59 protein-coding genes and 1 pseudogene (1 of these 60 running past the window's edge) are annotated in these 57,671 nt (G+C 50.3%); 32 read left to right on the top strand and 28 right to left on the bottom strand.

All coding sequences use genetic code 11. The features are described 5' to 3' along the window. From BUB35_RS05050 to BUB35_RS05035, 4 genes are all read right to left on the bottom strand, one after another. A protein-coding gene (locus BUB35_RS05050) for a hypothetical protein (RefSeq protein ID WP_242949207.1) crosses the window boundary here: on the bottom strand, positions 1–249 show its 5' portion. It extends 360 nt beyond the left edge of the window; the window shows 249 of its 609 coding nt (coding positions 1–249); its start codon is at positions 247–249; its stop codon lies off the left edge, out of view. 68 nt (positions 250–317) lie between these two features. Further along, positions 318–563 carry a hypothetical protein gene (locus BUB35_RS05045; protein WP_072849763.1) on the bottom strand — a complete coding sequence of 82 codons (246 nt, stop codon included), beginning with the start codon at positions 561–563 and terminating at the stop codon, positions 318–320. Beyond that, on the bottom strand, positions 560–1,291 hold the full coding sequence (locus BUB35_RS05040; protein WP_072849761.1) for an ImmA/IrrE family metallo-endopeptidase: 732 nt from the start codon (positions 1,289–1,291) through the stop codon (positions 560–562). The genes BUB35_RS05045 and BUB35_RS05040 overlap by 4 nt, the downstream gene beginning before the upstream one ends. Continuing rightward, on the bottom strand, positions 1,288–1,548 hold the full coding sequence (locus tag BUB35_RS05035) for a hypothetical protein (RefSeq protein WP_069432491.1): 261 nt from the start codon (positions 1,546–1,548) through the stop codon (positions 1,288–1,290). Before BUB35_RS05035 ends, BUB35_RS05040 begins: the two co-directional genes overlap by 4 nt. Positions 1,549–1,754: 206 nt before the next feature. On the opposite strand from BUB35_RS05035, the gene BUB35_RS05030 reads away from it, so the two are divergent. The 17 genes and pseudogenes from BUB35_RS05030 to BUB35_RS04950 all read left to right on the top strand — a co-directional run bounded on the left by BUB35_RS05030 (position 1,755) and on the right by BUB35_RS04950 (position 14,269). Continuing rightward, entirely contained in the window at positions 1,755–2,174 is a 420-nt protein-coding gene (locus tag BUB35_RS05030) for a helix-turn-helix domain-containing protein (RefSeq protein ID WP_069432490.1), read from the top strand. A 45-nt stretch (positions 2,175–2,219) separates the two neighbouring features. Next, entirely contained in the window at positions 2,220–2,729 is a 510-nt protein-coding gene (locus BUB35_RS05025) for an ImmA/IrrE family metallo-endopeptidase (protein WP_069432489.1), read from the top strand. A gap of 28 nt (positions 2,730–2,757) precedes the next feature. Then, on the top strand, positions 2,758–3,564 hold the full coding sequence (locus BUB35_RS05020; protein WP_242949206.1) for a hypothetical protein: 807 nt from the start codon (positions 2,758–2,760) through the stop codon (positions 3,562–3,564). 25 nt (positions 3,565–3,589) lie between these two features. Next, on the top strand, positions 3,590–4,306 hold the full coding sequence (locus BUB35_RS05015; protein WP_081338398.1) for a hypothetical protein: 717 nt from the start codon (positions 3,590–3,592) through the stop codon (positions 4,304–4,306). Positions 4,307–4,310: 4 nt separating this feature from the next. Beyond that, positions 4,311–4,616 carry a carboxylate--amine ligase gene (locus BUB35_RS05010; protein WP_069432487.1) on the top strand — a complete coding sequence of 102 codons (306 nt, stop codon included), beginning with the start codon at positions 4,311–4,313 and terminating at the stop codon, positions 4,614–4,616. 48 nt (positions 4,617–4,664) lie between these two features. Continuing rightward, a pseudogene (locus tag BUB35_RS05005) lies at positions 4,665–5,207 on the top strand (zeta toxin family protein); the annotation flags it as partial. Positions 5,208–5,274: 67 nt separating this feature from the next. Further along, a complete protein-coding gene (locus BUB35_RS05000) occupies positions 5,275–6,282 on the top strand; it encodes an O-acetyl-ADP-ribose deacetylase (protein WP_069432485.1) in 1,008 nt (335 codons plus the stop codon). A gap of 57 nt (positions 6,283–6,339) precedes the next feature. Beyond that, a complete protein-coding gene (locus BUB35_RS04995) occupies positions 6,340–7,359 on the top strand; it encodes a hypothetical protein (protein WP_072849759.1) in 1,020 nt (339 codons plus the stop codon). After that, entirely contained in the window at positions 7,340–7,543 is a 204-nt protein-coding gene (locus tag BUB35_RS04990) for a hypothetical protein (protein ID WP_004611984.1), read from the top strand. Before BUB35_RS04995 ends, BUB35_RS04990 begins: the two co-directional genes overlap by 20 nt. Positions 7,544–7,601: 58 nt before the next feature. Further along, positions 7,602–8,147, top strand: coding sequence for a P-loop nucleotide/nucleoside kinase family protein (locus BUB35_RS04985; protein WP_004611983.1), 546 nt, complete (start codon positions 7,602–7,604; stop codon positions 8,145–8,147). Positions 8,148–8,164: 17 nt separating this feature from the next. Next, on the top strand, positions 8,165–9,673 hold the full coding sequence (locus BUB35_RS04980; protein ID WP_072849756.1) for a Y-family DNA polymerase: 1,509 nt from the start codon (positions 8,165–8,167) through the stop codon (positions 9,671–9,673). A 37-nt stretch (positions 9,674–9,710) separates the two neighbouring features. Beyond that, positions 9,711–10,607: a GrpB family protein gene (locus BUB35_RS19900; protein ID WP_072849754.1), complete on the top strand. Its 897-nt coding sequence runs from the start codon at positions 9,711–9,713 to the stop codon at positions 10,605–10,607. A gap of 14 nt (positions 10,608–10,621) precedes the next feature. Then, positions 10,622–11,176: a dihydrofolate reductase family protein gene (locus BUB35_RS04970; RefSeq protein WP_072849752.1), complete on the top strand. Its 555-nt coding sequence runs from the start codon at positions 10,622–10,624 to the stop codon at positions 11,174–11,176. Then, on the top strand, positions 11,139–11,594 hold the full coding sequence (locus BUB35_RS04965; protein WP_242949205.1) for a hypothetical protein: 456 nt from the start codon (positions 11,139–11,141) through the stop codon (positions 11,592–11,594). Before BUB35_RS04970 ends, BUB35_RS04965 begins: the two co-directional genes overlap by 38 nt. 96 nt (positions 11,595–11,690) lie before the next feature. Beyond that, on the top strand, positions 11,691–12,350 hold the full coding sequence (locus tag BUB35_RS04960) for a vWA domain-containing protein (RefSeq protein WP_072849749.1): 660 nt from the start codon (positions 11,691–11,693) through the stop codon (positions 12,348–12,350). Between the two features lie 261 nt (positions 12,351–12,611). Next, a complete protein-coding gene (locus tag BUB35_RS04955) occupies positions 12,612–12,941 on the top strand; it encodes a plasmid mobilization protein (protein WP_072849747.1) in 330 nt (109 codons plus the stop codon). Beyond that, positions 12,902–14,269 (top strand): relaxase/mobilization nuclease domain-containing protein, encoded by a 1,368-nt coding sequence (locus BUB35_RS04950; protein ID WP_072849745.1) that lies wholly within the window; start codon positions 12,902–12,904, stop codon positions 14,267–14,269. Before BUB35_RS04955 ends, BUB35_RS04950 begins: the two co-directional genes overlap by 40 nt. 57 nt (positions 14,270–14,326) lie before the next feature. On the opposite strand, the gene BUB35_RS04945 is transcribed toward BUB35_RS04950, so the two are convergent. After that, positions 14,327–14,662 (bottom strand): helix-turn-helix domain-containing protein, encoded by a 336-nt coding sequence (locus BUB35_RS04945; protein WP_072849743.1) that lies wholly within the window; start codon positions 14,660–14,662, stop codon positions 14,327–14,329. Positions 14,663–14,815: 153 nt separating this feature from the next. Here BUB35_RS04945 and BUB35_RS04940 point away from each other — a divergent pair, with 153 nt between their 5' ends. From BUB35_RS04940 to BUB35_RS04875, 14 genes are all read left to right on the top strand, one after another. Further along, positions 14,816–15,277, top strand: a complete 462-nt coding sequence (locus tag BUB35_RS04940; RefSeq protein WP_072849741.1) for an SLOG family protein — start codon at positions 14,816–14,818, stop codon at positions 15,275–15,277. Next, positions 15,258–15,716: a hypothetical protein gene (locus BUB35_RS04935; protein ID WP_072849739.1), complete on the top strand. Its 459-nt coding sequence runs from the start codon at positions 15,258–15,260 to the stop codon at positions 15,714–15,716. The genes BUB35_RS04940 and BUB35_RS04935 overlap by 20 nt, the downstream gene beginning before the upstream one ends. Before the next feature lie 156 nt (positions 15,717–15,872). Beyond that, a complete protein-coding gene (locus BUB35_RS04930; RefSeq protein ID WP_072849737.1) occupies positions 15,873–16,082 on the top strand; it encodes a helix-turn-helix domain-containing protein in 210 nt (69 codons plus the stop codon). A 29-nt stretch (positions 16,083–16,111) separates the two neighbouring features. Then, positions 16,112–16,714 carry a DUF1819 family protein gene (locus BUB35_RS04925; RefSeq protein ID WP_072849736.1) on the top strand — a complete coding sequence of 201 codons (603 nt, stop codon included), beginning with the start codon at positions 16,112–16,114 and terminating at the stop codon, positions 16,712–16,714. Next, on the top strand, positions 16,714–17,289 hold the full coding sequence (locus BUB35_RS04920; protein ID WP_072849734.1) for a DUF1788 domain-containing protein: 576 nt from the start codon (positions 16,714–16,716) through the stop codon (positions 17,287–17,289). The genes BUB35_RS04925 and BUB35_RS04920 overlap by 1 nt, the downstream gene beginning before the upstream one ends. 13 nt (positions 17,290–17,302) lie before the next feature. Next, a complete protein-coding gene (gene brxC / locus BUB35_RS04915; protein ID WP_072849732.1) occupies positions 17,303–20,938 on the top strand; it encodes a BREX system P-loop protein BrxC in 3,636 nt (1,211 codons plus the stop codon). A 21-nt stretch (positions 20,939–20,959) separates the two neighbouring features. Next, the gene (locus BUB35_RS04910; protein ID WP_072849730.1) at positions 20,960–21,421 is read left to right on the top strand and encodes a hypothetical protein; all 462 of its coding nucleotides are present in this window, start codon (positions 20,960–20,962) and stop codon (positions 21,419–21,421) included. Continuing rightward, positions 21,418–22,269: a hypothetical protein gene (locus tag BUB35_RS04905; RefSeq protein WP_072849729.1), complete on the top strand. Its 852-nt coding sequence runs from the start codon at positions 21,418–21,420 to the stop codon at positions 22,267–22,269. The genes BUB35_RS04910 and BUB35_RS04905 overlap by 4 nt, the downstream gene beginning before the upstream one ends. Positions 22,270–22,280: 11 nt before the next feature. Further along, the gene (gene pglX / locus BUB35_RS04900; RefSeq protein WP_072849727.1) at positions 22,281–26,150 is read left to right on the top strand and encodes a BREX-1 system adenine-specific DNA-methyltransferase PglX; all 3,870 of its coding nucleotides are present in this window, start codon (positions 22,281–22,283) and stop codon (positions 26,148–26,150) included. 9 nt (positions 26,151–26,159) lie between these two features. Further along, positions 26,160–26,465 (top strand): YjcQ family protein, encoded by a 306-nt coding sequence (locus BUB35_RS04895; RefSeq protein WP_072849725.1) that lies wholly within the window; start codon positions 26,160–26,162, stop codon positions 26,463–26,465. A 36-nt stretch (positions 26,466–26,501) separates the two neighbouring features. Then, complete coding sequence (locus tag BUB35_RS04890) at positions 26,502–27,953, top strand: RNA-binding domain-containing protein (RefSeq protein WP_072849723.1); 1,452 nt, start codon at positions 26,502–26,504, stop codon at positions 27,951–27,953. A gap of 6 nt (positions 27,954–27,959) precedes the next feature. Next, positions 27,960–30,482, top strand: coding sequence for a BREX-1 system phosphatase PglZ type A (gene pglZ, locus BUB35_RS04885; RefSeq protein WP_072849721.1), 2,523 nt, complete (start codon positions 27,960–27,962; stop codon positions 30,480–30,482). A gap of 30 nt (positions 30,483–30,512) precedes the next feature. After that, positions 30,513–32,573, top strand: a complete 2,061-nt coding sequence (brxL, locus tag BUB35_RS04880; protein ID WP_200777569.1) for a protease Lon-related BREX system protein BrxL — start codon at positions 30,513–30,515, stop codon at positions 32,571–32,573. Between the two features lie 88 nt (positions 32,574–32,661). Then, positions 32,662–34,704, top strand: coding sequence for an ATP-dependent DNA helicase (locus tag BUB35_RS04875; protein ID WP_242949204.1), 2,043 nt, complete (start codon positions 32,662–32,664; stop codon positions 34,702–34,704). Positions 34,705–34,965: 261 nt separating this feature from the next. Here the strand turns inward: BUB35_RS04875 and BUB35_RS04870 are convergent, their stop codons facing one another. Next, complete coding sequence (locus BUB35_RS04870; RefSeq protein ID WP_072849717.1) at positions 34,966–35,304, bottom strand: winged helix-turn-helix transcriptional regulator; 339 nt, start codon at positions 35,302–35,304, stop codon at positions 34,966–34,968. A 127-nt stretch (positions 35,305–35,431) separates the two neighbouring features. On the opposite strand from BUB35_RS04870, the gene BUB35_RS04865 reads away from it, so the two are divergent. After that, positions 35,432–35,998, top strand: coding sequence for a flavin reductase family protein (locus BUB35_RS04865; RefSeq protein ID WP_072849715.1), 567 nt, complete (start codon positions 35,432–35,434; stop codon positions 35,996–35,998). A 392-nt stretch (positions 35,999–36,390) separates the two neighbouring features. Here BUB35_RS04865 and BUB35_RS04855 read toward each other — a convergent pair whose 3' ends face one another. From BUB35_RS04855 to BUB35_RS04750, 22 genes are all read right to left on the bottom strand, one after another. Then, on the bottom strand, positions 36,391–38,148 hold the full coding sequence (locus tag BUB35_RS04855; protein WP_072849711.1) for an antirestriction protein ArdA: 1,758 nt from the start codon (positions 38,146–38,148) through the stop codon (positions 36,391–36,393). Positions 38,149–38,161: 13 nt separating this feature from the next. Further along, entirely contained in the window at positions 38,162–38,374 is a 213-nt protein-coding gene (locus BUB35_RS04850; RefSeq protein WP_069432464.1) for a transposon-transfer assisting family protein, read from the bottom strand. A gap of 2 nt (positions 38,375–38,376) precedes the next feature. Further along, positions 38,377–39,648 (bottom strand): MutS N-terminal domain-containing protein, encoded by a 1,272-nt coding sequence (locus BUB35_RS04845; protein ID WP_072849709.1) that lies wholly within the window; start codon positions 39,646–39,648, stop codon positions 38,377–38,379. Positions 39,649–39,653: 5 nt separating this feature from the next. After that, on the bottom strand, positions 39,654–41,483 hold the full coding sequence (locus BUB35_RS19895) for a DUF3849 domain-containing protein (protein WP_072849707.1): 1,830 nt from the start codon (positions 41,481–41,483) through the stop codon (positions 39,654–39,656). Between the two features lie 11 nt (positions 41,484–41,494). Next, positions 41,495–43,564 (bottom strand): DNA topoisomerase 3, encoded by a 2,070-nt coding sequence (locus BUB35_RS04835; protein WP_072849705.1) that lies wholly within the window; start codon positions 43,562–43,564, stop codon positions 41,495–41,497. Then, positions 43,561–44,370, bottom strand: coding sequence for a DUF4366 domain-containing protein (locus BUB35_RS04830; protein ID WP_072849703.1), 810 nt, complete (start codon positions 44,368–44,370; stop codon positions 43,561–43,563). The genes BUB35_RS04835 and BUB35_RS04830 overlap by 4 nt, the downstream gene beginning before the upstream one ends. Continuing rightward, positions 44,363–44,608 carry a DUF4315 family protein gene (locus BUB35_RS04825; RefSeq protein ID WP_072849701.1) on the bottom strand — a complete coding sequence of 82 codons (246 nt, stop codon included), beginning with the start codon at positions 44,606–44,608 and terminating at the stop codon, positions 44,363–44,365. Before BUB35_RS04825 ends, BUB35_RS04830 begins: the two co-directional genes overlap by 8 nt. A gap of 17 nt (positions 44,609–44,625) precedes the next feature. Then, a complete protein-coding gene (locus tag BUB35_RS04820; RefSeq protein WP_072849698.1) occupies positions 44,626–46,830 on the bottom strand; it encodes a C40 family peptidase in 2,205 nt (734 codons plus the stop codon). Continuing rightward, positions 46,830–47,813, bottom strand: coding sequence for a DNA-methyltransferase (locus BUB35_RS04815; RefSeq protein ID WP_416385635.1), 984 nt, complete (start codon positions 47,811–47,813; stop codon positions 46,830–46,832). The genes BUB35_RS04820 and BUB35_RS04815 overlap by 1 nt, the downstream gene beginning before the upstream one ends. After that, entirely contained in the window at positions 47,814–48,440 is a 627-nt protein-coding gene (locus BUB35_RS04810) for a nitrogen fixation protein (RefSeq protein ID WP_069432456.1), read from the bottom strand. A 14-nt stretch (positions 48,441–48,454) separates the two neighbouring features. Then, the gene (locus BUB35_RS04805; protein WP_465220322.1) at positions 48,455–50,932 is read right to left on the bottom strand and encodes a VirB4-like conjugal transfer ATPase, CD1110 family; all 2,478 of its coding nucleotides are present in this window, start codon (positions 50,930–50,932) and stop codon (positions 48,455–48,457) included. Further along, entirely contained in the window at positions 50,856–51,188 is a 333-nt protein-coding gene (locus BUB35_RS04800) for a PrgI family protein (RefSeq protein WP_069432454.1), read from the bottom strand. The genes BUB35_RS04805 and BUB35_RS04800 overlap by 77 nt, the downstream gene beginning before the upstream one ends. Next, the gene (locus BUB35_RS04795; protein ID WP_072849694.1) at positions 51,109–51,795 is read right to left on the bottom strand and encodes an MT-A70 family methyltransferase; all 687 of its coding nucleotides are present in this window, start codon (positions 51,793–51,795) and stop codon (positions 51,109–51,111) included. Before BUB35_RS04795 ends, BUB35_RS04800 begins: the two co-directional genes overlap by 80 nt. A 15-nt stretch (positions 51,796–51,810) precedes the next feature. Next, entirely contained in the window at positions 51,811–52,680 is an 870-nt protein-coding gene (locus BUB35_RS04790; RefSeq protein WP_050005960.1) for a VirB6/TrbL-like conjugal transfer protein, CD1112 family, read from the bottom strand. A 37-nt stretch (positions 52,681–52,717) separates the two neighbouring features. Continuing rightward, positions 52,718–52,930, bottom strand: coding sequence for a Maff2 family protein (locus tag BUB35_RS04785; protein ID WP_004611947.1), 213 nt, complete (start codon positions 52,928–52,930; stop codon positions 52,718–52,720). An 88-nt stretch (positions 52,931–53,018) separates the two neighbouring features. Beyond that, positions 53,019–53,231 (bottom strand): Maff2 family protein, encoded by a 213-nt coding sequence (locus BUB35_RS04780; protein WP_004611947.1) that lies wholly within the window; start codon positions 53,229–53,231, stop codon positions 53,019–53,021. 111 nt (positions 53,232–53,342) lie between these two features. Continuing rightward, a complete protein-coding gene (locus BUB35_RS04775) occupies positions 53,343–55,115 on the bottom strand; it encodes a VirD4-like conjugal transfer protein, CD1115 family (RefSeq protein WP_072849692.1) in 1,773 nt (590 codons plus the stop codon). Then, positions 55,112–55,603 carry a PcfB family protein gene (locus BUB35_RS04770; protein ID WP_072849690.1) on the bottom strand — a complete coding sequence of 164 codons (492 nt, stop codon included), beginning with the start codon at positions 55,601–55,603 and terminating at the stop codon, positions 55,112–55,114. The genes BUB35_RS04775 and BUB35_RS04770 overlap by 4 nt, the downstream gene beginning before the upstream one ends. A gap of 116 nt (positions 55,604–55,719) precedes the next feature. After that, the gene (locus BUB35_RS04765; protein WP_072849688.1) at positions 55,720–56,556 is read right to left on the bottom strand and encodes a DUF6017 domain-containing protein; all 837 of its coding nucleotides are present in this window, start codon (positions 56,554–56,556) and stop codon (positions 55,720–55,722) included. 4 nt (positions 56,557–56,560) lie between these two features. Next, a complete protein-coding gene (locus BUB35_RS04760; RefSeq protein ID WP_050006550.1) occupies positions 56,561–56,791 on the bottom strand; it encodes a hypothetical protein in 231 nt (76 codons plus the stop codon). Positions 56,792–56,931: 140 nt separating this feature from the next. Further along, entirely contained in the window at positions 56,932–57,231 is a 300-nt protein-coding gene (locus BUB35_RS04755; RefSeq protein WP_084730574.1) for a DUF6050 family protein, read from the bottom strand. Then, positions 57,228–57,440, bottom strand: a complete 213-nt coding sequence (locus BUB35_RS04750; protein ID WP_044986815.1) for a DUF5348 domain-containing protein — start codon at positions 57,438–57,440, stop codon at positions 57,228–57,230. Before BUB35_RS04750 ends, BUB35_RS04755 begins: the two co-directional genes overlap by 4 nt. Between the last annotated feature and the right edge of the window lie 231 nt (positions 57,441–57,671).

The raw sequence follows: 57,671 nt of genomic DNA, 5'->3' as shown, positions 1-57,671 counted from the left end.
TTTCATGACCTCGCGGTCAACCTCCGTAGTCTCGCCGGTGGCCTTCACGCGCACCATGCACTTGCCATCCTCGGAAATCCAGAGGTCGTAATCGAACTCGATGGGTGTTTTGGGGATTCTTTTCATTGTCTTGTCCTTTCCGCTGGCTCGGAGCAGCGGATGGACAAGACTAAAAAAGAGCCGCATGACGGTGAGCTGATCTTCCCATACCGATAAAACAGAGCTTAGAAAACTCTGTTCATGCGGCATTAGGAAGACTCACCAATCAGCGGCTCCACAGCACAGCTATAAAATATTGAATTGTATTTGTTATCTCCTTACCTTCTGTGAAGGCGGAGGTATAACCGTCTCATGTTGATCACATCAAATACGGTTTCCCGGCCACAGGCTTTGCACTTGGCCTGTATGTGACCACGGGAATCCTCGAATACAGCGATAGCGTTATGCCCACAATATGGACATTTCACCATGCGCATCTTCTGGTTGACAATGGCGCATCGCGCCCTGCGGATTTTCTCCTGCATCTCCGGTGAAGGCTCTGAGACACGAATGCTTTTCTTCATGCCCACACCTCCAAAGGATCGTTGTACTCGCTGTATGGCCGTGTTTCCAAGTGGCCGAGCTGTCTCAGCCGGATGACTGCGGCTGTCTTGGAAACGCCGAACTGCTGGCAGATCATATCAAGGGCAACCTTATCCCAATAGGCAAAGGTTCCATCGTAGCTGATCAGCTTCCGCCCTCTGGCATAGTACGCAACGGCAAGGTCGATTTCCCGCTGGGGCATCAGGATCGCCGCCCCTAAGACATTGGCCTGCCATTCATTCCAGTCCTCGCGGGTCTTTAGCTCCCGCAGCGAATAGGCTGTCCGGGCGGAGTATTTCCGCCGACAGGCTTCCTGGATTTTATCCGTCTCCATCTGAAACAGGATTTGATGGGCGCACTCATGGGCAAGCGTGAACCGGCGCTTTCCGCAGAGCTTTCGTATCTGGAAAGGTTGAATAAAGCTCGCGTCCATCAAGACCTGATTGCGGTGAAGCGGAATTTTACGTTGAATGCCATCCATCTCAACAATGTATTCGGTATCTGCATAGGATGTCAGCCCGCAGATGCTTCCATCGGGTGACAGCGGTGCGAAAGACACATCCAAACCGAGATAGTCACGGGCAAACTGGTCAATCGGCGTACCGCGAGGCAACCGCGCCTCTTCGGTATCAGGACCGAAAAAGAACTCGTTGAAGTCCTTGGTGACCGCCACCGCGATCTCTTCAATTTGCCTGTGTGATAAAATCATCTTGCTCCCTCCTTTGCTTCTACAAACCATTTGTTGCCTTCTTGGAAAAGATAAGATTCCCTTCCACGGATCATCACAGTATATCGGATGCCCCCGCCGCCTACCTTTTTGGAAGCGGCACGGCATTTATACAAGATTTGGTCAATCTGAAAGATCAGGCCGTTTTCCCAACGGATGAACCGGGGATGACAGACTCCTTCTTCGTCAACATCCAAGTTGACCGAAACATACGCCTTCCGGCAATGTGTGTTCGTCATAGCCTACCTCCTACTGTCTTGAAAGTTACACATAACCATGCAAAATCGAACTATTCCTGTTGACACTCGTATTGTTCGTGTGGTATCATTAACGCGAACGGAACTTTCGTGTTTGCATAAAGTATAGCACGAACAGCATTTTCACGTCAACAGGTTTGACGCAACTTCTGTTCGTGTTCGCAAAAACTTTTAGAAAGAGGTGCCTTATGAGCTTCAAGGACAGACTAAGAGAAAAAAGGTTGGAAGCGAATCTCACACAGGTGCAGCTTGCGGAAAAGGTATCGGTAAGCGCAAGGACCATTCAGAATTATGAGTCGGGTACCCGCAAGCCTACAAAGTACGATGTTGTAGAGAAGATAGCGGCGGTTTTGGGTACTACTCCCGAGTATCTTCTTGGGCAAAGTGGAATGCTTGTTGTCGCGGCGCATGAGAAGGGCGGCTCAAAAGCAGCCAGAGATATTGATGAGCTTGTCAGTGAAGTGACCGGTATGTTTGCCGGTGGACGGCTCAGTGACGAAGCGCTCGATGGCGCAATGAAGGCGCTGAACGAAGCTTATTGGATCGCCAAAGAGAAGAACAAGAAATATTCTCCGAAGAAATACCGTAAGAGGGCAAGCGAACAGTAAGGCCATTCGCTGTTTGCAATGTCCCCATCAGCGGGAGGTGAGACGATGAATGCTGAGAATCTCTCGAAGGTCGGCAGCAGGCTTGTAAAGCGCTGCGGGACACGAGATCCATTTCGCATAGCACGGCAGCTTGGCATTGAAGTCCTGTTCTGTGAGGACTTCGGCCCGCTCAAGGGAATGTATCGGGTCATCAAGCGCAGCCGTTTTATTTTCATAAACGAAAACCTGAGCGCTCAGATGCAGCGGATTGTCTGCGCTCATGAGCTTGGGCATGATCAGTTGCACCGCAATCTGGCAAAAGGAAGCGCGATACAGGAGTTCATGTTGTATGACATGACCACGAAGCCGGAGTATGAGGCGAACATCGTTGCCGCAGAAATCCTGCTCGACACCGATGAGATTCTTGAGTACATCTATGACTATGGCTATACATCCGAACAGATCGCCCGGGCGATGGAAACGGACATTAACCTTGTCGCATTGAAAATCGCCCACTTGGCGGAAACCGGATATGACCTCCGGCGCATTGAACATAAGAGCGACTTCCTGAAATAAAGACTTTACGATGGAGGCGACGAACGATTTGAACTATGACTCCTATCTTGCCCATGCCATAGAGATTTTTAACGACAGGATGGACGCTGGCTTCTCCGGGGATGACATCATCCTTACCTGTTTCATGACTGAGGATCAGAAGGAAATTTTCGAGCAGTTTTGCTCCAAGTATTTCCCTTACCGGCTGAACGACCGGTATCAGGAGGAAGGTTATTTTGACTTTCGGGCATCCTCTTTTATCGGGATGGATAACGGCGGCAAGGACGGCATCCTGCTCCGCACGGACATACCCTATCATCCGGTTGAACTGCTCCACATCTTCCTGCATGAGCTGGCGCACATCTACTGCGCCCACCATGAACTGGACGGGAAGAGCTTCTATGACGAATACTGCATGGACTACGCGCCAACCAAACAAGAGGACGGCATCATCAACGCCGGATATGCGGTTTGGCGGGAGTGCATTGCAGAGATCATCGCCATTGAGCTTGACGATAACTGCAAAATCGTCCCTCTCAAGAAGAAGGCAGATGTACTCCGTCAGCTCAAAAGCGAAATCGAACCGGTAGACGGAAAGCTGGCGGTCAGTGAAATTTTGACGGCTATCATGACCAGCTCAGAGATTGAAGCATCCCAAACATGGGAAGAAGCAGAAACGGCCATCCAAAGCCTGAACCTGTTTGATACCCCGCCGGAGATGGACTTATTCCGCCTTGTCTACGCCCAGCTAAGAACCACCTTCCTTGAGGTCGATGTGGGCTTCATCCATGAGCTGGGCTATCTATACTTAAATGTACTTTCTATGGCCGTCATCCGCAATTTGCGCCAACACTGATTTGTTAAAGTTGGGAGTGAGTAAAATGATGGAGAAAATGGAGAACATTGTGTTCGACCGTAATTATGAAGAAGACGAGCCTGACCCACTGGCTCAAGCTATTTTTGACCGGGTAAACGCCCCCGGCGGCTTCTTAGAAGAATTTTCAAAGAAGATGGATGCCATCCCGAAGGTGATTGTTCCGAAGGATAAGGAAAACTACGAGTATCTGTTGGGAAGATGCGACGAGTTTGCAAAGCGTCATCACGGCAAAATTCATGGTGTCGTTGACTTTGAGCATTGGGACGCCCACATCGACCTGACGCTGCCCATGCTTGAGTTTGACGATCCAGAGGATATGTCGCTTCTAAAAGACATCGGGGAAAAGGCGCATTATTGCTGCATTACCACACAGGAAGACGGCAAATTCCATTTTCATGTCATGATCAATTATTTCGAGGAAATTATGTCAGAGGAATACGGCGACTATCTGAAATTTGAAACGCTTGCTGAGGACGATGAACTGGCGGCTATGCTCAATATGGGCATCAGCGAAGAAGATGAAGCCGTTGTCCGTCTGATTGGGGAAATCCTCGACCGGTTTGACAATGAAACTCATGTGGACAAGACCACCGCATTTAAGGCAGTAGCCAGCTACTTAATGCAGAACGACCCGGATGCGATCAGTTATGAGCTGATTGCCGCCACACTCACCGCCTTATTGGAAAAAGTATTGGACGATGAAAAGCACGAGGAGGACTGAAACAATGAAATATCTTCTCTACCGCTCTTTTGGAAATCTTGAGAAAGATGTCAAGAAGCACGAGCTGGTTGCCGTTGAGTATGGAAAAGACATTGACGATGTGGCCGATGCGCTGATTAAAGCGGCAGCGGATGACCTTGCCGGTATGCCGGAATACGAGCGCTGTGAGACAGCGGCCTATGCACCGGAGCCAATCAAAGATTTTCGGAAGGTCCGGCGCTATCAGTATGAGATGACGGGTATCGTCTATCCGCCGAATGCTGATAAGAACATTCTGATCGACTTTGGCATTGTAGAAACACAAGAATAAATAAGCGTGCTTGCTCTTCTAAATATCTGATATAAAGAGCAGCAAGCCCTAAATAGGAGCAGTGAAACAAAAGTGATTATTTTGATTACCGGTGCGTCTCACACAGGAAAAACTCTGTTGGCTCAAAAACTCCTCGAAAAATACAACTATCCGTATCTGTCGATTGACCATTTGAAAATGGGGATGATTCGCAGTGGAAACACACAGCTTACACCTGTGAGCGCTGATACCGAATTGACGATGTTTTTATGGCCGATTGTCCGGGAAATAATTAAAACCGTGATTGAAAATCGGCAAAATTTGATTATTGAGGGATGCTACATTCCATTTGACTGGAAAAAAGATTTTACTGACGAATACCGCAAAGATATACGAGGCTATTGCCTTGCGATGAGTGAAAACTATATAAGAATGCATTTCGATGACATAAAACAATTTGCAAATGTTATTGAAAACCGTTTAGATGATGAGGATTGTACTTTAGATAATGTTTTGAAAGATAATGCGCGCACCTTGTCTCTTGCGAAAGAAAATGATCTGGACTATATACTGATTGATGGTGAATACAAAATAGATATGGCGTTATTTTGATGACTTCCCATTGTAAAGTTGACAATGAAGATGGGTGATTTTGAAAAGTTGAAAGGCGGGTGGTATTGTGCCCCTTCAAATTGTACGAAACGACATCACAAAGATGGAAGTGGATGCTATTGTCAACGCGGCGAACAGCTCTCTTCTGGGAGGCGGCGGTGTTGACGGCTGCATCCATCGGGCTGCAGGACCGGAGCTGCTTGCCGAGTGTAAGACGCTGGGCGGCTGCGAAACCGGCAGTGCAAAAATCACGAAGGGATATAGACTGCCCTGCAAGTATGTGATCCATGCCGTCGGACCGCGCTGGCGGGACGGTAAACACGGAGAACGGGAAAAGCTCGTTTCCTGCTACCGCACTTCCCTTCTGCTTGCGAAGGAGCACGGCTGCGAGACGGTTGCCTTTCCGCTGATCTCATCGGGTATCTACGGCTATCCGAAAGACCAGGCGCTCAAGGTCGCTATTGACACGATCAGCGACTTCCTTCTGGAAAATGACATGACCGTCTACATTGTCATCTTCGACCGCAAGACATATCAGATCGGCGAGAAGCTGTTCTCTGACATTGCTGCATACATAGACGATAACTATGTGGACGAGCATACCGACAGCCGTTCGGAGCGGTTGCGCCGGATGCGGATGCTTTCGGACGAGCCGGAAGAAGAGACATTCGGTGCCCCACTGGCTGCTCCAATGGCGGCAAGTGCAAAAACACTGGATGATGCACTTTCGCAGATCGACGAAAGCTTCTCCGAAATGCTGCTTCGGAAAATTGACGAGAAAGGCATGACCGACGCGCAGTGTTACAAGAAAGCGAACATCGACCGCAAGCTCTTCTCGAAGATCCGCAGCGACCGGCTTTACAAACCGTCGAAACCCACAGCACTCGCCTTTGCGATTGCCTTAGAGCTGCCGCTGGACGAGACAAAAGAAATGCTCATGAAAGCGGGCTTTGCCCTCTCGCACTCGAACAAGTTTGACATCATCATTGAGTATTTCATTGAGCACGGAAACTATAACATCTTTGAGATCAATGAGGCGCTGTTCGCCTTTGACCAGAGCTTGCTCGGAGCGTAACCGGTTCGCAGCTTTTGCAAACCCTCTAAATGAATACAAAAATAAGGGGGACTCCAAATGGAAGAAATCATTCATGTATCGTCAGAGTCAAATCAAACAAGCAGCTTAACCGATTATACGGAAAGCGTAGTAAAATGCTTCGACAGCGTTCCTGAGGTCGCTAAACCATTGATTGGAAGCGCAGGACGGTTGTTCAATCGCATTGAGAAAACGCTTTACTCTGCTCCAGCGTTTGTCAGCGCTGTCAAAGCTGCTATTCCCGAAGAAGCTTATCAGGTGATCCTCACGGATGAGCAAAAAACAAAAATAGCAAGCGGTGCACTAAAGCTCATGACGAAAAAAGATGGCTCGCTTATGGCAAACCTCATCAACCCCGAAACGAAGAAAATTGTTTCGACCGTTTCGCTCGGCAAGGTCAAGCTGTCTCCTGAGCTTTCACAAGCAATGACGAATTACGCCACACAAATGCAAATGGCTCAAATTGCGGAGCAAATTCAATTTGTTCAAGTCGCAGTTGAAGAAGTCCGGCAAGGTCAGGAGTATGATCGGCTTGCGACGGCGTATAGCTGCCAGCAAAAGCTAATCCAAGCTGCCGCCATTCAGAATCCGAGGTTGAAGGAAATGGCTCTCATGCAGCTCGTGTCAGATGCCGAAAACAGCCGAAATCTATTGATGCAGAGCCAGAGCGCGAATGCTGCGTTTATTAAAAATCAGCCGGAATCTACATGGGGCAAGATTTTATCCGGCGCAACGCCTGAAAAGATAAATGCACGGATGAATGAACTGCGAGAAAGCTTATGCGCCGTAAACATGGTGTCCCTTGCCGAAGCCATCGCTTATCAGGAAATGGGCGAAACCGAAGCGGCAAAGGTAAGTTTGGAGTATTACGCAAAGTTCATCCAGAGAACCTATCTTGAAACAAAGGGTTTTGTCGAGAGGCTGGACATGATCGATCCGTCACCGGAAAACTATTGGACGCAAAAGCTGCCTGAGATAGAGAATCGAATCTTGGCGTTGCCAAGCGACAACCCTGCACTGCGTTTGGAGGAACAGAAAGATGAGCCAGAAACTTTGTAAAAATAAAAAGTGTCAGCGTCCGCTACCGGAAGGGTACAAGTATAAATATTGCGAGCACTGCCGTAGCGAGCGGGCGCAGCAAATAAAAAGAGCTGGAAAAGCGGCGCTTGGCGTCGTCGTAATGGTGGGCGGCACTGCTGTTACCGTACTTACCAAAGGGAAAATCAACCCGAACAAGAAATAAGCCTTTATTTATAATGAAAGCGATATTGGACAAGCAGGAACAAGAGGAAGTTGATTAGATGACACATGGAAGAATCACGATTATAACCGGTTCACCCGGGACAGGTAAAAGCACTGTGGCTGATAAAGCCGCTATGGAATCGGATATGGAGAAGTCCGTTTGTATTAGGACAGATGATTTCTTTCACTATCTCAAAAAAGGTGCAATCCCTCCACATTTGCCAGAGTCAAACGCACAAAACGGTGTGGTGATTGAAGCGTTTTTGGAGACTGCAAAACGATTTGTCAGAGGCGGCTACGATGTGTATGTAGATGGAATTGTCGGTCCGTGGTTTTTAGAGCCGTGGCTGGGGGCAGCACGCGAAGGATATGATGTGCATTACATTGTGCTGCGAGCTTCCAGAGAAATAACACTGAGACGGGCAGTGGAACGGTCGAAGCTGGATTTGAAAACTAACACCGAGTTAGTAGAAGTCATGTGGGAACAGTTCTGCGATTTAGGGAAATACGAAGCAAATGTAATTGATACAACTAATCAGACTGTTCCTGAAACAATCGAAAGCATCAAGGCACACCTGAAAAGCGGACAAAACCGTATCAAGTGAAAGGAGGCATCCGAAGCATGAAGCAGCGCACCTATATCGCAATCGACCTAAAAAGCTTTTATGCTTCGGTTGAATGCCGCGAGAGAAACTTAGACCCGCTGGACACAAACCTCGTCGTTGCGGACGAGAGCCGGACGAACAAGACCATCTGCCTTGCGGTCACACCCTCTCTCAAGAGCTACGGTATCTCCGGGCGTGGGAGGCTGTTTGAAGTCAAGCAGCGCGTCAAGGAAGCAAACGCCGGACGGCAGCATGACGCGCCGGGGCGAAAGCTGGAAGGCTCGTCGTATCTCTTCTCCGAGCTGCAAGAGAATCCGTCCCTTGCCATTGACTTCATCATCGCGCCGCCGCGCATGGCTTACTACATGGAGTACAGCACCCGCATCTATCAGGTTTACATGAAGTATGTTGCGCCGGAGGACATCACCGTCTACTCCATCGACGAGGTGTTCATGGATGTCACCGACTACCTCGCCACCTACAAGCTGTCTCCCCATGACCTCGCCATGAAGATCATTCTGGATGTCCTCTCGACAACCGGTATCACGGCAACAGCGGGGATCGGATCAAACCTCTACCTCTGCAAAGTGGCGATGGATATTGTCGCCAAGCACATTCCAGCAGATAAGAACGGAGTCCGCATTGCCGAGCTGGATGAGATGAGTTATCGCAAGACGCTTTGGTCACACCAGCCCCTCACCGATTTCTGGCGGGTAGGCAAAGGATATGCCAAGAAGCTTGAAGAGAACGGGATGTTCACGATGGGCGATGTTGCCCGTCGTTCCATCACAGATGAAGACTTGCTTTACAAGCTCTTCGGCAAGAATGCGGAGCTGCTGATTGACCACGCATGGGGCTGGGAGCCTTGCACGGTTGAAGCTGTCAAGGCGTACAAACCGGAAAGCAACAGCTTGGGATCGGGACAGGTGTTGCACCAACCTTATGAGGCAGACAAAGCGCGGCTCGTTCTCCGGGAAATGGCAGACCTTCTCTCGATGGACTTGGTTGACAAAGGCTTTGTCACTAACCAGCTCGTTGTCACGATAGGCTATGACATTGAGAACCTGACCGACCCGGAACGCAGGAGGAAGTATCGCGGCGAAGTCGTGAAGGATCACTACGGGCGGCAGATACCGAAACACGCCCACGGCACAATCAATCTGGAACGCTTCACCTCTTCCACGAAGCAGATTATGGATGCCGCCGGGGAATTGTTTGACCGGATCACAGACAAGAGCTTGCTCATCCGGCGGCTGAACATCACAGCGACCCATGTGATTGACGAAGCCTCTGCTCCTTCTTCTAAGGACAGTTATGAACAGCTTGACCTCTTTACCGATTATGCTGCGCTTGACGCGAAGCGCAAGCAGGAAGACGAAGAGCTGGCACGGGAAAAGAAGGTACAGCAAGCCATGCTCACTATCAAAAAGAAATTTGGGAAGAACGCCATTCTCAAGGGGATGAATCTTTCGGAAGGTGCGACGGCAAAGGACAGGAACGCGCAGATCGGTGGGCATAAGGCATGAGTAAGCAAAACTATACAGTCATACGGAGGCACTACAAATGAGCCAGCATATTATCGTAAATGATTACAACCCAATATGGACAGAAAAATACAAGGAAGAAGTTTCACTAATTCAACCCATTCTCGCAGAGAATTGCGTGGCACTTTATCATATTGGAAGCACATCTGTTCCCGGATTGGCGGCTAAACCGATCATTGATATTATGGCGGTGGTCAGGAGTCTTGCGGAAGTAGATTCGGTCGCGGAGAAGTTTTCCGATGTGGGCTATGAATACCTTGGCGAGTTTGGAATTGTGGGCAGGCGTTATCTGCGTAAGGGCGGCGATGAGCGAACGCACCAAATCCATATCTTTCAGGCGGATGATTGGAATAACATTGGTCGGCATCTTGCATTTCGTGACTATATGCGCACACACGAAAAAGAGCGGGACAAATATGCAAAAATAAAAAAAGACCTGGCGCTGCGATTTCCTTATGATATAGACGGTTATTGCGACGGGAAAGAGTCTTTTGTCAGCAAGATGGAAAAGTGTGCTGTTTCTCAATTCGACGGGTCGTGGGACAAATTGTATCTTGCAGCAAGAACGGTGCAGTATGAAAGGAAAATTTCCTCTCTGATTGAAGCCGGAGCTGTTTCAGCGGCACTTCTTACGGCAAAGGGAAATATCTATGTCGGAGTTTGTATTGACACCGCTTGTTCTCTTGGAATGTGCGCAGAAAGAAATGCGATTGCCAACATGATTACGAACGGCGAATGGCAAATTTCAAAGATAGTGGCCGTCATGCCGGATGGAAATGCCGGTATGCCGTGTGGCGCTTGCCGGGAGTTTATGATGCAGTTGGATCACGCGGCAACGGAAATAGAGATTCTATGCGACTACGAAACCAAAAAGGCGGTGAAGCTAAAAGAGCTGCTCCCTGATTGGTGGGCGTGAAGGAGGACAAAGCATTGAGGCAAGTTGTGCTTTATATTGCTATGAGTTTGGACGGCTATATTGCAGATCAAAAAGGAAGTGTGAATTGGCTGTCCGGGCAAGACGATAACATAGATAACGAAGATACCTATTCTGAGTTTATCAAAGATGTCGATACCGTCTTAATGGGTTGGAAGACATACAATCAGATCGTAACGGAGCTTTCTCCTGATGAATGGGTTTACTCTGGGCTTGACACTTATATTTTTACCCACCGTTCTCTGGAAGACAAGGATGACATCCATTTTACGGGTGAGCAACCGGAACAACTTGTGGAAAGACTGAAAAGCGAAGAAGGGAAAAACATCTGGATTTGCGGCGGCGCAGAAATTGTGAATCAGCTTTTGAAGGTCGATTTGATTGACCGATTCCATATTGCTGTCATCCCTGTGTTGCTCGGTTCAGGTACACGGCTCTTTCCTGAAAGCCAAGACAAGAAACTGCTCAGATTGATTACAACGAAACAGTATAATGGCATTTGTGAGTTGTTGTATGAGAAAAGAAGCGAAAGGAAAAACAATGTACAATAGCGGCGGTTACGAGGACATCATCAATCTTCCCCACCATGTCTCATCAAAAAGACCGCAGATGCCGATGCTGGACAGAGCCGCACAGTTCTCTCCTTTCGCCGCTCTCACCGGGTACGATGACGCAATTCATGAGACCGGACGGCTGACGGATCAAAAGATCAATCTCAGTGAAGAGGAAAAAGAGGCGCTGGATAGGAAGCAACAGATCCTTATGGAAAGGCTTGGTGACCATCCTGCGCTGATCGTTACCTACTTCGTCCCGGATGCAAAGAAGTCCGGCGGGGCGTATGTGACAAAGAGCGGAAACCTCAAAAAGATAGACGAGTTTGAACGCCTGATGATGCTCATGGACGGGACGAAAATCCCGCTGGATAATGTCGCTGACATCGAGAGCGAATTGTTCCGCGATATGTTTTGAATGTCGCTTTCCATGCGACCAAACCGAAGACGATTTCTCCTATACTGTGACTGTAAGCAAAAGCAGTCACAGTTTTTCTATATGGGAGGATTCATCATGAAAAAGAACTTAACCGAGATCGTCTTTATCCTTGACCGCAGCGGCTCTATGAGCGGGCTGGAAGCCGACACCATCGGCGGCTTCAACTCCATGATCGAGAAGCAGAGAAAGGCAGACGGCGAAGCGCTTGTCTCCACAGTCCTCTTCGACAATATGAGCGAGGTGATCCATGACCGCGTGAACATCCACGACATCAAGCCGATGACAGACAGGTACTATACCGTCCGGGGCTGCACGGCTCTTCTGGATGCCATCGGCGGTGCGATCCATCACATCGGCAATGTCCATAAGTACGCCCGACCGGAGGATGTCCCGGAGCATACGCTGTTTATTATCACCACGGACGGAATGGAGAATGCGAGCCGGTTTTACAGCAGCGACCGGGTGAAGCAGATGATCGAGCGGCAGAAGGCAAAGTATGGCTGGGAGTTCCTGTTCCTCGGCGCAAACATTGACGCGGTGGAAACGGCGCGGCACTTTGGGATCGGAGCTGACCGAGCCGTCAATTACCACTCTGACAGCGCCGGGACGCAGCTCAACTATGAGGTGCTGAGTGAGGCAATTTCCGCCGTCCGTTGCAGCGCCCCGCTCGGCGCAGATTGGAAGCGCCGGATTGACGAGGACTACGAGAAACGCGGTAAAGGGAAAAAGAAATAAGCTGCACAAGCATGAGGGAAGGCGCTTTCGAGCGCCTTTTTTCTCTTCCATACCGCTAATTTCCTTATAAAATGTCCGTTGTAAAGTGAAGGGGATTTTTACGGGGAGAAGCACCGGGAATACGATTTTGAGAGAATAGCAAGCACAGCCGGTGTCCGTACACACGGCGATTTTCGAGTAAGGGAACCCTGCCCTTACTCTTCAAAATGCTTGTTGGGATGTCTCCCAAACCCTCTATCTTTACGAAAGGACAGATTGCCTATGGCAAAAAGAACAAGGCCAATCCGCATTGAGTTCTGCGTGTCGGAAAATGAGCATCGGATCATCAAATCAAAGATGGCGCAACTCGGAACAAAGAATATGGGCGCGTATCTCAGAAAGATGGCGATTGACGGCTACATCATCAAGGTGGACTACACCCAGCAGAAGAAGCTTGCCGCCGCTGTCAACCATGCAGCGTCAAATATCAATCAGATTTGCCGCCGCATCAACTCAAAGGGAAACCTCTATGAGGATGATGTCACCGAGCTGAAAGAGAGGCAAAAGGAAATATGGCAGTTACTAAAATCAAGCCAATCCGAGGAACTGTAAACAAGGCACTTGCCTACATCCTCGACCCGGCGAAGACGGACGATCAGCTCTATGTTTCCTCTTTCGGCTGTGCTGCCAGCGACGCGGCGGCAAAGGAATTTGAATGGACGCGAAACCTCGCTGCCCAGCAAGGAATGCAAATGCCGAAGGTGATTGCCCGACACCTGATTCAATCCTTCGACATCGGAGAAGTCACGCCGAAACAGGCGCATGAAATCGGAAAGCAGTTCGCAGGCGAATGGCTGAAAGGCAAGTATGAGTATGTGATTGCCACCCACATCGACAAGGGGCATTGCCACAATCACATCATCTTCAACGCTGTCAATTTTGTGGACTACCATGCCTATCGGAGCAACAAGCGAACCTACCGGGAAATGCGCCAACTCAGCGATGAAATCTGCAAGGAACATGGGCTTTCCGTGATCCCGCCCTCGCAGAGCAAGGGCATGGACTACAAGGAATACACGGAGGCCAAACGCGGCACGAGCTGGAAGCAAAAACTCAAGCAGACCATCGACCGCTGCATCATCACAGCGAAGGATTACGATGAGTTTTTGAAGCTCATGCAGGAAGCCGGATATGAAATCAAGACCGGAAAATACATCTCCTTCCGTGCTGAGGGACAGGAGCGTTTTACTCGTGCGAAGACCATCGGTGACAACTACACCGAGGAACGGATCAAAGAGCGCATTCAGGGGCGCGGGAACCGCAAGCGCCAGATGCAGACCTCTCACCGGGGTATCTCCCTCATCAGTGATATTCAGGAGCGCATCCAGCTCATCGGCAGCAAAGGGTACGAACACAAAGCGAAGCTCACCATTCTCAAGGAGGCTGCGCGTACCCTCAACTATCTGACCGAGAACAACCTCCTGCAATATGCCGATCTTGAGAAGAAGGCCGAGGATATTCACAGCTCCTATGCCCGCACCGGCAGCGAGCTGAAGAATGTTGAAGCCAGACTGCGTGAGGTGCAGCCGCTTATCAAAAATATCTCGAACTACCAGCGGCTCAAACCGGTTTATGAAGCCTATATGAAGGCGGCAGACAAACCGGCATATCGTGCCAAACACGAAGCAGAGCTTGTCATCTATGAGGCTGCAAAGAGCACTCTTCTCGCCATTCAGGGTGACGGAAAATTGCCGAGCTTGAAATCTCTGCAAGCCGAACAGCAACGGCTCGTGGATGAGCAGCAACGCCTTTATGACGAACGCGCCAAGCTTAAAAAGGAAGCTCGCCTGATTGATACGATGAAGGCGAATGTGGATGATTTCCTCAGCCCTTCGTTGGCAAAGGAACAGGAGAAATCCCGCAGCGGAGAACTCGAATAAGCAAAAGAAAAAAGCTCACCGAAACCTACTGCAAGATTTCGGTGAGCCTTCGTTATTTCAGGGCTTAGCTTGTTTTGAATGCTTGATCATCGTGTCGATGACATCATAAATCTGAGAGCGATCCTCCGCAGAAAGCTTATCGAGCTTTTGAGCCAGAAGCGAATCTTTTACCAAATACCCATTGTCAAGGACATCCGCAAGGATCATATCCGCTGAAACGCCGAGAGCGTTAATTATGGAAATCAATGACTCAAGAGAAGGCGTTTTTTCGCCGCGCTCTATTGCGCCCACATAGTTAATACTCAGGTCGGCTTTTTCCGCAAGGTCCTCTTGACGAAGCTTCCTCATCAGGCGGTATTTGCGGATATTTTTGCCGATGGACTCAAGCCTCATCACGGCACCTCCTATCAGCGTGGAATACACACTAATAGTATAGGTGACGCGGCTATCGCTATACACATTCTATATGGAAGTCGCCAACGCCAATAGCGTTGATTTGTTCATGGAGTTGTGCTATCCTTTTATTTTGAAGAGGTGTATCTTGAGATGGGAAAAGAAGCGACAGCGACCTTCATTGGTCACAAAGAATGCTACGGTGTCCAAGCAGAGGATGTCCGGCGAGAAGTTGAAAAGCTTATCGCCTCCGGGGTTACTGACTTCATAAATGGCGGCATGGGCGGGTTTGATTGGATGTGCGCAAGGGTTGTCTCTGACCTGAAAAAGAGCTATCCGCAGATAAGGAACTACCTTGTCATCCCCTACCTCACTTTCAACATTGCCGAGCTAAAATATTTTGATGACATTATCTATCCAGAAGGCTTTGAGAAGTATCATTTTAAGGCTGCGATCCCAGCAAGGAACCGGTATCTCGTCGATAACGCTGCATACGCCTTGTGCTATGTGACTCACGGCTGGGGAGGCGCTGCGCAAACACTCAAACGCGCTCAGAAAAAGGGGCTGACAATAATCAATTTAGGAGAGAGGAACGATGGGAGAGCTAATCTATGAGAAACACTTTCACAAAGAAACAATAGAGGAAATCGAGAGGGAAAGAATCGACTTCGTAGAAGCCTTCGGAGAAGATGCAGAGCAAGCACCTTCGTTCGACGAAATCATGAAAAAGATTTATAGCAATGTAACTTACCTTGTCTTGCCGGAGCGCGAGAAAATGGCGCAAACTTTCATCAAAACAGCCATAGAAATTTCTAATGACTATGAGCTGGATATTGAGATTGAGGAACATCTGAGCCACATTTCTGCCACCTACTATTTTGATTGCGGCGCGTGCATGGGCTTCCTTAGAAGAATTATTGAGATGTCGGATGACATCTCCTTCTTTGACCACATTAAGGGCTTTGATATGGTCATGTCCCTCGACTTTTACACAAAGGCTGTATTCAAAAGGGATCGGCTTATCCACCCCCAATGGTCTGACCTGAGTCGCTGAAAGGCGCTCGGGTTTTGTTTTTAGATGTTCGCTCCAAGAACTTGAAACTTTTTTGTAAATACGCAAAAGATGCTGTTGCGTGTTTCGAGTGTTTCCGCTATAATTATAATGTGTTTTTGTAGCCTCGCCGTATCTCGAAAAACAAGGAGCATCGACATGAAAATAAGTTATAAAAAACTGTGGGTACTGCTCATCCAGAGAGACATCTCAAAAGTAACTTTGCGCAAAGAGGTCGGGATTGCAGCTGGTACGATGAGCAAGCTCAACAAGGGCGAAGAAGTCGCTCTCCCTATTTTGCTACGCATCTGCGATTACCTTGATTGCGATATTGGGGACATCTGCGAAGCTGTACGCGAGGAAAAATAGTCCAGCAATCAAGGAGGTCAACAATCGAGATGGAACGAAAAGAATACAGTGCGGGCGCAGTGAAGTTATCCTTCTGGTTTATAGAGTTCCGCAAAGTGGTGGAGCTTCTTCATGAAGGAAAGAATGCCGAACAGATAAAATCCCTTGCCCTGAACGAGAACCTGTTTGCAGCCCCGACTACTCTCCGAGCCAATCAGATTTATCATACTGTCACAGGCCGCATCAGGGCTTTAGATGAAAGCTTCATCCCGCTTTTCACACGCAGCGACCTTGCAACGCAAAAGCTCTTTGCCCTAATTGCTGCTATGGCGTATGACACGCTTTTCTTTGATTTTGTCTATGAAGTGATCCGGGAAAAGATGATTCTCGGCACCTACGAGTTTTCGGACAGCGATGTGCGTGTTTTTTTCAAAGATAAGCAACAGCAAAATGAAAAAGTGGCCGGATGGACGGACGCTACATTGGTACGGCTTGGCCGGTGCTATAAAACAATGCTATACGAGGCTGGGATAATTGATAAAGCAAAAACGGCCAGAAAAATACTGCGCCCTATTTTAGACCCGGACTTGGTACGCTGGCTGGAACAGAACAATATGGGCGCTTATGTCAAGGCGCTTGCGGGGGTAAGATAATGGATTTAACAGAACGACTGGACGCGATGGAAGCGGCGATCCGAAAGCCATCCTTCCGTCAGAGCAGCGGAAAAGCCAATGAGGTCAACTACTGGATTTTTGACTATCCGCCTGAGAAAGAGCTGGAAATCCGTGAGCGTATCGAATATATGAAGCATAAGAACTCGAAAGGAACGGACGGATTTGAGCTTGTTGTGTTCGATCTCTATGATATTATCATTGACTTCCTTGAAGGGAAGAACTTCATAGAGAAGTGCTGTGAATTTGAGAAGAAGCGCGGCATCCAAAGAATTGTCAAGGCAGTCAGCAATTCGATGAAAGTAAGCGAGGATGACAGCCTGATTGTGCAGTACATTCTTGACCACACCCCGGAGAATGCCATTGTCTTTCTGACCGGTGTTGGCAAGAGCTATCCGCTTCTTCGTTCGCATAATGTGCTGAACAATCTCCACCAGTCCTATCTACACGCACCTGTGGTGATGTTCTTTCCCGGCACATACAACGAACAGGAATTGATTCTCTTCAACGAAATCAAAGACGATAATTATTACAGAGCCTTCCGGCTTGTCAAGTGATGGAGGTGCAGCAATGAAAATAAAGGATATGTTCGCCAAGAAGATCGACCGAGAAATTCAAGGCGTAATTATTGTCGGACAAGGCGAGGACGCAAATGTATCTCAGGAGCTTGAGGAATATGTCGTTACCCGCGAGCTTCAAAAGCATTTTGCCGATTTCTATTCGGCCTATAAAAAAGGGATTGTCGGAACAACGCCAAAGATGGGAGTATGGATTTCCGGCTTCTTTGGAAGCGGTAAATCGCATTTCCTGAAAATCCTGTCCTACCTTCTGGAAAACCGTCAGGTCGGGGATAGAAAGGCGATGGACTACTTCGTCGAAGATAAGAAGATCGTAGATCCGATGGTGTTGGCGGATATGAAGCTGGCGGCTGATACCCCCACGGATGTAATCCTCTTCAACATCGACTCCAAGAGCGAAACGAATGGCAAGCAAAACAAGGATGCCATCGTCAATGTATTCCTCAAAGTCTTCAATCAGATGCAGGGCTTCTGCGGGTCCATTCCCCATGTTGCCGATCTGGAACGGAGGCTTTCCGAGGAGGGACGCTACGATGAGTTTAAGGCTGCTTTCGAGGAAGAATACGGCGATCCGTGGGAAGAATCCCGACAGGACTTCGACTTCATCCAAGACAGCGTTGTTGATGCCCTTGTCTCAATGGATTTTATGAGCGAAGCTGCGGCGAGAAACTGGTGTGAGAAAGCGGTGGAGCCATATACCATCAGCATTGAAGACTTCGCCAAGCGCGTTAAGAATTATATCGAGCGCAAGGGGAACAACCACCATGTTGTATTTCTGGTCGACGAAATTGGTCAGTACATCGGTGATGACTCCAAGTTGATGCTCAATCTCCAAACTGTGACTGAGGAACTGGGCAAGGAGTGCATGGGTAAGGCATGGGTCATCGTGACCAGCCAGCAGGATATTGACTCCATCACCAAAGTCAAGGGCAATGACTTTTCCAAAATTCAAGGCCGGTTTGACACCCGCCTCTCCCTCTCTTCTGCCAATGTGGATGCCGTTATCAAGAAGAGAATCCTTGAGAAAACGGAACCGGCTGCACAGACGCTTCGGCTGCTCTATGAGCAGAAAGCGACAATTATCAAAAACCTAATTGTGTTCAATGATACGGCAGAAAAGAAGCTGTACGCGAGTGCGGAAGACTTTGCCGAGGTCTACCCCTTTGTGCCGTACCAGTTCAATTTGCTGTCCAGCGTATTGACTTCTATTCGTACCCACGGGGCTTCCGGTAAACACCTTTCCGGCGGTGAGCGCTCCATGCTGGCGCTTTTTAAGGAATCCGCCGTCAATGTCATGAATGAAGAGGCAGGGGTCATTGTACCCTTCCATCGCTTTTATGACGCACTGGAAAACTTTCTGGATCACAGCCACAGCGGGGTGATCATCCGGGCTTATGACAACAGCTATATCAACCCGGAGAAGAAGGACAAGGATGTCTTCGCCATCAATGTCCTCAAGACACTCTTCATGATCAAATATGTGCTGGAAATTGAGGCAAACATCGACAACATCACCAGCCTGATGATTGAGAATATCGACGATGACCGGATTGAGCTGAAAGGCCGTGTGGAGGAAGCGCTGAAGGTCCTGATGCGGCAGATGCTCGTGCAGAAAAACGGCAGCATCTATGTCTTCCTGACCGACGAGGAACAGGAAGTCAACAATGAAATTGAGAAGGAAAATGTAGAAACGCCGGAGATCATCACCAAGGTCGCGGAAATGATTTTTGAGGACATTTTCCCCGGCAAACGCTACACCTATCCTGTCTTCAATGGCCGCTATGCCTTTGGCTTCAACCAGTTTGTAGATGATCGTCCATACAAAGCAAATCAAAACTATGACATCGGCCTTCGTGTCCTGACACCGTGGTACGACGGTAGCACAGAGGATGGAACCCTTAGGATGATGTCCGGTCAAAGCAGAGAAGTCCTTGTTGTACTTCCGAATGATGCAGAGTTCCTGACGGAAATTCAATCTTATTTGAAAATTGAGGGGTTCCTTCGGAAAAACACCTCCACGCAGCTTGCCAAGTATGAGACGATCAAAGAGGCAAAGCGTGTGGAAATGCGGGAGCGCAATCAAAATGCAAAGCTCTACTTGACCGAAGCGCTGAAAGAAGCAACGATCTATGTAAACGGCGATGTTGTCCGCGTGAACGGCAAGGAAGTCATCAGCCGGATCAATGAAGCCATTGGCCGTTTGGTGCAGACGGTCTATCACAAGCTGTCCTACATCGACGCGCCGATGAGCGAGGCGGAGATCCGCAAGATGCTCCATCAGAGCAACCAGCTTTCTCTTGGTCTGGAAGGTGGCACAGAGTGCAATGCTCATGCGCTGGACGATGTGCAGGGCTTTATCGCCATGAATACCCGCAATCACATGAAAACCTCCATGAAAACGGTGAAGGACCGCTTCATGAAGGCTCCTTATGGCTTTGTGGAAGATGATGTGCATTGGCTGGTGGCGCGTCTGTTCAAGCGCGGCGATCTCGCTTTCACAGTCAATGGTGCTGCGGTCAGCCTGAATAACAAGAGCGAGGAAGAGATCATCGGCTTCATCACCAAAAAGGCGTTTGCGGAAAAGCTCCTGATGGAAGAGCGTGTCCGCGTCAGCGATAAGGACAAAAAGGCTGTCCGGGATGTGATGAAGGAGACCTTCCGCGCCACTACTTCGGCAGAAGACGAAGATACCATCATGAAGAACTTCCAGCGCTATGCGCAAAACACGATTTATGAGATCGAGCGTCTGGAAGTCCATTACGAGCAGCATCATTATCCGGGCAAGCGTGTTCTGTCCAGCGGGAAGGCTCTGATGCAGTCTGTTGTTCAGATTCAGTCTGCTTTAGACTTCTTTACGACCGTTTCCAAGAAACAGGATGACTTCTTCGACTTCGCGGAAGATTACGAGCCAATCAAGACTTTCTTTAGCGGCGAACAGTCCACCATCTTCGCCCGTGCGCTGGATATGCTTGCAATCTATGATGACAGTAAGACCTATATCGTCAATGCTGAACTGGAAGATATAGTCGCACAGATGCGCTCCATTACCCGGCAGGAAAAACCGTATGCCAACATTCCGAAGCTGCCAGAGTTGCGCGAGCGCTTTATGTCCTGCTATGGCGAAATCTTGCAGCAGGAATCCGCCCCTGTCCTTGATTCGATTGATCAGGCGTGGAAGCGCGTCTTGGAGGTACTTTCCACCAAGGACTACAACGACCAAAAGCGAACGGCTTACTTTGAGAAGTTCCAAGAAATCCGGGATGGAGCTACCCACTGCAACAATGTCTCTACGCTGAGAAGCTATGCGGACAAGGCAGACGCTTTGAAGCTCCGGCTGCTCAATGAAATGGTTGAGCTCGATAACAAGCTGGCGAAGCAGAAAGCGGAAGAGGCGGCTCGCCGTCAGGCAGAGGAAGCCAAACAAAGCGGAAATCCTGCCTCCGAAGCAACCGTTGCCCCTGCGCCGGTGAAAATCCGCAAGACGAAAAATGTCTCCATCAAGATGATGACGGGAACGGCTTCTTGGCGTCTGGAAAGCAAAGAGGACATTGATCGCTACATGGACAGCCTTCGCAAGTCGCTGGAAGCGCAACTGGACGAAGATACGATTGTCAATGTAGAGTTTTAATAGGCAGTATTGGAGGTGCGTATGGGAAATATCACGCTGAGTTTTACTGTTCAAGGTGATAGCGAAGGATATGTCACCTTTGAATGCCCGTATTGTGGATCAGAATTTAAGCTGCAAGCAGGAGAAGTCCAAAGTGATGAAGAACCTGTTTTGGAACTGTTCTGCCCCTACTGCGGACTTGCAAAAGAGAAATCCGCATTCTGGTCAAAAGATGTTCGTGACAAAGCTCGAGCGTTGGCCGAGAACTATATGATTGAAGAGTTGAATAAAGCCTTTGGGAAAATGGCTCGTTCGATCAATCGTCAAAAGAGCATAATAAAAATGACATATAAACCGTTGAAAAAAGTGTATGTCAAAGAGTTAAAAAATGCGGACACAGCGGAAACGGAGTTTCAATGCACTTGTTGCAATCGAAGGGTTAAAGCGTTGTACTGCGCCGGAGCTTCAAAGATATTTTGTCCTTACTGCGGGGTAGACTTATGAGTGAATACAGAGAATTAAGAACTATCAGCCTCGATTTTCGAAGAATATCCAGCAATCTTCTTTCAAGTGACGATGGAGATGCAGATGTGAATCTCCATCGGCTGATGGATTATATTGAGAAGACGCCATTTATCCATGACCGTGTTCATAGCGTTGTGGATCAAGTCGAATATGATTTTCAGGCTTGTTTTCCGACTCATTCCTCTGAATGGGCAAGCACGAGCATTCCAGTAGATGAAAATTGTCACATCAAAGCAATTTATGACTACATGAGGTACATCGTGGAGACCCCAAACACGAATGTTTTAGGACAAGCCATGCAATACCTATGGAAAAAGGGCGCAACTTACACGGATATTATTCAGCGTTTTTTGGAAAACACAGTAAAACCCTTGATAAATTTCATCAACGATGAAATTTCCAAGGAGATGATCCTTCTGGAAGATGAGAAGAAGACTGCACCAATGACTCAAAACATCGGGACTGTCAATGGTCCGGTTATCCAGCAAGGCAGCGGTTCTATTACACTCAACACGAAAAACGGCGTATCAGCAACGGACTTAAACTCGCTCATCGAAAAGCTGATTTCGTCACTTCCCGCTATTACTGATACTGCCGCCGAAGAGATTGAAAGCGTTAAGGATGACTTGGAATCCTTGCAAGAACAAATCTATTCTCCTGCCCCGAAAAAGAGCCGGATGCAAAAGGCTTTGGCAGGAATAAAGAAATTTTCCAGTGAGGTTTTATCTAAAGCATCTGTTTCAATAGCAACAAGTGCCATCACCGGAGCAGACTGGACAACATTGATTCAGCAAGCCGAAATGTTCATCGACGGCTTAATGCAATAGGGAGAATCGCCATGAACAAAACAGCCATAAAAAACTTTGCAATCTGGGCGCGGAATAAGCTGATTGCGGATATTCAGTACCGCGCCGGATTGATGGGGATAACAGCGGACGGTATCAAAGACCCACTGCCGCAGTCTACCGGAACGATGGAGTTCTACGACATCGGGACATCTGAGCCGTATGCCATCAGCGGCGATGCGATCCCGCAGCGCAAGAAGCTGGTGGAGGTGATCCGCAAGAAAGAGAACGACAGCAACTACGCCACAGCTTATAAGTACATTCTGGAAGAGGTCGCCTATACATGGTTCAACCGGCTGATCGCCATCCGCTTTATGGAGGTCAACGACTATCTTCCCTCCCACATCCGCGTTCTGTCCTCCGAGAGCGGCAAGATCGAGCCGGATTTGGTGACAACGCCCTTCGACGCGGAACTGGCGTTCACCTCTGCCGAGGAAGAGACTGTCCTGCGCCTGAAAACCGAGAACAAGCTGGACGAGCTGTTCAGGCTACTGTTTATCAAGCAATGCAACGCTCTGAACGAGATCCTGCCAGCCCTGTTTGAGAAGACCAGCGACTATACCGAGCTGCTGCTGAACCTCTCCGTTGTAGATCGGGAAGGTGTCGTGTACCATCTGACCCACGACATCCCGGAGCAGGACTTTGACATCACCCACCTCGATGAGGACGGAAATCCGACTGGTCAGGTGGAGATCATCGGCTGGCTGTACCAGTATTACAACACCGAGCCGAAGAACGCTGCCTTTGCCAAGAACGGAAAGATCACCAAAGAGGAAATCCCCGCCGTCACCCAGCTTTTTACGCCGGACTGGATCGTCCGCTATATGGTGGAAAACAGCCTTGGCCGTATTTTCATCGACAAGCGGAAAGAACAGGGCGTTTATGCTGACGGTCGCGGCCTCGACGAAATGAGCTGGGATGAGGTTGAGGCAAAGCGCATTTCCAATGAAGAGGAAATCGCCGGGCAGATGGGCTGGAAGTATTATCTGCCGGAAGCCGCCCAGACGCGGGAAGTGCGCCAGCAGCTCGATGAAGTCCAGAAGCAGAACGAATATAAGGATGTCCGGGACATCAAGGTCATCGATCCCTGCATGGGCAGCGGCCATATTTTGGTGTACGCCTTTGATGTGCTGATGAAGATGTACGAAAACGACGGGTACAGCCAGCGGGACGCGGCGCAGTGCATCTTGGAACACAACCTGTTCGGGTTGGACATTGACGAACGGGCGGCGCAGCTTGCCTATTTTGCCGTGATGATGAAGGCCCGCCAATATGACCGGCGCATCTTCTCTCGCGGCATCCAGCCCCATGTCTATGCGATTGCCGAGAGCAACGACATCGACGCTTATACGCGGGACTACTTTGTGAACAACGACCCGAAGCTGAAATCCGCTCTGGACAGCATCATCAGCGATCTGCGCGATGCAAAGGAGTACGGTTCCATCCTGACGGTTGCCCCGGTAGACTTTGCAGCCCTGTATGCCCGTATGGATGAGGTGCAGAACGACATCAGCCTGTATCGAGAATCTGCCCTGAACACTATCCTGCCGCTAATTCATGTGGCCGAGTCACTGGCGCAGAAGTACGATGTGGTTGTAACCAACCCGCCGTATATGGGCAGCGGTAACATGGACGCAAGGCTCAGCGAGTATGTGAAAAAGCACTACCCGGATAGCAAAAGCGATCTGTTTGCTGTTTTCATCGAGCGGTGTGGGCAGATGACTGGCAAAAACCGCTATCAGGCGATGATTACTCAGCACGCTTGGATGTCATTGGCAAGTTATGAAAAATTACGAAATAAATTACAAAATGCTTGCATTGTTAATATGGCTCATCTTGGAGCACGAGCGTTTGAGGATGTTAGCGGAGAAATGGTGCAAACGACCAGCTTTGTACTCATGAATGTTCATATTAAGGGCACAGAAGGGGTATATTGTCGGTTGATTGATGGAACAAACGCGCAAGAAAAAGAAACTGCTTTCTTTGCAACCGTCAATCGGTTCATTGCGAAGCAAGACAGCTTTGAAAAAATTCCCGGAGCACCTGTGTCTGCTTATGTGGCTGGCGATACCTTAGCTACGCTTTATCAAAACGGTCAAACTATAAGCAAAATTGGTGATGTAAAAATTGGAATGGGAACGGGAAATAACGATCTTTTTTTGAAATCTTGGTGGGAAATCGAAGAAGGAAAGATCGACTATTCAATAACGAACAAATCACAACTCGATTATTCAAATAAGAAATATTTTCCGTACAGCAAAGGTGGAGAGCGTAAGCGTTGGTATGGAAATCATGAGTTTGTCATCTGGTTTAACAGATCAGGCCAAAACAAAATGAAACAAACCTCAGGTCATCGGGAAAATGGAGGTTATGACTTTTATTTTCATAAAGGAATAACATGGTCTTACAGTACAATGGCTCCATTCAGTGTGCGTATTATGCCAACCGGATTTGTTTTTGATGTTAATGGATCATCACTATTCTTGCCAGAACAATACTATAATTATGTTTTATGCTTTCTACAATCATGTGTTGGTCGCTTTATCATTGACTCAATCAAATCTGCATTTAGTATTCAAGCAGGTACAATTAGAAATCTACCTGTCATTGGAAATACAACGCCTAAAATTGAGGCGCTTGCAAATGAATGTGTAACGCTTTCGCAACAGGATTGGGACTCCTACGAAACCTCATGGGATTTCAAAGGGCATCCCTTGGTCCTTGGAAGACTTCCTGAACCCGTATGGGGAGATGTGCCTGACAAAGTGGCTTTTCAGAATACTTCGCTTTCTTATACTTACCAGATATATTGGAAGAAGACTTGCGAATATCGGTTTGAAAAGCTCAAAGCCAACGAGGAAGAGCTAAACCGCATCTTCATCGACATCTACGGCTTGCAGGACGAGCTGACTCCTGAGGTGGCCGACAAGGATGTGACCGTCCACCGCATATTTGACACCAAAGACGATGTGCCGGAATTCATGCAGGGCAGCAGCTATGTTCGCACCAAGCGTGATGAGATTGTTTCGCTGCTCTCCTACGCCGTGGGCTGTATGTTCGGACGATACTCACCGGACAAGCCCGGCCTCGTTTACGCTGGCGGAGATTGGGATGCTGTTTATCGTATGCAGCATGAAACCTATTTGGTTGAAGGTAAGCCGATTCGCTTGGTAGACGGAAAAATCTTGGCGGTAAAGCCAACAGGATATAATCAAATAGCGGTGGATGGTGAGTGGAAAAACCTTTCCTACTCGGTAGATGCAGATAATATCATTCCTATCACCGATGAAGAGTACATGGAAGACGATATTGTCTCCCGCCTGTGCGACTGGCTGAAAGCTGTCTACGGCGCGGACACGCTGGAGGAAAATCTGGACTTCATCGCCGGAGCGCTGGGCGGTAAAGGCAACAGCAGCCGGGAGATCATCCGCAACTACTTCCTCAAGGACTTCTTCAAAGACCACTGCAAGACCTACCAGAAGCGCCCGATCTACTGGCTGTTTGACAGCGGTAAGCAGAACGGCTTCAAGGCGCTGATCTACCTCCATCGCTACACGCTGGACACCATCGGCAATCTGCGCGTGGACTATCTGCACAAGATGCAGCGCGTCTACGAGTCCGAAATCAACCGGATGCAGGACATGATCGACCACAGCCAAAACGCCCGCGAGGTGGCTGCTTCCACCAAGCGAAAGGAAAAGCTCCAAAAGCAGCTCAAGGAATGCCGCGACTACGATGAGATGATCGCCCACCTTGCCCTGAGCCGCATCGAGCTGGACTTGGATGACGGCGTGAAGGTCAACTACGAAAAAATCCAGACCGCCAGCGACGGGAAGAAATACTCCGTTCTGGCAAAAATATGAGGTGTTGATATGGCAATTAACAAATTAAAAGTAATGCTGAGTTTCATGCGCGAAATTAACGATGGAAATATGCCGAGTGCTGCCGATTATGGCATTACCAACAGAGAATTTTGGGAGATAATTGATGCTTGCCAAGATGAAGGCTTGATAAAGGGCGCTCGATTTTCAAGAGGCGGTCAAGGAAATCCTATCCTTATGGCCTTCCTTGATGGAGTGACCCTAACGGTAAAAGGGCTGGAATATCTCGATGAGCATTCAGCAGCTATGAGAGCATATAAAGGCTTGAAAGAGCTGCGAGATTGGCTCCCGTTTTGATTCATTTCAAATTTAACGATCAAGGAGGTGGTCGAGATGACCGCAGAAGAGATTTTCGCCGGCGAATCTGAGAATATCGAGTTCAAGAGCGAGATCCCTGCCAAAAGCGAGAAATACATGAAGACCGTGGTGGCCTTTGCCAACGGCAAGGGCGGCAAGCTGGTCTTCGGTGTGGAGAATGGCACATGGGCTGTCACCGGCTTTTCCAAAGAGGAAGTCTTTCAGAAGATGGACGCAATCACCAACGCCATTTTCGATAGCTGCGAACCCAAGATCACCCCGAACATCGCGGTGCAGGAAATCGACGGGAGGGCAATCATCGTTGTTGAAATTATCCCCGGTATGCAGCGCCCCTACTATATCAAGAGTCAGGGCATCATGGAAGGCACCTATATCCGTGTAGCTGGCACGACCCGCCATGCGGAGCGCTACCGTGTGCAGGAGCTTATCATGGAAGGGACAAACCGCTCCTTTGACCAGATGGAGCGGGAACAGACTGTTTCTGAGGAAGAGATTGCGGCCTTCTGTGAAAAGATGTACCAACACGCCCTCAAGCTGGCCGAGACAGACACGGCGCGGGAGCAGATCCAGAAAGTAGGCAAGAACCAGTTACTTTCATGGAAATTGCTGGTGGAGCACGATGGAGTCTATCACCCTACCAATGGGTATTTGCTGCTGAACGGCGACACGGCTGAGTTCCCCGATGCCGCCATCCAGTGCGCGGTATTCAAGGGGACTGTCCGGGATATTTTCATTACCCGTAAAGAATTTACCGGTGCGATCTATGAGCAGATCGAGGATGCCTACAACTTCGTGTTGCAGCACATCGACCTCGGCTCACGCATTGAAGGAATTGGAAGGCAGGATTATTATGAACTGCCCGTCAAAACAATCCGTGAGATGATCTCGAATGCAGTCTGCCATCGCAGCTACCTGACGCCGGGGAAAATCCAGGTGGCGCTCTTTGATGACCGGCTGGAGGTCACCTCCCCCGGTATGCTGGACAGTGAGATCACCATTGAAAAAATGAAATCCCGCCTCTCGAAGATCCGCAACCGTGGCATTGCAGCCGCCTTTTCCTACATGAACATCGTGGAGGCATGGGGCAGCGGCATCCCGAAAATGTTCCGAGAAGCAAAGGAATACGGTCTTCGTGAGCCGGAGCTGATAGACATGGGCAGCGATTTCCGTATCAACCTGTATCGGAAAGACGCGGCTACCGATCAGAATGGTGTCATTGATCCCAAAGAGCGTGACACCGATGATACCAATGACACCAAAGTTGAATCCAATGATACCAATGAAGAAGCGATTCTTCGCATCCTTCGAACCAATCCGAAAGCGACGCAGAAGGATGTTGTAGAGATGCTGGGTGTTTCCCTCGCCACTGTGAAGAGGCTCATGAACAGCCTTCAAAAAGCTGGCAAAATCAAACGCAAAGGCTCCAACCGGAGCGGGTCATGGGTGGTCATAGACCAGAAGGAGTAAAGCGGCATGGCGGAAATGAACATCAAACAAATCATAGACCGGCTGAATGCTGAGTTTACCGGCGATACCCGTAAACTCGTCTTTTGGTACGACGATAACGGCGAGTTTGTGGAGGATATGCAGAATGTAGAGCTTGATAATGCCAAGGTCTACTTCTTGCAGCCAGACAATCAGTTCGCCACCAAGCTCTTTCTGGAACGGCAGGACACTACCACAAACTATCTCATCTACGCCCCCTTCCCCAAGCCGGATGTGCGGGACAACCATCTGGAAGACACGCTGCTCTACTCCAAGCGCTTCTTTGCCGACCGCGCTTCGCTGCTCTCGGTGGATTTGGGCATTGACGAGAAATACAAGCCCATCATCGAAAAGCACATCAAGTTCTTTGCCAACAAAGAACGGACGCAGCGCTTCTATGACCTTGAGATAGAGAACTTCAACGAAGAGAACATCATCACGGGGCTTCTCTCTGCCATTTGCCGCACCCGTACTTGTTCCTTTGAAGAAGTGATCCGGGTCATGCTGACAGACAGCGAGCTTACAGATAACAAGTTTCTGTCCGAGGTTGAGAAATACGGCCTACTGGATGATTTCTGGAAGCTCTGCGAGCAGCATTTCGGCTATACCGATGTCAAGCCGACACTGGAAAAACTGGTGGTGACCATGTTTGTCACCTACACAGCTAAATATATAGGAGGCGAGCTTCCGAAGCCGTGGAAGGTGTTCCTCTCCTATAAGGCCGGGAATATCATTGCCTTTATGGATAACCTGATGAACAATATCCTTTACCGTGGGCGCTATGATGAGCTTTCCGCTCATGTTGCCTCCGGCTTGAATGTCCAGAAGGCTTTCTCTGATTATTCGCCGGATGACTTAGTGAACTGCGATACCTTCCTTGCCATTGACCAGATCCTCATCAAGTGGATTGTGGAGCGCCTTTTAACCGAGGATGTGGGCGCAGCACTGGACGGTTTGACTATCCCTCAAATCTGCGAAAAGCGGAGCAAAATGCACTTCGGCGAGAAAACCGGGGGCTGCTATCAGATGCTTGACAGCGCCTATCAGATCATTCAGGCTGGGAATTACCGTTGCCCGGACAGCTTCAAAGAGATTCTGCGCCAGTATCAGGAGGAAGACTTCCGGCTGGACTACGAATATCGCCGGTTCTATTCTGCTTACGATCAGCTCGAAGAAACGGCAGCTTTCGAGCCGCTGCGCGATTTGGTAGAAAACATATACACCAACGAGTATCTGGAAATGCTGCTTCCCAAGTGGAATGCCGCCATTCAGGAGCCGGACGCATTTATGGCACTGCCCTTGCAGCGGGACTTCTATGCTCGCAATTTGAAGAACGCCAAGGAGCGCACGGTGGTCATCATCTCGGATGCCATGCGCTATGAGGTGGGCAAGGAGCTGTTCCGCCGGATGCAGGATGATCCAAAGTGTACAGCGAAGCTGGAAGTCCAGCTCAGTGTTTTGCCGTCCTATACCCGTCTCGGCATGGCGGCGCTGCTTCCACACGCGGAGCTGACGATGACGGACGATTTCAAGGTGCTGATCGATGGTATGCCTTGCGATAACCTTGCTGAACGAGAAGCGATTTTGCAGAAGTACAGCCCTGATAGCGTTTGCGTCCAGTTTGACAGCATCAAGTCACTCAAAGTTGCCGAGCTGCGCAGCATCTTCACCGGTAAACAGGTGGTTTATGTGTACCACAACCAGATTGATGCCCGTGGCGATAAGCCCAATACCGAGGATGAAGTCTTTGTCGCCTGTCAGGAGGCGATTGCGGAAATTATCGACTTGATCCGCCGCATCTCTACCAGTGCGAATACATACCGGTTTATCGTCACTGCTGATCACGGCTTTATCTACAAACGGGATAAAATCGCGGAGAGCGACAAGATTGAGGGAATCAAGGGAAAAACTTCCTTTATCAACCGGCGTTTTGTGGTCGCACAGGAACCCGTTTCAAAAGATGGCATCGCCAGCATGGAGATGAGCAAAGTCCTTCGCAATGATGACACCAAATGGGTGTCCTATCCCATCAGCGACGATGTATTCAAGGTGGCTGGCGGCGGGCAGAACTATGTACATGGCGGCTCATCCCCGCAGGAAATGCTTGTGCCTGTCCTCGACCTCAAGATGGAACGCGGACACATGGAGACGCGGAGCGCGGGAGTTGCGCTGGTAAGCATGGTGCGAAAAATCACCAACAAAATCACCATACTGGATTTCATTCAGTCTGAGCCGGTCAGCGATGTGGTCAAGGCGGCTTCCTATCGGTTGTTCTTTATCTCCGATGACAACGAGCGGATTTCCAATGAGAATAGCTGCATTGCGGACAGCCGGGAACAAGATGCTGCCAAACGCATCTTCCGCATGAAATTCCAGTTCAAAGACAAGAAGTACGACAAAGACAAACAGTATTTCTTTGTGATATACGATGATGCAACAGGGCTTGAGGTGTTCCGGCATCCTGTCATCATGGACATGGCATTTGCCGATGACTATGGCTTCGGCTTTTAAGGGGACCCTAAGTGACAGGAGGCGATTCAAATGGTTGATATGACAGAAAATGAGGATAGAAGAGCTGTCATCAAATCGAAATTGCGGCAAAATTTCGATGGGAAGATTGTGCGCAAGGATTTGACCAAGAAAATCAAGGAAGGCGCAAATGTGCCTGTCTATGTCCTTGAGTTCCTGCTGGGACAGTATTGCAGCTCGGATGACCCTGATATTATCGAAGAGGGCGTAGAGAATGTAAAACGCATTCTTGCGGATAATTTTGTCCGCCCTGATGAGGCGCAGAAGATTCTCTCTGTGCTTCGTCAGCGTGGCAGCTACACCGTGATTGATAAAATCACAGTGAACTTGAACATCAAACGGGATTTCTATGAAGCAGAGTTCTCCAACCTTGGACTCAAGAATATCCCCATAGACGAAGAATATCCCGCCAAATTTGACCGCCTGCTTTGCGGCGGCATCTGGTGCATCGTGCAACTGGACTATGAGTACATGGAGGAAGATCGGAACGGAACGCCAATCAGCATCCGAAAGCTCACGCCAATCCAAATGCCTCATGTGGACATTGAAGAACTGAAACAGGGGCGCAAAGCATTTACGCAGGATGAATGGATGGATGTGCTGCTGCGCTCCATCGGCATGGAGCCGGACACCCTGACTTACCGTGAAAAATGGCTGCTCCTGATCCGCATGATCCCGCTTGTGGAGAACAATTTCAACCTCTGTGAGCTGGGGCCGCGTAGCACCGGTAAATCCCATCTTTACAAAGAGATTTCCCCGAACAGCATTCTCGTTTCCGGCGGTCAAACAACGGTAGCCAATCTGTTTTACAACATGGGACGCAAAACAGTCGGACTGGTGGGCTTGTGGGATTGCGTTGCCTTTGACGAGGTTGCCGGTATCAGATTCAAGGATAAAGACGGCATCCAGATCATGAAGGACTACATGGCATCAGGGTCTTTTGCCCGTGGGAAAGAGGAAAAGGCCGCAAGCGCGTCGATGGTCTTTGTGGGCAACATCAATCAGAGCGTGGATGTGCTTCTGAAAACATCCAGCCTCTTTGATCCTTTTCCTCCTGAGATGGGTACTGATACGGCCTTTCTCGACCGGATTCACTGCTATCTGCCCGGTTGGGAAATCCCGAAATTCCGTCCGGAGCATTTTACGGATGACTATGGCTTCATTACAGATTATTTGGCAGAGTTCATCCGGGAGCTGCGTAAGGAGCAGTACGGCGATGCGCTTGACAAGTATTTCCGCTTAGGCACCAACCTCAATCAGCGTGATACCATTGCCGTTCGGAAGATGGTCGGTGGACTTTTGAAGCTTGTTTACCCGGATGGAGAGTTTTCCAAAGAGCAACTGGAAGAGATTTTGAAGCTTGCCCTTGAGATGCGCCGCCGCGTCAAGGAACAGCTGAAAAAGCTGGGCGGCATGGAGTTCTACGATGTGAATTTCTCCTACATCGACAAAGACAGTTTTGAGGAATACTATGTATCCGTTCCTGAGCAAGGCGGCGGTAAGCTGATTCCCGAAGGAATGTGCAATCCCGGCCAGGTCTATACAGTATCACAGGGAAAATCCGGTATGATTGGCGTATTCCGGCTGGAATCTCAGATGCTTCCCGGCAACGGCAAGTTTGAACGCACAGGTATTGGCTCGGAACGCGAGGCAAGAGAGGCTACAAATACTGCTTTCAACTTCCTCAAAGCAAATGCCGGACACATCAGCGGGACAATCAGCACTACGACAAAGGACTATATCGTCAATTATCAGGACTTGCAGGGCATCGGCATGACCAGTAAGCTTGCCCTTCCGACGCTGATCGCACTGGCTTCCATTGCCCTGAACAAGCCCACTGTCAGCAGCTTGGCTGTACTGGGAGAAATAAGCATCGCCGGTACGATGATCAAAGTAGATGAACTGGCAAACGCCCTGCAAGTGTGTCTTGACAGCGGGGCAAAGAAAGTATTACTGCCCATTACATCAGCCGCAGACCTTGGCACTGTCCCCTCAGAGTTGATCGGATGCTTCAATCTCATCTTCTATCAGAGCGCAGAGGACGCAGTATTCAAAGCGCTAGGCGTCGAGTAACTGAACGGTAGATGAACTTTCTTCCGTTTTTTCAGCGAGCCATATAACTGTGATGAGGTAGTAAAAAGCGCACGAAATGAGGATGAGCATGAGCTATTATTTCGGATTTAACACACCCGAAGAACAAAAGAAAAAAAGAAAGTCTGACCTAACAGCAATCGGCGAAAAAGTCACTTCATTCTTTTGGGATATTGCACCGGCCAACGGTTTTGAGATGCGAGAAGGCCAACAGGATATGTCTTTTGAGATTGTGGATGCCCTTATTCATGATCAGCATTTTGCGGTAGAAGCCGGAGTCGGAATCGGAAAATCATTTGGGTACTTGGTACCGGTCTTGCTGTATAACAAGAGAATGAAAAAGCCCGTTATTGTGGCCACATCAACTATCGCGCTACAAGAACAGCTTTGGGATGATATTCACATTGTGATGAAGCTTCTCAATCTACAACCGGAAGTTATCCTTGCGAAAGGACAAACTCATTATCTCTGTCATAAGCGGGCTGATGAGCACATAAATACAGCGGATGCAGTAATTCCTGATGAACTGCAAATCGGTCTTGAAAGTGGATTTCAGGAAAGAAAGCAGTTTTCACAAACTTTACCGCAGAATATCTGGGATAAAGTCAATGTACAACGGTTCAGTATGCGAAATTGTGGTGGCTGTGAAAAGAAATGCCTTTATCATGCCATTCGCTCGAAAATAAAATATACCGATGGAATTATCCTGTGCAACCAGGACTTCCTGACTGCACATCTTCAACAAATACGAGGCTGGCAGGATGGCCTTATTAACCGTGAGGCCGATCTTATTGTTGTGGATGAAGCACACAACTTAGATGATAAAGTGCGAAGCGCCACCACAAAACGCATCAATCAAGGAATGCTATTAGGACTTATTAAAAGCGCAACCAATGAAGTCAAGGCGGCTGATAGGCAGAACATCTATGGAGATGTCGAGGACGCGAAGAAGTCAATTAGCGTGTTTTTTGACCGCCTTAAAGCACAGATGCAGGAACAGATCGACCATTCGCGGCAAGATATGAGATACGCGGATCGGTTTTTCTTTGATGGTGGTGAAGACTCCATAGCCCTTCTTAAAGCGATGATAGAAAGCATTAAAAGTGTTGCTCTCAGCATTCAGATTTACACCAGCTTTGATTACGGCAGTCGAACAACTGCTGCATCGGACGAATTGGACAGCCTAAGCGAAAGCCTTGCAGAAATGATCGAACAAATTGATAGCAACCTTCTCTGGATTGAGCGAAAAGGGAAAAATGCAGAGCTTGTTTATTGCCCAAAGAATACCAGCCAAATTACCAATCGACTGTATTTCAGCGGGAAAGAAAGAGTAATCTTGACCTCCGCAACCATGACCAATGCAAGTAATGGAGAATTCGTAGATCAATACTCCTATTTTATCGGTAATACAGGATTTCCGACGGATGAACGCGGTTGCTTATCCGAACCGAAGCCTTCTCCCTATCCATACGATGAGCATTCCATGATTTATTATTGTGACGATCTGCCCCATCCCACTCAGGAACATGAAGCTTTTATCGAACAAGGCGTACAACGCTTGCTTGAAGTTCTCGAAATTTCAGGTGGGAAGGCTCTTGTATTGTTTACTGCGAAAACAGATATGGAGGAAGTTTATACCATCCTCAGTAAACTAAACTTGCCTTACAAGGTCCTAATGCAGCAACCCGGTTCATCACAAGATAAAATTCTTAATGAATTTAGAGAAGATACCAACTCTGTTCTGCTCGGGACAGGCGCTTACTGGGAAGGCATAAGCATTGAAGGCAAAAGTCTCTCTAATGTCGTGATTTTCCGCCTTCCATTTCCTGTACCTGATCCGATTATAGAATACAAAGCATCCATTGCTAAGGACGCTTTGATGGATGTCCGTGTTCCTGAAATGATAATTAAACTCAAACAAGGGATAGGCAGACTGATCCGTAATTTTAGCGATACAGGAATCGTATGTATCATTGACCCACGACTTCGAGATGACCCTCCTGCCAAATATCACGACATTGTATGGGAATCCCTCCCCATAAAGAATAAAACAAACAGCCTCGATAAACTAAAAAGGTTCTTTGACAGCCTTTCCAGTTTGAATGACCATTGAGTCTTCTTTACATCCTATATCTCATAAACATTTTCCAAGAAAAAAGAGCCTCAGCCGACAACCAGAAGGTTATCGACTGAGGCTCTTCACTTTTGATTAAAAATCAACTTTTATCCTTACATTTCAGGTTATGAAGGCACGGACAGGAAAACATACGGGGCACCTTTCAAGCGCCGCTTACAGGGCAGAAAAGCCACGATTTTCAACCCTTATCACGACATATTTTCCGCCCTATCTGTCCAGTTGTAAGTGACAGCTTTTTCATTCTTTTGGTTTGTTTTCTTCTCCCCATAAGCATAACTGATCCAGCACTTTCATCAATGATTTTCCCCGCTCACTCAAGCTGTATTCTACCTTTGGAGGGATTTGGGGATATTCTGTTCTTATGATCAAATTGTCGGCTTCCAGTTCTTTAAGGTTTGTACTGAGGGTTTTGTCTGATATGTTTTTTAGATACCTTTTCAGCTCATTAAACCGTACCACCCTATACTCCATCAGGCAATATAAAATTACCATCTTATGCTTGCCGGAAATGAGGGAGAGTGCGTAATGAAAACCGGTATCTTCAAAATTGGCGTTCTCAATGTAGTTCTGTATCATAGCGTCACTTACCTCATAGAAAGTACCTGTCTTAATTGCCAGTACTTGAATTTGTTTCTCTTCTGGATATAATTATAAGTAAGGCATACGGTCATGTCAATAATGCAAATCAGAAGGAGAGATAGTTATGAGAACCAAGTTGAATATCACCGAAGGTATTTTCCCGATGCCGGTGCTGATGGTTGCGACCTATAATGAGGATGGCAGCGTCAATGTTATGAACGCTGCATGGGGAACTATGCAGGAAAGAGATACTGTCGCTCTCAACCTTACCGAGAGTCATAAGACTGTAAAAAACATTAAGGCTCGGGGCGCTTTTACCGTCAGCATCGCGGATGCTGCTCATGTGACGGAGGCGGATTACTTTGGTGTGGAATCCGGCAATCGAGTATCGGATAAACTTGCTGCAAGTGGCCTGACTGCCAGCAAGGCCGAAAAAGTGGATGCACCTGTGATCAACGAGTTCCCGCTTTGTATGGAATGTGAGTTCATCGAGTATCAAGACGGAAAATACGGTTGTGGCGTTATCGGTAGAGTTGTGAATGTTACTGCCGATGAAAGCGTAATGGTGGACGGAAAGCTTGATATGTCCTTGGTGAATGCTATTGCATTTGATCCATACACTCACGGGTATTACAAAGTGACGGAGCGCGTCGGCGAAGCATTTAAGGACGGTTTGAAACTCAAAAAATGAGCGTCCTGTTCAAGGAGACGAACCGGCAAAGTAAAATGAAAAAAGAGCCTCAGCCGACACCCGCAAATGGGCACCGACTGAGGCTCTTCGTTTTTGGTTAAAATTCGACCTTTATCCCGGCAATTTGGTTGTTGAGGGCGCAGACAAGAAAACATACGAGGCACCCTATCAGTGCCGCTTACAGGACATAAAAAACGCGATTTTCAACCCTAATCACGACATATTTTCCTTCCTATCTGTCCGCTTGGATGCGTAGAAGGGACACGCGATGATTTCAGCACGAAAACTCTGCTTGCAGGGATGGAGACAACGGCGGCATTGCTCAGCATATTTCCTCCGCCCGTTGCTGTCAAGGAAGAAGCTCCATTCGAGCTTCCATTTCTTACTCCGGCTCATATTTCACGCTCGCTCTTCTTCTCCTTGTGGGGAGAAAGCTTATCCGTCTGCTGGGCGGTTTTGGCGGATTTCAGCCGATCCATGATAGAGGTTTTCCCGCCTTTCTCGTTCGCTTTGTCTTCCTTCGGACCGTTGTTGATGATCCCGTCAATCATGCCGTAGTCATCCTCAAGAGACATTTCAGCGGCTTTGAGCGGATTTTGCTTTTCCAGCTCAGCCACCCAATCCGCTTTCTCCACACCGAAGATACCGCCTTTTGCGGCGTGTTCCTTGATCTCCTTAGCGTCCAGAACCAGCCCCTCGGTATCGTCGCCATACAGCCGGTAAATCTGGCACGACTTCATGACCTCCGCCGCAGCCTCTTCCCGCATGGGCAGCATCCCGCCCCATTTGTAGCCGTACTGCTTCATTTCCTCGATGCTGATGCTGTCATCCGGCATCTTCTCGACCGGCATGACCTCCTGACGGAGCAGATTGACTGCGGTCTCATCGAAACCGTCATAGATATGGGACAGTACCAGCTCGCCGCGCTCATCGACAATGATACAGGAGGCATCGTCCCCGAAGGTATCATGCTCCATCAGCCAAAAGGTGTGGCCATCGATCTCCTTATGGTCAATCGTGTGCCATGTGCCGATATGACCATCCACCGCCATGCCGGAGGTGTTTTCATTGACAATGGAGCTTTTCTCTTCAAGAACCGTCTGTTTTTGCTGTTCTTCGGAAATCATCGGGATAGCAACAATCCTGTCTCCGATTTTGGCAAACTGCTCCGGCATTTTGAACTCAGTCATAAACTGCCGCAGCAGATCCGGCGAAAGCGAGCCGAAGCTGTCATCCGTCAGACCCGTAACAAGGAAGGTACCGGCAACAATGTCATAGATTTCACCGCTGTCATCCCGCAGAGCGCGGTTGAGAGGCAAACCGTTCATCTTGCCTTCTTCATTGCAGACAATGGCAACCGGCTCTTCAAAGGGATAGACCGCCTCAATGTCCCCGCCAACCTCATGTTGTAAGGACTCGAGGCTGGAAGGGATTTCTTTCACATAGGGCTTCCTGTCCGGCTCAACCACCAGCACAGTGATCGTGCTCGGCTGCTCCAATTCTTCGCCGCTTCCGGTGACGCGGTACTCGTCGGGAATATCCTCAAGCGTCCCGTCAAAGTAGCGGTTCCAGCTATCGCCGGTAGGACGGATGTACCCGGCGTCGGTCAGTGTGCCGCCTTCATTGATTGCGCAGTCTTCGCCGTACCGCTCAAAGTCAATGTAATCCACAAAGCTGCCGAACTTGTTGTCGATGTTGTACCCACCCTCAAAGAAGTAGTAGCGACCGAGATCGTCATAGTCCTTGATGTCGGGGATAAAATCATAGTTGTCGAGATTGTAGGTCAGGTTGATCAGATCGTCGAGGTCATTTACTTCATCGCAGCCGCTATCCATGATTGCCACGAAATGCTCGAGCTCAGAGCGGGACATCTCATCCAACCGGGCGGCGAGGTAGTTGAGCTTATCGAGGTTTTCGTATTCGCCAAGGAGATTGCTGACTCCATGAATGGAGCAGTCATAATCCGTGATAAACCATTCCTCATAGACCTGACCGAACTCATCCTTTGAGCCGATACCGATCCGCTCGAAAACCTTCTTCATTTCCTCTTCGGTGGTCGGGAAATGAACCCATTCACCGACAAGCTCGCCTTCGTTGTACTTGCCAAGATTGGTCACGAAGGCTTCAAAACTGCCATCCAATACGGGCATAGGCACCCTCCTTTCAATCGTCCATCATGCTGTCCGGCGCGATGTAGAGCTGGGCAAACGCCTCGTCGGTGATCCCCTCAAGCTTCCGAACGGTATGAAAAAGCAGCTCCGCCATCTCGTCGTCCAGCTCGTTGATGGGCAGCGACTTCATTTCAGCAATCAGCCTCTTGCGGCTGGAAGTGTCGAAGCAACACATCAGATTTGTCTCTTCCACGGTAAAAAACATAATCACATCTCCATTTCTTTTGATTTCGGTTTCTTTGTTTGCTCAGGCTTTTTAGCACCTTTGTCCGGCGCAGTCTGGGCGTGTTCTTTGAGCTTTGCGAGGACAGAAGTCTTCTTCTGAGAGGGATGCTCTCTGCGATCCATTGCTTTCCAGAGGCTTTCTGCCGGAGCATCCTCCACATAGGAACGGACAATAGACATACGCTCACGGAATGGAACGGGATTTTTCCTGTCCGTGATGTCTGTCAGGCTGACTTCTTCATTTGGAAAATCCACTTTGTCAACGCGGACGGTTTTGCCGTCCATATCCATCACCATGCCGACAGGGATGTAATCCTCAGCGAGAAGATGCTTGACGGTTTCCTGTCTGCCGTCTTCACCGGGCTGCGTGACAAGGACATCGTTGCCTTGCCCCCACAGTGTCTTAGCCTTGGCAACCCACTGATCTTCCCGAAAGCCGGTCACGGCAACCTGTCCGCCGCCTTCCAGCTCTTTCATCAGAAGCTTTGTGCCGAGCGCGGGCACTGCCTTCTTCGCATCTTCGCCGTAAATCTCGTAGTAGCCGTTCTGGGCAAAGCAGACAATCGCTTCGGGATGGGCCTCCTTGACGGCATTGTAGGCAGTCTGCGCTTCAAGGGGCAATATGTCGAGCTTTTCGGTCACGCCATGCAGAACGGCAAGCTTGTGGATGTGATCCTCAATACTGCCGGTTTTCGCATAGTAGCTCGTTTTGAAGCGCTCACGGCGGAGAATCATGTCAAGCTCAGCCGCGTTCTCAGGCAGATAACTCACCGACACGACCTCTCCGTGCTTTTCTTTCAGCGGGATCGCTTCGCGCCGGTAGCTGCGGAAAGGCAGATAAAAGGTGGCATCGTCCTTAAAGGTGACTGCCACTGTCTCAACCGGAACGGTGAGCTTTTGCATCCTCTTCACATGGGCGGCGTAGTCCAACTCAATGAGATTTCCTCTGATGGTATCGCCCTCTACGCCCTTGATCTCAACCGCATAGGCAAGGATGGGATCGTGGGTCTGCTCATGGTAAAACTCCCACACTTTGTTTTCGTAGGAATCCGCCACATAGACTTCACGCTCAGGCAGGAGGTAAGTGCCGTTCGGACGGGACATCCAGAGAAGGTGCTTGTCCTCGGGAGATTGGGAACCGGCAAGGCTGTGAAGCAGCCCAGCGTCCAGCTCAAAGTCCTCCTTGTAGTTTTGGGTGTGAATGTCCATAATCCGGCGAAGGGCATCCACAAGATCGATGTTTTCAAACTTCATAGGCATCACTCCAAACCGACATCGTGGGACTTCTGCTTAACCGGCGTTTTCCGCTCAGGCTGGCTCTTTGTCGCGGCACGGAGCTGTTCCCGGATAGAAGGCTTTTCCCGCGCTGCTTCCTGAGTCTTCTCTTTGCCGATATATTCAAGCGTCGGTGTCAGCTCTCGATAGCAGCCTTGCACCTTCTTGGCCGAATGGCGGCGATGGATCGCAAACATCGGCTCGCCGTTTCGGGTGACGGTGTTGCCCTCAATCCTGACTTTGTACTCCACCATCACCTTGAAGGACTGATTGGACGAACGGTAGGTAGACAGCATCCCGTCGTTGTGACCGGAGATCTGCGCTTTGAGCGTGTCCATGACGGCTTCCTTGATTTTCTTTTCCTCCGGTGTGAGGCGATGCTTCACCGTTGCTGCCTGTTCCGGCTCTTTCGGAGCCGGAGCTTCGGGAGCCTTCTCCGGCACAGCCGATTTGCTCTGTTCAGCCGGTGCCTGCTCCTGTACCTTACCGATAGCGGTCTGCCGGACGAACTCTTCGGTGAAAAGGCTGACCAGCCCCGGATTTACGCTGTCAATGATGAGATGAGTAGCATGATCCGGGCTGCCATCCATGCCCTTTGCCCATTCCTTGCAGTCCGGGGAAATGCGTCCGTCATGGCCTTTCTGCTGGATGGTTTGCGCGAGGACATAGGCGACGCGCTCAGACGAGAATTTCTCAAGGATGCTTTTGACGGCGGACTCCGCCGCAAGGCGGTTGTTGCCGTAGTAGTCGTTGATGGTCTGCTCAATCGCCTCTTTACAGTCCATGTTCGCTTGCATCGAAGTACGGTAAGCACCCAGCTCACCAGCTTCAAAGGCATATATCGCAGCTTCCCGATAAACCGGAATAGCCGTATCCCGCAGCGGCGTAGGGGCTTCCTGCTCTTTCACGGCAAGCCGTTCTTTGAGCTTTTCATCAATACCGGTGATCATCTCAGCCGCCGTTTTACGGATGGTTTCCAGCGAGCCTTTCAGCTCCTTGGTCTCCTTGTCGGAGGACCAACCGGCGATATAGCCGAAGGAATAATCAGAGGTTTCAATGCCGTACCGCTGGCAGACGGTATAGGCGACGCTTTCTGCCTCGACCTCCTTAGTGCGCCGGTCTTTCTTGTCTTCGGGAGCGACCTTTTCGCCCGGAGTGACGGCATGGAGCTTGGCATGGGCAATCTCATGGATCGCCGTCTTGATGGTCTGGATTTCGCTCATGCCCTCCTGAATGGCAATGCGGTTTTCTACATGAGAGAAATAGCCTTTTGCGCCATCGGTGATGTTTTCAAAGGCAATGGGGACCGGAGACAGCTCTTTAAGAGCATCAAAAAAGGCGGCGTAGTTTTCTACGCTGCCTGTCAGCTCATCTACGGCAATATCGGGAAGCGCTTTGCCGTCCGTCTGGGACACATCGAAGACGCTCACAACCTTGAAGGCGGGGCGGGTCACTTCAACCGTCTCAGTGACCGGCTTGCCGTCCTTGTCGAGAACGGGCTTCTGCGTTGCCGGGTCGAGTTTTTCCCGCTCTTCCTGCACCTTGTAGGGCGCAGGAGCAAGGATTTTGATGCCCTTTTCGCCCTTCATCACATGGCGGTCGAAGTTGCGCTGCCATGCCGTGTAACCGGCGATCAGCGTCGCATCCGGCTTCTGCATGGCGATGAGAAGCGTATTGTTAAACGAGTAGTTGTAGAACTTGGACATCGTTTTCAGGTACTCTTTGAAGCGTTCGGATTCAAACAGTTCCTTGATTCCCTGTTCCAGCTTGTCGGTGATTTCCCGGACTTGCTGGGCGTTTCTGTTTTCAGCCATTTATGACCTCCTTACTTATCAAACTCCATCTTGAAGCTGACATACTTGCCACCTGTGTCATCCAGACGGATCACTGCGTCATAAAGCTGCGGGCGTTTTGGCGTATAAAGCCCGGTCACTCTGCACCAACCCTTTTCCAGCAGTTCAGCGGCGATTTTCTTGGTCAGCTTCTTTTTCTTGGAAGAGAAAAACTTGTTGTCCTCCCACATACAGAAGGAACAATCCTTGTTGGAACAGTAGTAGTTGCCCTTGCCCACATAGACCGACGAGCCGCAGCGCGGACATTTGCCAATGGACTCTCTGCCGGTATCGAAGCGGTTTGCCTCGGCGTCAGAGAGGAAGGGATAGGCTTTGACCAGCTCGGAGGTCATCCCCACAATGCCGGAAAGGAACTTGTCCGCATCCGCATTGCCGCGCTCAATCTGCATCAGGGTATTTTCCCATTCCGCCGTCATGGAAGGAGAAGTGATCTGTTCGGGCAGGACGCATACAAGGTTGTTGCCGTCCTTTGTAGGCACGAGAGATTTGCCCTTGCGCTCAACAAAGCCACCTTTGACCAGCTTTTCGATGATACCGGCGCGGGTGGCAGGAGTGCCAAGCCCTTTCTTTTCGGTATCATCATCAAACGCATCATTTCCGGCGGTCTCCATTGCCGACAGAAGGGAGTCTTCGGTGTAGGGCTTCGGTGGGGATGTGTAATGTTCGGTGAAGCTGGAAACGACAGAAGAGAGAATATCCTTCTCATTCAGAGAAGGCAGCGAGCGTTCCGGCTCGTCTTTTTCCTTGCTCTTGAGCGTTTCCTTGAAGCGGTGCTCAATCGCCTTCCATCCATCCTGCATGACTGTTTTGCCCTTTGCCTTGAACTCGTAGCCCTCACAGGTGAGCGTGACCGAAGTCTCGTCGTAGATGTGCTTCTCACCGGTAGCGCTCAGAAGGCGCATGGCGACAAGCTGGATGATTTTTTGTTCCGACTCCGGCAGCTCGGCGAGGTCCTGCTTTTCAAGCTGGACGGTGGGAATAATGGCATGATGGTCAGTGACCTTGGCGTTGTTGGTAATTCGCCCGATGTCCGGCTCATGGGTAATGCCCTCGAAGAGCGGCAGCTTGCGGGAGACAATGCCGATCGCCTGACGGGCGGTGCTCTCCATATCCTCAGTGATGAACTGACTGTCCGTTCGGGGATAGGTGAGCAGCTTTTTCTCATAGAGGGACTGCACCAGATCGAGCGTCTGCTGGGCGGTAAAGCCATAGTAGCGGTTGGCTTCCCGCTGCAAGGTGGTCAGATCATAGAGCCTCGGCGGGTTGACTGTCTTCGTCTCTTTTTTGAGAAAAGAAACGACGGCTTGCTTTTTATCGCAAGCCGCCGCAATCGCCTTCGCTTCCTCTTCGGTTTTGACCTTTTCCAGGTCCGCCGTCAGGTTGTCTTTGCTGATATGGACATTGAAGTATTTCTCCTTATGGAAGGTGGAGATTTTGCCTTCACGCTCCACCAGCATTGCCAGCGTAGGCGTTTGGACGCGCCCGACCACCAGCTTCTTATGATAGAGTGTCGAGAACAGCCTTGTGCCGTTGATGCCGACAATCCAATCTGCCTTGGAACGGGCAAGCGCGGCTTCGTAGAGCCGGTCATACTCGCCGCTGCTTCGCAGATGGGCAAAGCCCTCCCGGATTGCGCTATCTTCCAACGAACTGATCCACAGGCGCTTAAAGGGCTTTGTGCAACCGGCTTTGTTGTAGACCAACCGGAAAATCAGCTCGCCCTCGCGTCCTGCATCGGTGGCGCAGACAAGCTCGGTCACACGCTTATCGCGCATGAGGTCGCACAGCACCTTGAACTGCTTCTGCTTGTCCTTCGGGACTTCAAACAGCCATTCCTCCGGGACGATGGGGAGATCGCTGTACCGCCATTTGGCAAAGCGCTCATCGTAGGAGCTTGCGTCCGCAAGCCCCACAAGATGACCGACGCACCATGAGACGATGTAGTTGTTTCCTTCGAGATAGCCGTCCTTACGGGAGGAAGCACCCAGCACCTTCCCGATAGCGGCTCCAACGCTTGGTTTTTCCGCAATCACTAAGATCAAATCGTTTCCTCCGTTTCTGTGGTTTCGGCCTCGTCATCCGCATCGTCAGCAATGACAGGCTCTTCGTCCTCGTTGATATACGGCTCTTCCTCATAACCCTCGTCATCGAAGAAATCCAGATCCTCGTCCTTCTGCTTCTTGCCGCGAACGAACTTGATGTAGTAATATGCACCACCGCCGATGCCGACCAGCGCGATGATACCGATGATCAGGGCAATGTTCGGGGAAGCGTTTTCCGGCTCTTCCGGCACCTCGGTTTCCTCGTCCTCGACCGGCTCTTCCGGCTCAGGTACAGCGCCGGTACACTCGCTCATGTTTGTTTTGCAAACAGGACATTCCGTATTGACAGCTCCGGCCTCGCAGCGAGTATCGCAGTTACAGGTAGTAAGCGAAGATGCCGTTTTCTCATCCAACAGGGCAAGCAGATCGGCCTCGTCCACCATGTTGAGGAAATAGGTCTGGTACTGTTCCTCTTCCTCGTTAATGGGCGCATCGTAATCGATCACGACATAGAAGGCGTTGCCGGTCTTGGTCTGTACTGTGATGAACTGCTTATTCGTCGCCTTGTCATAGAGCAGATCGCGGGTATAAGCGTTGCCTTCACCGTCAATCGGCTCGCCCTCATACGATTCAGGCTCTTCGGGTGCTGCGGTTTCCGGTGTTGCCTCGGGCTGGGTCGCCTCCGTGACCGGAAGCTCCTGCTCGGTATCATCCGCATAGGCGAATGCGGGTACAGTGAACGAGATGCAAAGCGTAAAGCACAGTGCAAGTGCCGCCAGAAGGCGGATTCCTTTTCTCTTAGTCATTGTCCGTCACCTCCTGCTGGGTAGTGGTAGGCTTTTCCGCCTTGCTGTCCTTCATCGCGGCAAGGAAGGACATGATCTGATCCTTGTCCATGACCATCGCACGGACGGTGTTGACGATTTCAAGGTTTTCCAGCTCGGTTTTCTTGTCGTACAGCTCCTTGAGCTGCCCCTGCAGGTCCTCGACCTTCTTCTCGGTTTTGGCGATTTCCGCGCAAACCTTCTGATATTTCGGGTTCATAAAAACGCTCCTTTCGGTTAGTAGTTGGGTCTTCCAAAGGCATAAAAGTGGGATTGCCAATAGGAAGTGTTGATGGATGTGTACTGGATGGGATCGCCGCAGTGCAACATCACATTGTCGCCCACATAGATTCCCACATGGGAAACGCCCGGTGTGTCGTATGTGCCGACAAAGAAGACGAGATCCCCCGGCTTCACATCGGCGCTGGAAACAGGCGAACAGACATTGTAAAGCCCCTGCGCACCCAGCCGCCCGGTGTTGACAAGTCCGCTGTTGGTGAGGACATAGCTGACGAATCCCGAACAGTCAAAGGAAGTGGATGGATTTGAGCCGCCCCAGACATACGGGTAGCCGAGATATTTTTCTGCCTCTGCGATGAGGGTGGCGAACTTCTCGTCTGTCAGATACGCCGCATTGACCGTGTAGTCATCGGGTGGGTTTTCAATGTACTTGTCCACATAGCCGGAGCCGGGGAACAAATCCTCACGGTTGCCCAGCGTTGACATATAGGCTGAGTACATGGAGAGCTGGTCTTCATTCATGATGTAGACCGGCAAATGGGAGAGGTCAAAGTTTTCCAGCGTAACGGTACAGATGTAGTAGTTGTACGGGACTTCGACTTCATAAGTGTAAGTTTCCGTGCTGGTCTCGCCGGTTTCGGGATCGGTGACAGTCGTTGTCCCTGTCCGGGTCTCGGTCCGGTAACGCACCTCAACCTCCACATCCTCAGTGAGGATGTATTGCCGGTCAAAGAGCGTTTGAAGAAGCCCCTGAACTTCGTCCAGCGTGAACTCTCCCTCATTGAGGGCGGATAGAATGGAGATCAGCACATAGGGATCGTGCTCAATCGCGTCAAGGTCAAAGTGGTACTCGTCGTAGTCGTGTGTGCTCTCGTAGTTATCCAGATACGATTGCAGCTCCGCCTCCATCTGACAATACTGCGCCTCCGCACCGGTCATGGCATCGTCCTCACTGAGGTAGGAAGTGGCGATGACAGACGAGGTAGTAGAGGTGAACATTGCTGTGCAGGAGCTAATCCCGGCGGACAACAGAATCAGGATCATTAGTCCTACGCCCAGCCACGCAAAAACCTTCTTGTTCTTGGAGATAAAGTCCTTGACCTTATCCGACGCTTTCTCCCGGACGGTTTTACCGGTGGACTTGGTGGCGGTGGAGGCTGTTTGCGCCCCGGCCTTGCGAGCCGCAGCGTATTCCTTCTTGATGTGCTGCTTCTGGTAGTGCTTATTCATATTGGCACGGGAAGCCTTCATCTCAGGATTTTCGGCGACCGTCTTCTCAAAATGGAGCTTCCGGTCAGTGGCCTCGGCCTTCTGTTCCAGCTTGGACACCTTCTCGAAAGGCTTGTTTGCACTGCGCTCTGTATGGTGCTGGTAGTGGCGGACAACGGACTCTGCGGCAATCTCTGTCTTATGGGCGGCTTCCACGCCGGAGTTTTCCTGCTCTACCTCATGGATTTTGCCGTGGATGCCAGAGGCAAGCGTATCGCCGACCTTGCGGACGGTCTTGTCTGCCTCAAACTGCAATTTGCTCTGTCCCTTGGGGACTTTCAGCTCGTCTTCAAAGTAGAGGCGGGTTTTGCCTTTACCGGTCTCCTCGTCAAAGACGCGCTCTTTTTTCAGCACCTTCTTGGTGGGCAGCTTCTCACGGGCGGCATCCAGACGCTCATGCGCCTTCTGAGATTTTCGCTCCAACCGTTCAATCCGTCTGGAAGCTGGGGCATCATCGTCAAGGTCCGGCATCTCTGCGGAGGTTTCCGCCGCTCTTTCCAGAACGGACTCTCCATCAATCTGCCTTTCAGCGCGAGGTCTGCTGACCTTACCGGTAACAGCGGTGTCGGCAAATGCTTTTCCGTAGTCAACGGAATGGGTGCGGTATGTCTCAGAGTGCAGAGTGTGAGATGTGGGATCATCGCTGACGGGTAGATCGCCCGGCTTGTACTCTTGCTCCGCATCTGCGGACTGTGTTTCGGCTTGAGCCTGACTCACTGCGTCTTCCAGCTCATCAGGACGAAGCTGCCGCCGCTTCTTGACCTCTTCGGCAATATCGCCGGTTTCCGTGTCGTGGGGCGCAACAAGCTGGGCGTCCTCAAGCCGTTTTGACACTTTTTCTGAGGTGCCTTCGGTGAGGTTTTCTTCCACTGCGCCGTCTCTGGTCATCCGCAGGACAACCCGGTCTTTGGGCTTCAATTCATCATGAGGCATCAAATTTCACCTCCAATCCGCGCCTCGGCAAGTTCTTTGTATTCAGGGTTTAACTCAATCCCGATATAGTGACGGTCAAGCTGCTTTGCGACCATGCCGGTTGTGCCGCTTCCCATAAAGGGATCAAGGACAACACCGCCTTCCAGGCAACCGGCAAGAAGACAGGTTTCCACCAGCTTCGGCGGATAGGCGGCATAGTGACCGCCTTTGAAGGGGACGGTGTTGATAATCCAGACATCCCGCTTGTTACGCAGAGGATTGATCATCTCATCGGAGATAGCACCGTGTTCACGGCACAGGTTGATGGTCTGCTGCTTTGCCTGTCCGGGGATAGGTTCCCCGTATTTGTTGCTTCCCTTGACCCCGCGCTTGAGCCTGCTTACCGTTCCGGGAGCAATCGGCTCGGAAATGGCCTTGTAGTCAAAGAAATACTTCCGTGACTTCGAGAACAGAAAGATATGCTCATAGCAGCGGGCGCAGCGGTCTTTAACGCTTTCCGGCATCGGGTTTTCTTTCATCCAGATGATGTCATTGCGCAAATACCAGCCGGAGTCGCGGAGCGAAAAGGCCAGCATCCACGGGATGCCGATCATGTCCTTGGGCTTGCAGCCCTCAACCTTGTAGTTAAGAGCCACAGCCTGACCATTTCTGCCCTTGGGATTTTTTGCGTCCACATAGCCGCCCTGATTGCCTTTCCCGGCATAGGTGTCGGAGATGTTAAGCCAGAGCGTCCCGTCTGAGCGCAGAACGCGCCTGACTTCGGCGAACACTTCCGTCAGGCGCGAGATGTATTCCTTTGGCGTTGCCTCTCTGCCGATCTGCCCGTCCACACCGTAATCGCGCAGCGCGTAATACGGCGGGGAGGTGATGCAGCAATGGACGCTTTCATCGGGCAGCGTTTTGAGGACTTCGAGACAATCGCCGGTGTAAATGTGATCAAGCTGTATGGGGACTCCCTCCTTTCTGCGAGACTTGATGCGCAATCAGTCGGAGAAATACTCGTCCGGCTCGTAGTCCTCGTCCTCGTCCAGCTCATCCTCCCAGCGGTCGATGATGGACTCGGCCTCCTTCGCCGCTTCGCGGTACAGGGAAAGACGATTGCGCTCATAGGCGGCATAAGCGGGGATGAACTTGCCAAACTCCTGAATGGCGCGGACATCCTTGGTGCGCATATCCGATACCATGTCGATCAGCTCGGCCATCGTCAGCAGATCCTCAATCATGCTGTCGTACTTCTCCTTGGGGATGGTGACGAAATCATCCTCATACTCGTCTTCCTCATCCATATCAAAAGCGGAAGGAGAGCCGGACACACGGTAGATGTGTTCTTTCTCCTGAATGGAGTCGAGAATACCGCCGATGACCTCCGTCGCCTCATTGGCGCACTCGGCGATTTCCTCGCGGACATGGAGGTAGGCGCGGTGGTGCTTTTTCAGCTCGTCCTCCTTGCGGATCAGGTTGACCAACTCCACGGTCAGCCCCATCAGGCCGAAGAAGCTGTCCATGCCTTCCTTGACCTCGCGGAAGCTCATCTCAACCGGCGTATCGCCGAAAATCTCGGTCATCTCGTCAACGGTGATCTCAAAGTTCTCATTCATATTCTTTTTCATAAAGGTAGTCCTCCTTAATTCTGCAAGGTTTCTTCGGGTTTGGTGGTCATGTAACGATAGAGCATCGTGTCCTTCGGGAAGTCATCCTTGAAGGGGACGATGGTCGAGCCGTAGAAGATCAAGCCTTCACCGGCGTTGGAATTGGTGATGTAGTTCTGCTGGCTGGGCGAGATGTTCAGCGCCTTCGAGAGAATCTGCCGGTCGCCGGATGCCTGGTTCAGAAGGTAAACGAAGTCGGAGTTCTCAAAGATGTTCTCAATCTCACGGGAAGCCAGCAAATCCTTGACATTCTGGGTGATCCCGGTCGGAATCCCGCCCCATTTTCTGAACCGCTTCCAGATTTCGACGGAATAGGCGGCTGTCTGTTCTTCCTTGAGCAGAAGGTGGAACTCGTCCATGTAGTAGCGCGTCGCCTTGTGCTGGGCGCGGTTGATGGTCACACGGTTCCAGACCTGATCCTGCACAATGAGCATCCCCAGCTTTTTGAGCTGCTTTCCGAGCTGCTTGATGTCATAGCAGACGAAGCGATTATTCACATCCACATTCGTCCGGTGATTGAAGACATTCAGCGAGCCATGCACATAGATTTCAAGGGCAGTGGCAATCCGCTGTGCTTCCGGCTCGCTCTGGCTGCGCAGGATGTTGTAGAGGTCTTCGAGGATGGGCATTTTCTCAGGAACCGGATCGGCAAGGTAGTCCTGATACACCTTGCGGACACTGCGGTCGATGATGGTCTTTTCCACCGGTTGCAGCCCGTCCTTGCCGCCCACAATCAGCTCACACATGGAGAGGATGAAGTCGGACTTCAAGGTCAGCGGGTTTTCCTCTTCCGAGTAGTTCACATTGATGTCCAGCGGATTGATGTAGTCGCTGCTTACCGGCGAGATGCGGATGACCTGACCGCCGAGCTTCTGCACAAGGGGATAATACTCTGCCTCGGGATCGCAGACGATGATGTCATCTTCTGTGATGAGGAAGGCGTTGGTCATTTCCCGCTTCGCCGAAAAGCTCTTGCCGGAGCCGGGGGTGCCGAGGATCAGACCGTTCGGGTTTTTGAGCTGCTTGCGGTCAACCATGATCATGTTGTTGGAGAGCGCGTTCAGCCCGTAATACAGCGCCTCGCCGCTCTGAAAAAGCTCCTGCGTCGTGAACGGGACGAACACCGCCGTCGAAGAGGTGGTCAGCCCGCGCTCAATCTCGATCTGATTCAGGCCAATCGGAAGAGAGGACATCAGCCCTTCTTCCTGCTGGAAGTCCAGCCGCTTGAGCGCACAGTTGTATTTCTGGGCGATGGAAGCCGTCTGGAAGATGGCATTTTCGAGCTTCTGGCGGGAGGCAGCGGTATTCATGATGAGGATGGTCACAAGGAACATTCTCTCGTTGCGCGTCTGAAGGTCCTGCAACAGGCGCTTGGCCTCACCGCCGTAGGTGGCAAGGTCGGACGGGATAATTTCCATGTCATATCCGCTTCTCACGGCCTTCTTCTGCTCTTCAATTTTCATCTTATCGAGGTCGGTAATCTTCATCTTGATGCTCTTGATGGCTTTCGCCTGATCAATCGTGCGGATATGAAGATTGACCGTGATGTTGCTGTCCATGTCGAGGAAGTCAGCCAGCATCCGGTCATTGAGTTCCGGCGTGAGGATTTGCAGGAAGCTCACTGCGCCGATGGCCTTGCCCATCTTGAAGCACTTGCCTTCACGGAAGTCGAAGGAAGTGGGCGCGATGAAATCTTTGCTGCTGAGTCCCGTCCGGGCTACCATGTCAAAGGAGAAGCGGAACGGCTCGTTCGAGTCCATGTTGAACACATCATGGAGCACTTTCAGCCGTTCGTAGCCGGACAGCGGCTCGGTCTTCACACCGAGGGTTTTGAAATTGTTGAGGATGTCCGTCTCAATCCGATCCAGCTTGGCCTTCGCCATGCGCAGGGAGTCGGCCTCAATGCCGAAGGTGATGTACTTGCGCTTGATGAGGCCGTTGTTGCCCTTCGTGAGCTGGTTTTGCAGCATCTCGGAATACTCGCTGCGGATGTCGTTGAACTCGTCATCCTGCTCCGGGATGTTGATCTGCTTCTTGAACTCGCTGATGCTCGTCCTCTGGTTGATAAAGGAGAACTGGACGAAAATCGAGCTGTCAAAGTAGTTCAAAAAGTCGCACCAGTTCTCAAAGATAGCCGTTTTGTCCTCGTTCTGGGCGAGCTGGTAGTTGATGTCGTTGAAACGGATAGTCTTTGTGTAGAGGCGGCTGTTGACCTTGCAGATGCCGTCGCGGCACATCTCCACATAGGGGATAGTCTGCTGCGCCGACTGACGGACTTTCTTTGTCTTCTTGGCCTTTTTCTTCTGCAGGACCAGCTTCTTCTTTTCCTCAGCGGAGAGAAGATCGCCGTACACCTTGCCGTTTTTGGTAAGCCGCTTAGGCTCTGCGGCCTTTTTCGTGCTGCTGTGCAATCTGCAATTCCTCCTTCTCTTTGATTTCCTGCTGGATCGCAGCGTATAGGTTGTTCGTGCGGTATGGCCGCACCTTATCCCTCAGAAACATGGACTTGATCACATGGCCGAGGATTTTTTCAGCCGGTTGTCCGTCCTTCTCATAGAGAGCGAAGAAGATAAACGGGAGCATGATGACCACCATCAGCATTGCCGAAGTGGAGATGCCGAGGCTGGGCTTAGTCAGGAAGAAGATCGGAACACCCGCTGCCGCAGCCAGCGCAAAGCAGATGAGCTGCCGCTTTGTCAGGTTGAACATGACCTTCGTCTTGACACGATTCAGATCCTTCGGAACCGGTACAAACGCCATTGGGAACCTCCTTTCCAAGAGTGATGCTGCATTCGACCTCATTGCCCCATACATCCCAGCCTTCGGGGGACTGGCGGGCGAAAAGTTCGATGCGCGGGACATCGCCCATGAGCTGGACGATGCGGTTTCGGGCTTCCTCCGGTTTCTTGGAGTGCTCTTCAATGTGGCTCATGATGACCTGATGCACACCGGGGCTTGCCCGTTTGGGATGGCCTTTCGTTGCAAGGATGCAGAGTTCAGCGTTTGCCCGTGTCCAGTACCCCATGCCCCAAAAGAGGCTGTTGGACACCCGGTTCTGCTTGATCCAGACAAAAGCCGTCGTTTTGTATTCAAATCCCCATGCTTCAAGGACTTGGAACGCCTCCTGCATACAGGGGAAGGTAATCCACATGAAGAGCGCACAGTCTTTTGCTGCAAGCTCTCCAATAGGCAGAGCCTTGATGTCTTCAAGGCTCATGGTCGGGTAATGGCTTTCCGCTGAGCGGCCAAGCCCCTTCTTTGAGTAGACCTTGTACCGCCACGGAGGGTCGGCGTAGATCACGGAGTATTTCTTCAAGCTGACCCTCCTTTCTCAGTGGGCATTGAATAGTGACTTTGCAAGCGAACCTGTCTTGAACAGGGAGAAGCAAAGAATGACCGTATAAGCTGCCACCGAGAATAGCGCCGAGTGGATATTGGCTGCGATGATCATGTTGTTGATGAGCACGGCATAGATCGCAACGCACACCATGATGAGGAAGCCTTGGAATGCCAGCGCGAACAGCCCTTTGAGGTAGTTCGTGCCGATGCTGCCCCATTCGCGGTTGCTCATCGTCGCAATGGGAATGGGCGCGATGCTCACGGTGCAATAAATCTCAATCATACGGCCATAGAGAATGACCGTGATGAGAATGGACATGATCTTGAGGCACAGGCTGATCAGCAGCGTCTCTATGGACAGGCCAAGCAGTTCGCCAATACCCATCGTTTCCATGCTGGCGCGCATTTGTTCAAGAGTGGATTCGATGTCGATGTTCGTGTCGCCGCTTATGACACCGGCTGCACCGGCTACGACATTCTGACCGATGTCGAAGACCGCCATCACAATGTCAAAGGTATTGGTAACGAGGTAGATCGCCACAGCCGCCTTGAAGAACCACTTGAAGAACATCCATGTGTCCATGTCATGCAAGTTGTTTTTCTCGGTGATCATGGAGATCAGCTCGTAACACAGGACAAAGGTGATGATGATACCAGCGATGGGGACTATCACATTTTCGGATAGTCCCCGGATCATCTGGTATATGCTGCTATCCCATGAAGAGGGCGTTTTGCCTACCTCAGCAGCTATCGTCCCTACCTTGTCGTTGACATCGGTGAACATATTGGTCATGTTGCTTTCAATCCAGCCGATCAGAAGCTCTTTTATGGCTTCTTCGATTTTTTCAAGGATAAATCCCAATATTTCACCACCTTTCGGTTATGCTGGGGTTGCCGGATCAGAACAGGCCAGACAGAAGCGGGATAAGGGTCGTGCCGATGAGTACCACACCACCACCGGCCATCAACTGCTTGATTCCTTGGCTCTTGGCACCGGGATTGTCATTGCCGTACCCCTCCATGAGGTTGACCACGCCCCACACGGCAAGGCCAGCGCCAAGGGCGACAACGAGGGTCTGCAAAACGGTAACTGCCTGATTGATAAATTCCATAAATGACCTCCTTATGTTGGAAATTGATTAAAAATTAAGGGAGAGCGCGGCATTTCGCGCCCTCCCATGTGGACACGCGAACCGGTGATCAGAACAAACCGGACAGCAGGGGGATGAGGGTCGTGCCGATGAGTACCACGCCGCCACCGGCCATCAACTGCTTGATGCCCTGGCTCTTGGCGCCGGGATTGTCATTGCCGTAGCCCTCCATGAGATTGACCACACCCCACACAGCCAGACCGGCACCGAGGGCAACAACGAGCGTCTGAAGGACCGTAACCGCCTGATTGATAAATTCCATAGAGTGACCTCCTTGATTTTTGAGTGTGAATTATTGAAAATGGGCAAAAAAATAGAAGCCCCGTCATTGTTCTGCTTTGGGCATTGCCCATGCGCAGTGCATGACGGGGCTTCAATCGGCTTCAACCTCTCCCATGTCATAGAGGTCGAAGGTTTGGGTGGGCTTGACTACCAGCTTGTGAGAACGGTATTTCTCGATGTCAAAGGCGTTGCGCTTATCGTAGTCGGACAGCATTTTGTATTTTGGATGCTTCGTAATGTCGTACTTGTCACTGAGAAAAGGTCTCACGCCTCTAAGCTGCAAAATACATTTGCCGCCGTCCATGACAGCGATTTCGTCCTCCGACATGAGCTGCTTGCCGGTCTTCTGATAGTTCAGGCCGTATGAGTTGTTGGTTGAACGGGTTTCTGATGTGTTATATAGGTCGATTGTCTCCTTTCCGAGGATTTCACTGAGTTCCTTCAAAGTGGATTTTTCCTTGCCGCCGAGGAAGAGCGTACAGTCGCAGTTGCCGACAATCGTGTCCGCTGCGTCCTTGTAGATGGTCTTGAGCTGGCTCTGGGACTGCAAGATGATGGATGCTGAGATTTCCCGGCTTCGGATGGTGGCAATCAGCTTATCGAACTTCGGAATTTGACCGATGTTCGCAAATTCATCGAGCAGACAGCGGACATGGACGGGAAGCCGCCCATTGTAGACATCATCCGCCTTGTCGCAGAGCAAGTTAAAAAGCTGGGAGTACATAATCGCCACGACAAAGTTGAAGGTATCGTCGGTATCAGAGATAATGACGAACAGCGCCGTCTTGCGGTCGCCGATGCAATCCAGCTCCATCTCGTCGTAACTCATCAGCTCCCGCAGCTCCGCGATGTCAAATGGGGCAAGTCTCGCGCCGCAGCTAATCAGGATCGACTTTGCGGTTTTGCCAGCGGCTAATTTGTATTTGCGGTATTGCTTCACGGCAAAGTGGTCTGGCTCGCGCTCTTCCAGCTCATCGAACATGAGGTCAACGGGATTTTTGAAAGTCTCGTCATCCTCTCTGGCCTCCGAAGCGTTGATCAATTCGAGCAAAGTAGTGAAATTTTTCTCGTGTTCGGGCGCTTCGTACCAGATATAGCCGATGAGGGCGGTATAGTAGAGCTTTTCAGCCTTGACCCAGAAATCCTCCCCGGACTTATCGCCATCTCCCTTCGTGTTGACGATGATCGTATTGACCAGTTTGAGGATGTCTTTTTCGCTGCGGATGTAGGCGAACGGGTTGTAGTGCATGGATTTTCGGAAGTTGATCGTATTCAGCGACTTGATGATATAACCGTTTTTCTCAAGCATCTTTCCGCATTCGACCAACACTGTACCCTTGGGATCAGTGACCACATAGGAGCTGTGCATCTGCATCAGGTTGGGCTTCACGAAGAAGCGGGTCTTACCCGAGCCGGAACCACCGATGACAAGGATGTTCTTATTCCTCGCGTACTTCGGCTGCTTCGGACGGCTGTTCATGGTCAGCCCTTCGGTCTGGGTTAGAATGACATTGTTGGAAAAGTCATCATCCATGTAAGGCCGGATGTCTTCCGGTCGTCCCCAACGCGCTGACCCGTATTCCTCCCCTTGGCGGAATTTCTTGCGGTTTTTGCCTTTGATGTAGACGGCCAGCTTGAGCAACGCGCCTCCGGCCACACCAATGAGAAGGTCTACTGGATGAAAGCTGGGGAGCGGATTAGCGAACGCTGCGCCGAAATTGGCAAAGCCGCCGGTGAGCTTGTCGATGAACTCTGTGCCGGGAGCCAGCCGGAAGACTGCCGCCAGCTTATCCACAAAGTAGAAGGCGAACACATACGGGAGATTGAGAAGGACGAGCTTTTTGATGTCGAGTTTCTTTTTCATAGCTCAACGCCCCGATCCTTCGTCTTAACCTTGACCTTCTCCTTGTGCTGGACTTTAGACTGCTCCCTGCTGCGGGAGAGCTTCTGCTTGAGGGATTGCTTTTCTTTCTGCTTGACCGTCTTGGCGGAAAACTCCTTGAACGCCTGAGTCATCACATCCACATCCCGGCCTTTGAAGAAGACGAGATAGCGCGGCGGCTGCTCAGAGGTGTCTTTCTTGAGCGCGTAGTCGATCCCGTACTTGTTCGCTGTACGCTCGAAAGACTTGATGTTTCCGTCGGTCACTTCGATGTTGCTGATTGCGGCGTTCTGCTCGACAAGGTGCTTGATGGACTGCTTGCCCCGGTAGGTCTTGGGCTGAGAGGCTTGCTTTTCGGCCTTTTCAATTTCCTCAATGAATTTGGCGAGCGCCTTTTTCAGCACTTCCGCAGTGATCCTGCCGCCCTTAATGGCAATCGCAACAACTTTGGTATTTACTTCATCCTGCATGGGGACCTCCTTTCTGAGATTTGCGGGGCAATCCCGTCACTAAGGCGGGACACCGTGTAAAATGTGGATCATGTTTTCATCTCACCCCCTTGAAGTTGATTAAGAATGCTTACGCATCAGCCTTTCCCGTGAAAATCGTAGTTCACGCGGGCTGAATAGTAGTTGTCTATGGTCAGCGAAGCGTTGTATAACGCCGTGAGCAGATATGCCCGGATGTTCCGAATGTCGGAAGGGCAATCGTTCATCGCTTGGAGCACATAGTCAATGTGGCCGCTGTCCAGCTTGAGGAAGCGTGATTTGACCACCGGCTGCGGCATATCTTCTCCGTTGATACGGATGGTGGGGCTTGTGGAGCAGACGGCATCCAGCATGATCTCGACAATTTCATTTACCCGGTCAAGGTCATAGTGCCTGTCCTGAGAGCGGATGTCGATCTCAAGGTTATCCCGGATCAATTCCCTGTATTGCTCCCGTTCATCCATCCTGTCCATCCCATCAAGATTGATAGATTGATACTTATTCAGAGAGTTATTTCTTTGGTTGTTAATTACTTGATTAGTATTTAATTGTGCGGGATTTTCCCCATGTGGGTTTTCCATGTGTGGATTCTCCATATCTGGATTATCCACATCTGGATTTTCCCTGTGTGGAGAAACCGGTTGTGGCTGTTCGTAAATCTCAAAGACCGTGTTGCTCATCCTGCCCTTGGCGTCGCGTTGCCTGTGACGGATAAGGTAGCCGTGATCTTCAAGCTCCCTGAGAGCTGCCAGAACAGCATCGGGACCTTCCTTGCAGATCGCCGAAAGACCTTTCGTTGAGAACTGCCAGCCATCGTTGAAGGACAGCATTTTGGAGAGCAGCCCTACGGCCTTGAGGGACAGGGTTTTATCCCTGAGATGGTAATTTGCCATGACCGTGTAGCCACGGCTTTTGTTGACGCGATAGACTGCCATGCGGTTATCCCTCCCTTGCCATCACCGGCTGACAGCGCAGCGTTGACAGCTTCACCGGGGAATAGGGGCATTCCTCGAAGACACAGGTTTGATATTTCCAGTAGGGACGATGGAAGCAGCACGACCGGCATTCCGGGCAGATCCCGTCGCATCCGCTGTCATAGTGGTTGTGGCCGGGTACCTCCTTCATGAGGGCTTCAAAGGCTTGCAGCTTACCGGCTGTCATGTAGCTCATTTTGTTTTTTCTCCTTTCCTCGCCGCACCGCCGACATCTGCAAGAGGCAGATTGTTCCAGCTTTCGGGCAACAAAAAAAGAGGGTTTGCTTCATGCTCCGAATTGGAGAATGAAACAAACCCTCTTGGCTTTTCGGATATTCAGATGATTTCTCGGATGGTATGGATGATGCCGAGCAGCAGCCCGACAATCAGGGCGAGTCCTCCGATAAGACCGCCGATGATGATGTTGAGTGCGAAGATTCCTACTGTGCCGGATATGCCGTAACCGAAGGGGACGAGCCAGAGACACATCCTGCGGATGCCGAATGGGAAGCCGACACAGAGCCACATCAGGAAGTAGTCACATACGCCTTCCGCCATATAGACCGGCTTGAAGAATGCGGCAAGACAAAGGGCAATTAGCAGAGGAAGCAGCACTTCCTTGAGAAAAGTCTTCACATCCTCACCCTCAATCCCTGCAAATCGTCCGTGCGGATGCCGACCAGATACCAGTCCGCAGCCATCTCGATCCGGGTGGGTTTCCACTTGCCCCCGACCATGACATCGAAGCATTCCCCGCAGTGCAGACCGCCGTAGTAGCAGTCAAGGTCAAAGCGAATGTCGTACCGATCCGTTGCGTGATCATAAACCAAAGTTCCCTGTTTCATGATGGACTCCTTTCGTTGTGGGCAGCGCAACGGGAAGGGCTTATGCAGTGTACCTCCATAGCCACCGCCAGCCGGTTTTGATCCTGTGCGCCGATTGTTGAGCGATTGTTCCTCTTTCAGGTCAAAAAAGAAGGGACTAAGCCAGAATCCCTTGATTTTCAAGGTCTTTCTGATTTAGTCCCATTATCGCACAACAATCTTCTTGTGTCAAGTAGGAACTAAAAAATTTTT

This window comes from Anaerotignum lactatifermentans DSM 14214, from assembly GCF_900142265.1.
GTDB classification, from domain to species: Bacteria; Bacillota; Clostridia; order Lachnospirales; family Anaerotignaceae; genus Anaerotignum; species Anaerotignum lactatifermentans.
Note: the sequence above shows the minus strand (reverse complement) of the source record. Positions and strands in the feature narration are given on the sequence as shown.

Bases quoted from the DNA above. Each gene is read 5' to 3' on its own strand.
- BUB35_RS04905 (WP_072849729.1), top strand. From the start codon at position 21,418: ATGAGTGAATACAGAGAATTAAGAACTATCAGCCTCGATTTTCGAAGA.
- BUB35_RS04760 (WP_050006550.1), bottom strand. From the start codon at position 56,791: ATGAGCTACATGACAGCCGGTAAGCTGCAAGCCTTTGAAGCCCTCATG.
- BUB35_RS19895 (WP_072849707.1), bottom strand. From the start codon at position 41,483: ATGGCTGAAAACAGAAACGCCCAGCAAGTCCGGGAAATCACCGACAAG.
- BUB35_RS04910 (WP_072849730.1), top strand. From the start codon at position 20,960: ATGGGAAATATCACGCTGAGTTTTACTGTTCAAGGTGATAGCGAAGGA.
- BUB35_RS04950 (WP_072849745.1), top strand. From the start codon at position 12,902: ATGGCAGTTACTAAAATCAAGCCAATCCGAGGAACTGTAAACAAGGCA.
- BUB35_RS04845 (WP_072849709.1), bottom strand. From the start codon at position 39,648: ATGAAGTTTGAAAACATCGATCTTGTGGATGCCCTTCGCCGGATTATG.
- BUB35_RS04980 (WP_072849756.1), top strand. From the start codon at position 8,165: ATGAAGCAGCGCACCTATATCGCAATCGACCTAAAAAGCTTTTATGCT.
- BUB35_RS04800 (WP_069432454.1), bottom strand. From the start codon at position 51,188: ATGTTCAACCTGACAAAGCGGCAGCTCATCTGCTTTGCGCTGGCTGCG.
- BUB35_RS04870 (WP_072849717.1), bottom strand. From the start codon at position 35,304: ATGATACAGAACTACATTGAGAACGCCAATTTTGAAGATACCGGTTTT.
- BUB35_RS04930 (WP_072849737.1), top strand. From the start codon at position 15,873: ATGAAAATAAGTTATAAAAAACTGTGGGTACTGCTCATCCAGAGAGAC.
- BUB35_RS04985 (WP_004611983.1), top strand. From the start codon at position 7,602: ATGACACATGGAAGAATCACGATTATAACCGGTTCACCCGGGACAGGT.
- BUB35_RS04965 (WP_242949205.1), top strand. From the start codon at position 11,139: ATGAGAAAAGAAGCGAAAGGAAAAACAATGTACAATAGCGGCGGTTAC.
- BUB35_RS05045 (WP_072849763.1), bottom strand. From the start codon at position 563: ATGAAGAAAAGCATTCGTGTCTCAGAGCCTTCACCGGAGATGCAGGAG.
- BUB35_RS04995 (WP_072849759.1), top strand. From the start codon at position 6,340: ATGGAAGAAATCATTCATGTATCGTCAGAGTCAAATCAAACAAGCAGC.
- BUB35_RS05015 (WP_081338398.1), top strand. From the start codon at position 3,590: ATGATGGAGAAAATGGAGAACATTGTGTTCGACCGTAATTATGAAGAA.
- BUB35_RS04750 (WP_044986815.1), bottom strand. From the start codon at position 57,440: ATGAAACAGGGAACTTTGGTTTATGATCACGCAACGGATCGGTACGAC.
- BUB35_RS04945 (WP_072849743.1), bottom strand. From the start codon at position 14,662: ATGAGGCTTGAGTCCATCGGCAAAAATATCCGCAAATACCGCCTGATG.
- BUB35_RS05035 (WP_069432491.1), bottom strand. From the start codon at position 1,548: ATGACGAACACACATTGCCGGAAGGCGTATGTTTCGGTCAACTTGGAT.
- BUB35_RS04990 (WP_004611984.1), top strand. From the start codon at position 7,340: ATGAGCCAGAAACTTTGTAAAAATAAAAAGTGTCAGCGTCCGCTACCG.
- BUB35_RS04935 (WP_072849739.1), top strand. From the start codon at position 15,258: ATGGGAGAGCTAATCTATGAGAAACACTTTCACAAAGAAACAATAGAG.
- BUB35_RS04820 (WP_072849698.1), bottom strand. From the start codon at position 46,830: ATGCCTCATGATGAATTGAAGCCCAAAGACCGGGTTGTCCTGCGGATG.
- BUB35_RS04810 (WP_069432456.1), bottom strand. From the start codon at position 48,440: ATGAAAAAGAATATGAATGAGAACTTTGAGATCACCGTTGACGAGATG.
- BUB35_RS04865 (WP_072849715.1), top strand. From the start codon at position 35,432: ATGAGAACCAAGTTGAATATCACCGAAGGTATTTTCCCGATGCCGGTG.
- BUB35_RS04850 (WP_069432464.1), bottom strand. From the start codon at position 38,374: ATGTTTTTTACCGTGGAAGAGACAAATCTGATGTGTTGCTTCGACACT.
- BUB35_RS04955 (WP_072849747.1), top strand. From the start codon at position 12,612: ATGGCAAAAAGAACAAGGCCAATCCGCATTGAGTTCTGCGTGTCGGAA.
- BUB35_RS04855 (WP_072849711.1), bottom strand. From the start codon at position 38,148: ATGCCCGTATTGGATGGCAGTTTTGAAGCCTTCGTGACCAATCTTGGC.
- BUB35_RS04825 (WP_072849701.1), bottom strand. From the start codon at position 44,608: ATGAACCCGAAATATCAGAAGGTTTGCGCGGAAATCGCCAAAACCGAG.
- BUB35_RS04940 (WP_072849741.1), top strand. From the start codon at position 14,816: ATGGGAAAAGAAGCGACAGCGACCTTCATTGGTCACAAAGAATGCTAC.
- BUB35_RS04875 (WP_242949204.1), top strand. From the start codon at position 32,662: ATGAGCTATTATTTCGGATTTAACACACCCGAAGAACAAAAGAAAAAA.
- pglZ (WP_072849721.1), top strand. From the start codon at position 27,960: ATGGCGGAAATGAACATCAAACAAATCATAGACCGGCTGAATGCTGAG.
- BUB35_RS04780 (WP_004611947.1), bottom strand. From the start codon at position 53,231: ATGGAATTTATCAATCAGGCGGTTACGGTCCTTCAGACGCTCGTTGTT.
- BUB35_RS04830 (WP_072849703.1), bottom strand. From the start codon at position 44,370: ATGACTAAGAGAAAAGGAATCCGCCTTCTGGCGGCACTTGCACTGTGC.
- BUB35_RS04920 (WP_072849734.1), top strand. From the start codon at position 16,714: ATGGATTTAACAGAACGACTGGACGCGATGGAAGCGGCGATCCGAAAG.
- BUB35_RS04925 (WP_072849736.1), top strand. From the start codon at position 16,112: ATGGAACGAAAAGAATACAGTGCGGGCGCAGTGAAGTTATCCTTCTGG.
- BUB35_RS05040 (WP_072849761.1), bottom strand. From the start codon at position 1,291: ATGATTTTATCACACAGGCAAATTGAAGAGATCGCGGTGGCGGTCACC.
- BUB35_RS05025 (WP_069432489.1), top strand. From the start codon at position 2,220: ATGAATGCTGAGAATCTCTCGAAGGTCGGCAGCAGGCTTGTAAAGCGC.
- BUB35_RS04890 (WP_072849723.1), top strand. From the start codon at position 26,502: ATGACCGCAGAAGAGATTTTCGCCGGCGAATCTGAGAATATCGAGTTC.
- pglX (WP_072849727.1), top strand. From the start codon at position 22,281: ATGAACAAAACAGCCATAAAAAACTTTGCAATCTGGGCGCGGAATAAG.
- BUB35_RS04960 (WP_072849749.1), top strand. From the start codon at position 11,691: ATGAAAAAGAACTTAACCGAGATCGTCTTTATCCTTGACCGCAGCGGC.
- BUB35_RS04770 (WP_072849690.1), bottom strand. From the start codon at position 55,603: ATGCAGGATGAAGTAAATACCAAAGTTGTTGCGATTGCCATTAAGGGC.
- BUB35_RS04895 (WP_072849725.1), top strand. From the start codon at position 26,160: ATGGCAATTAACAAATTAAAAGTAATGCTGAGTTTCATGCGCGAAATT.
- brxL (WP_200777569.1), top strand. From the start codon at position 30,513: ATGGTTGATATGACAGAAAATGAGGATAGAAGAGCTGTCATCAAATCG.
- BUB35_RS04765 (WP_072849688.1), bottom strand. From the start codon at position 56,556: ATGGCAGTCTATCGCGTCAACAAAAGCCGTGGCTACACGGTCATGGCA.
- BUB35_RS05010 (WP_069432487.1), top strand. From the start codon at position 4,311: ATGAAATATCTTCTCTACCGCTCTTTTGGAAATCTTGAGAAAGATGTC.
- BUB35_RS05030 (WP_069432490.1), top strand. From the start codon at position 1,755: ATGAGCTTCAAGGACAGACTAAGAGAAAAAAGGTTGGAAGCGAATCTC.
- BUB35_RS19900 (WP_072849754.1), top strand. From the start codon at position 9,711: ATGAGCCAGCATATTATCGTAAATGATTACAACCCAATATGGACAGAA.
- brxC (WP_072849732.1), top strand. From the start codon at position 17,303: ATGAAAATAAAGGATATGTTCGCCAAGAAGATCGACCGAGAAATTCAA.
- BUB35_RS04785 (WP_004611947.1), bottom strand. From the start codon at position 52,930: ATGGAATTTATCAATCAGGCAGTTACCGTTTTGCAGACCCTCGTTGTC.
- BUB35_RS04775 (WP_072849692.1), bottom strand. From the start codon at position 55,115: ATGAAAAAGAAACTCGACATCAAAAAGCTCGTCCTTCTCAATCTCCCG.